57 protein-coding genes and 1 pseudogene (1 of these 58 running past the window's edge) are annotated in these 54,089 nt (G+C 66.2%); 33 read left to right on the top strand and 25 right to left on the bottom strand.

Annotation, left to right across the window (positions count from 1 at the left end):
* The 3 genes from ftsY to Q8M13_RS17225 form a co-directional block, all read left to right on the top strand.
* A protein-coding gene (gene ftsY, locus Q8M13_RS17235; RefSeq protein ID WP_305301333.1) for a signal recognition particle-docking protein FtsY crosses the window boundary here: on the top strand, positions 1-355 show its end. It extends 581 nt beyond the left edge of the window; only the last 355 of its 936 coding nucleotides appear in the window; its start codon lies off the left edge, out of view; its stop codon occupies positions 353-355.
* Positions 352-960 (top strand): inner membrane-spanning protein YciB, encoded by a 609-nt coding sequence (locus Q8M13_RS17230; protein ID WP_305301331.1) that lies wholly within the window; start codon positions 352-354, stop codon positions 958-960. Before ftsY ends, Q8M13_RS17230 begins: the two co-directional genes overlap by 4 nt.
* A 105-nt stretch (positions 961-1,065) precedes the next feature.
* Positions 1,066-1,653 carry a MarR family winged helix-turn-helix transcriptional regulator gene (locus Q8M13_RS17225; RefSeq protein WP_305301329.1) on the top strand — a complete coding sequence of 196 codons (588 nt, stop codon included), beginning with the start codon at positions 1,066-1,068 and terminating at the stop codon, positions 1,651-1,653.
* A 160-nt stretch (positions 1,654-1,813) separates the two neighbouring features.
* Here the strand turns inward: Q8M13_RS17225 and Q8M13_RS17220 are convergent, their stop codons facing one another.
* From Q8M13_RS17220 to ccmA, 9 genes are all read right to left on the bottom strand, one after another.
* The gene (locus Q8M13_RS17220; protein ID WP_305301326.1) at positions 1,814-2,023 is read right to left on the bottom strand and encodes a hypothetical protein; all 210 of its coding nucleotides are present in this window, start codon (positions 2,021-2,023) and stop codon (positions 1,814-1,816) included.
* Between the two features lie 613 nt (positions 2,024-2,636).
* On the bottom strand, positions 2,637-2,900 hold the full coding sequence (locus tag Q8M13_RS17215; protein WP_305301325.1) for a hypothetical protein: 264 nt from the start codon (positions 2,898-2,900) through the stop codon (positions 2,637-2,639).
* Positions 2,901-3,053: 153 nt separating this feature from the next.
* Complete coding sequence (locus Q8M13_RS17210) at positions 3,054-3,572, bottom strand: DsbE family thiol:disulfide interchange protein (RefSeq protein ID WP_305301324.1); 519 nt, start codon at positions 3,570-3,572, stop codon at positions 3,054-3,056.
* Positions 3,569-3,712 (bottom strand): heme exporter protein CcmD, encoded by a 144-nt coding sequence (gene ccmD / locus Q8M13_RS17205; protein WP_305301323.1) that lies wholly within the window; start codon positions 3,710-3,712, stop codon positions 3,569-3,571. The genes Q8M13_RS17210 and ccmD overlap by 4 nt, the downstream gene beginning before the upstream one ends.
* Before the next feature lie 4 nt (positions 3,713-3,716).
* Positions 3,717-4,445, bottom strand: a complete 729-nt coding sequence (gene ccmC, locus Q8M13_RS17200; protein WP_305301322.1) for a heme ABC transporter permease CcmC — start codon at positions 4,443-4,445, stop codon at positions 3,717-3,719.
* 9 nt (positions 4,446-4,454) lie between these two features.
* Complete coding sequence (locus Q8M13_RS17195; RefSeq protein ID WP_305301320.1) at positions 4,455-5,021, bottom strand: hypothetical protein; 567 nt, start codon at positions 5,019-5,021, stop codon at positions 4,455-4,457.
* An 18-nt stretch (positions 5,022-5,039) separates the two neighbouring features.
* Positions 5,040-5,564 (bottom strand): Spy/CpxP family protein refolding chaperone, encoded by a 525-nt coding sequence (locus Q8M13_RS17190; RefSeq protein WP_305301318.1) that lies wholly within the window; start codon positions 5,562-5,564, stop codon positions 5,040-5,042.
* 227 nt (positions 5,565-5,791) lie between these two features.
* Positions 5,792-6,457, bottom strand: a complete 666-nt coding sequence (ccmB, locus tag Q8M13_RS17185) for a heme exporter protein CcmB (RefSeq protein WP_305301317.1) — start codon at positions 6,455-6,457, stop codon at positions 5,792-5,794.
* The gene (gene ccmA / locus Q8M13_RS17180) at positions 6,454-7,086 is read right to left on the bottom strand and encodes a heme ABC exporter ATP-binding protein CcmA (RefSeq protein ID WP_305301316.1); all 633 of its coding nucleotides are present in this window, start codon (positions 7,084-7,086) and stop codon (positions 6,454-6,456) included. Before ccmA ends, ccmB begins: the two co-directional genes overlap by 4 nt.
* 177 nt (positions 7,087-7,263) lie before the next feature.
* Between ccmA and acnA the strand changes: the two genes are divergently transcribed.
* The 4 genes from acnA (at position 7,264) to Q8M13_RS17160 (ending at position 12,833) form a co-directional block, all read left to right on the top strand.
* Positions 7,264-9,951: an aconitate hydratase AcnA gene (acnA, locus tag Q8M13_RS17175; RefSeq protein WP_305301315.1), complete on the top strand. Its 2,688-nt coding sequence runs from the start codon at positions 7,264-7,266 to the stop codon at positions 9,949-9,951.
* A gap of 154 nt (positions 9,952-10,105) precedes the next feature.
* Entirely contained in the window at positions 10,106-10,798 is a 693-nt protein-coding gene (locus Q8M13_RS17170) for a thioredoxin family protein (RefSeq protein WP_305301314.1), read from the top strand.
* Positions 10,799-11,334: 536 nt separating this feature from the next.
* Positions 11,335-12,336: a sensor histidine kinase gene (locus tag Q8M13_RS17165; protein ID WP_305301313.1), complete on the top strand. Its 1,002-nt coding sequence runs from the start codon at positions 11,335-11,337 to the stop codon at positions 12,334-12,336.
* Between the two features lie 161 nt (positions 12,337-12,497).
* Entirely contained in the window at positions 12,498-12,833 is a 336-nt protein-coding gene (locus Q8M13_RS17160; RefSeq protein WP_305301311.1) for a DUF2794 domain-containing protein, read from the top strand.
* 166 nt (positions 12,834-12,999) lie between these two features.
* Here Q8M13_RS17160 and Q8M13_RS17155 read toward each other — a convergent pair whose 3' ends face one another.
* Positions 13,000-13,749 carry a Bax inhibitor-1/YccA family protein gene (locus Q8M13_RS17155; RefSeq protein ID WP_305301468.1) on the bottom strand — a complete coding sequence of 250 codons (750 nt, stop codon included), beginning with the start codon at positions 13,747-13,749 and terminating at the stop codon, positions 13,000-13,002.
* 128 nt (positions 13,750-13,877) lie between these two features.
* Here Q8M13_RS17155 and thpR point away from each other — a divergent pair, with 128 nt between their 5' ends.
* Positions 13,878-14,414 carry an RNA 2',3'-cyclic phosphodiesterase gene (gene thpR / locus Q8M13_RS17150; protein ID WP_305301310.1) on the top strand — a complete coding sequence of 179 codons (537 nt, stop codon included), beginning with the start codon at positions 13,878-13,880 and terminating at the stop codon, positions 14,412-14,414.
* Positions 14,415-14,522: 108 nt separating this feature from the next.
* Here thpR and Q8M13_RS17145 read toward each other — a convergent pair whose 3' ends face one another.
* Entirely contained in the window at positions 14,523-14,906 is a 384-nt protein-coding gene (locus Q8M13_RS17145) for a DUF2237 family protein (RefSeq protein ID WP_305301309.1), read from the bottom strand.
* 56 nt (positions 14,907-14,962) lie between these two features.
* On the opposite strand from Q8M13_RS17145, the gene Q8M13_RS17140 reads away from it, so the two are divergent.
* Positions 14,963-15,814 (top strand): CoA ester lyase, encoded by an 852-nt coding sequence (locus Q8M13_RS17140; RefSeq protein WP_305301308.1) that lies wholly within the window; start codon positions 14,963-14,965, stop codon positions 15,812-15,814.
* Between the two features lie 65 nt (positions 15,815-15,879).
* Positions 15,880-16,653, top strand: a complete 774-nt coding sequence (locus Q8M13_RS17135; RefSeq protein WP_305301307.1) for a hypothetical protein — start codon at positions 15,880-15,882, stop codon at positions 16,651-16,653.
* Here the strand turns inward: Q8M13_RS17135 and Q8M13_RS17130 are convergent.
* The gene (locus Q8M13_RS17130; protein WP_305301306.1) at positions 16,650-17,057 is read right to left on the bottom strand and encodes an HIT domain-containing protein; all 408 of its coding nucleotides are present in this window, start codon (positions 17,055-17,057) and stop codon (positions 16,650-16,652) included. The genes Q8M13_RS17135 and Q8M13_RS17130 overlap by 4 nt on opposite strands.
* Before the next feature lie 147 nt (positions 17,058-17,204).
* On the opposite strand from Q8M13_RS17130, the gene Q8M13_RS17125 reads away from it, so the two are divergent.
* Entirely contained in the window at positions 17,205-18,191 is a 987-nt protein-coding gene (locus tag Q8M13_RS17125; RefSeq protein ID WP_305301305.1) for a malate dehydrogenase, read from the top strand.
* A gap of 20 nt (positions 18,192-18,211) precedes the next feature.
* Here the strand turns inward: Q8M13_RS17125 and Q8M13_RS17120 are convergent, their stop codons facing one another.
* Complete coding sequence (locus Q8M13_RS17120; RefSeq protein ID WP_305301304.1) at positions 18,212-18,883, bottom strand: lysozyme inhibitor LprI family protein; 672 nt, start codon at positions 18,881-18,883, stop codon at positions 18,212-18,214.
* A gap of 100 nt (positions 18,884-18,983) precedes the next feature.
* Between Q8M13_RS17120 and Q8M13_RS17115 the strand changes: the two genes are divergently transcribed.
* The 7 genes from Q8M13_RS17115 to Q8M13_RS17085 all read left to right on the top strand — a co-directional run bounded on the left by Q8M13_RS17115 (position 18,984) and on the right by Q8M13_RS17085 (position 28,261).
* Positions 18,984-19,520 carry a GNAT family N-acetyltransferase gene (locus Q8M13_RS17115; RefSeq protein WP_305301303.1) on the top strand — a complete coding sequence of 179 codons (537 nt, stop codon included), beginning with the start codon at positions 18,984-18,986 and terminating at the stop codon, positions 19,518-19,520.
* A gap of 451 nt (positions 19,521-19,971) precedes the next feature.
* Entirely contained in the window at positions 19,972-21,171 is a 1,200-nt protein-coding gene (sucC, locus tag Q8M13_RS17110) for an ADP-forming succinate--CoA ligase subunit beta (protein ID WP_305301302.1), read from the top strand.
* Positions 21,171-22,049 (top strand): succinate--CoA ligase subunit alpha, encoded by an 879-nt coding sequence (sucD, locus tag Q8M13_RS17105; protein WP_305301301.1) that lies wholly within the window; start codon positions 21,171-21,173, stop codon positions 22,047-22,049. Before sucC ends, sucD begins: the two co-directional genes overlap by 1 nt.
* 80 nt (positions 22,050-22,129) lie before the next feature.
* Entirely contained in the window at positions 22,130-25,084 is a 2,955-nt protein-coding gene (locus Q8M13_RS17100) for a 2-oxoglutarate dehydrogenase E1 component (RefSeq protein WP_305301300.1), read from the top strand.
* A 54-nt stretch (positions 25,085-25,138) separates the two neighbouring features.
* Positions 25,139-26,365, top strand: a complete 1,227-nt coding sequence (gene odhB, locus Q8M13_RS17095; RefSeq protein ID WP_305301299.1) for a 2-oxoglutarate dehydrogenase complex dihydrolipoyllysine-residue succinyltransferase — start codon at positions 25,139-25,141, stop codon at positions 26,363-26,365.
* Positions 26,366-26,444: 79 nt separating this feature from the next.
* Complete coding sequence (gene lpdA / locus Q8M13_RS17090; protein ID WP_305301298.1) at positions 26,445-27,845, top strand: dihydrolipoyl dehydrogenase; 1,401 nt, start codon at positions 26,445-26,447, stop codon at positions 27,843-27,845.
* Positions 27,845-28,261 carry a GNAT family N-acetyltransferase gene (locus Q8M13_RS17085; RefSeq protein WP_305301297.1) on the top strand — a complete coding sequence of 139 codons (417 nt, stop codon included), beginning with the start codon at positions 27,845-27,847 and terminating at the stop codon, positions 28,259-28,261. The genes lpdA and Q8M13_RS17085 overlap by 1 nt, the downstream gene beginning before the upstream one ends.
* Positions 28,262-28,293: 32 nt before the next feature.
* On the opposite strand, the gene Q8M13_RS17080 is transcribed toward Q8M13_RS17085, so the two are convergent.
* From Q8M13_RS17080 to fsa, 3 genes are read right to left on the bottom strand one after another with little or no spacing between them, the layout of a single operon-like run.
* On the bottom strand, positions 28,294-29,223 hold the full coding sequence (locus Q8M13_RS17080) for a tyrosine recombinase XerC (RefSeq protein ID WP_305301296.1): 930 nt from the start codon (positions 29,221-29,223) through the stop codon (positions 28,294-28,296).
* Positions 29,208-29,885 carry a DUF484 family protein gene (locus Q8M13_RS17075; protein ID WP_305301295.1) on the bottom strand — a complete coding sequence of 226 codons (678 nt, stop codon included), beginning with the start codon at positions 29,883-29,885 and terminating at the stop codon, positions 29,208-29,210. The genes Q8M13_RS17080 and Q8M13_RS17075 overlap by 16 nt, the downstream gene beginning before the upstream one ends.
* A gap of 19 nt (positions 29,886-29,904) precedes the next feature.
* Positions 29,905-30,558 carry a fructose-6-phosphate aldolase gene (fsa, locus tag Q8M13_RS17070; RefSeq protein WP_305301294.1) on the bottom strand — a complete coding sequence of 218 codons (654 nt, stop codon included), beginning with the start codon at positions 30,556-30,558 and terminating at the stop codon, positions 29,905-29,907.
* 78 nt (positions 30,559-30,636) lie between these two features.
* Here fsa and Q8M13_RS17065 point away from each other — a divergent pair, with 78 nt between their 5' ends.
* Positions 30,637-32,799, top strand: a complete 2,163-nt coding sequence (locus tag Q8M13_RS17065) for a primosomal protein N' (RefSeq protein ID WP_305301293.1) — start codon at positions 30,637-30,639, stop codon at positions 32,797-32,799.
* A 149-nt stretch (positions 32,800-32,948) separates the two neighbouring features.
* Here the strand turns inward: Q8M13_RS17065 and Q8M13_RS17060 are convergent, their stop codons facing one another.
* The 3 genes from Q8M13_RS17060 to Q8M13_RS17050 form a co-directional block, all read right to left on the bottom strand.
* Positions 32,949-34,595 (bottom strand): MDR family MFS transporter, encoded by a 1,647-nt coding sequence (locus tag Q8M13_RS17060; RefSeq protein ID WP_305301292.1) that lies wholly within the window; start codon positions 34,593-34,595, stop codon positions 32,949-32,951.
* Between the two features lie 118 nt (positions 34,596-34,713).
* Positions 34,714-35,523, bottom strand: coding sequence for a TerC family protein (locus Q8M13_RS17055; protein WP_305301291.1), 810 nt, complete (start codon positions 35,521-35,523; stop codon positions 34,714-34,716).
* Between the two features lie 72 nt (positions 35,524-35,595).
* A complete protein-coding gene (locus Q8M13_RS17050) occupies positions 35,596-36,216 on the bottom strand; it encodes a TetR/AcrR family transcriptional regulator (protein WP_305301290.1) in 621 nt (206 codons plus the stop codon).
* 71 nt (positions 36,217-36,287) lie between these two features.
* On the opposite strand from Q8M13_RS17050, the gene Q8M13_RS17045 reads away from it, so the two are divergent.
* The 4 genes from Q8M13_RS17045 (at position 36,288) to Q8M13_RS17030 (ending at position 40,228) form a co-directional block, all read left to right on the top strand.
* Entirely contained in the window at positions 36,288-36,704 is a 417-nt protein-coding gene (locus Q8M13_RS17045) for a VOC family protein (RefSeq protein ID WP_305301289.1), read from the top strand.
* A 498-nt stretch (positions 36,705-37,202) separates the two neighbouring features.
* Positions 37,203-37,886: a CHAP domain-containing protein gene (locus Q8M13_RS17040; protein WP_305301288.1), complete on the top strand. Its 684-nt coding sequence runs from the start codon at positions 37,203-37,205 to the stop codon at positions 37,884-37,886.
* A gap of 69 nt (positions 37,887-37,955) precedes the next feature.
* A complete protein-coding gene (locus Q8M13_RS17035) occupies positions 37,956-38,909 on the top strand; it encodes a magnesium transporter CorA family protein (protein ID WP_305301287.1) in 954 nt (317 codons plus the stop codon).
* 107 nt (positions 38,910-39,016) lie between these two features.
* Positions 39,017-40,228, top strand: coding sequence for a pentapeptide repeat-containing protein (locus tag Q8M13_RS17030; protein ID WP_305301286.1), 1,212 nt, complete (start codon positions 39,017-39,019; stop codon positions 40,226-40,228).
* Between the two features lie 34 nt (positions 40,229-40,262).
* On the opposite strand, the gene Q8M13_RS17025 is transcribed toward Q8M13_RS17030, so the two are convergent.
* The 3 genes from Q8M13_RS17025 to Q8M13_RS17015 all read right to left on the bottom strand — a co-directional run bounded on the left by Q8M13_RS17025 (position 40,263) and on the right by Q8M13_RS17015 (position 42,125).
* Positions 40,263-41,123 (bottom strand): crotonase/enoyl-CoA hydratase family protein, encoded by an 861-nt coding sequence (locus Q8M13_RS17025; protein WP_305301285.1) that lies wholly within the window; start codon positions 41,121-41,123, stop codon positions 40,263-40,265.
* A gap of 84 nt (positions 41,124-41,207) precedes the next feature.
* Positions 41,208-41,840 carry a COQ9 family protein gene (locus tag Q8M13_RS17020; RefSeq protein ID WP_305301284.1) on the bottom strand — a complete coding sequence of 211 codons (633 nt, stop codon included), beginning with the start codon at positions 41,838-41,840 and terminating at the stop codon, positions 41,208-41,210.
* Positions 41,841-41,843: 3 nt separating this feature from the next.
* The gene (locus Q8M13_RS17015; protein ID WP_305301472.1) at positions 41,844-42,125 is read right to left on the bottom strand and encodes a hypothetical protein; all 282 of its coding nucleotides are present in this window, start codon (positions 42,123-42,125) and stop codon (positions 41,844-41,846) included.
* On the opposite strand from Q8M13_RS17015, the gene rpsU reads away from it, so the two are divergent.
* The 4 genes from rpsU (at position 42,018) to Q8M13_RS16995 (ending at position 46,323) form a co-directional block, all read left to right on the top strand.
* On the top strand, positions 42,018-42,251 hold the full coding sequence (gene rpsU, locus Q8M13_RS17010) for a 30S ribosomal protein S21 (protein WP_111275467.1): 234 nt from the start codon (positions 42,018-42,020) through the stop codon (positions 42,249-42,251). The genes Q8M13_RS17015 and rpsU overlap by 108 nt on opposite strands.
* Before the next feature lie 181 nt (positions 42,252-42,432).
* Positions 42,433-44,310, top strand: coding sequence for an ATP-dependent zinc metalloprotease FtsH (ftsH, locus tag Q8M13_RS17005; RefSeq protein ID WP_305301283.1), 1,878 nt, complete (start codon positions 42,433-42,435; stop codon positions 44,308-44,310).
* A 100-nt stretch (positions 44,311-44,410) separates the two neighbouring features.
* Positions 44,411-45,196, top strand: a complete 786-nt coding sequence (gene folP / locus Q8M13_RS17000; protein ID WP_305301467.1) for a dihydropteroate synthase — start codon at positions 44,411-44,413, stop codon at positions 45,194-45,196.
* 38 nt (positions 45,197-45,234) lie between these two features.
* Complete coding sequence (locus Q8M13_RS16995) at positions 45,235-46,323, top strand: alpha/beta fold hydrolase (RefSeq protein WP_305301281.1); 1,089 nt, start codon at positions 45,235-45,237, stop codon at positions 46,321-46,323.
* Between the two features lie 3 nt (positions 46,324-46,326).
* On the opposite strand, the gene Q8M13_RS16990 is transcribed toward Q8M13_RS16995, so the two are convergent.
* On the bottom strand, positions 46,327-47,067 hold the full coding sequence (locus tag Q8M13_RS16990; protein WP_305301280.1) for an SDR family oxidoreductase: 741 nt from the start codon (positions 47,065-47,067) through the stop codon (positions 46,327-46,329).
* A 124-nt stretch (positions 47,068-47,191) separates the two neighbouring features.
* Between Q8M13_RS16990 and thiD the strand changes: the two genes are divergently transcribed.
* Together thiD and Q8M13_RS16980 are read left to right on the top strand one after the other, a co-directional pair.
* Positions 47,192-47,998: a bifunctional hydroxymethylpyrimidine kinase/phosphomethylpyrimidine kinase gene (thiD, locus tag Q8M13_RS16985; protein ID WP_305301279.1), complete on the top strand. Its 807-nt coding sequence runs from the start codon at positions 47,192-47,194 to the stop codon at positions 47,996-47,998.
* 53 nt (positions 47,999-48,051) lie between these two features.
* Positions 48,052-48,570 carry a nucleotidyltransferase family protein gene (locus tag Q8M13_RS16980; protein ID WP_370870095.1) on the top strand — a complete coding sequence of 173 codons (519 nt, stop codon included), beginning with the start codon at positions 48,052-48,054 and terminating at the stop codon, positions 48,568-48,570.
* A gap of 138 nt (positions 48,571-48,708) precedes the next feature.
* On the opposite strand, the gene Q8M13_RS16975 is transcribed toward Q8M13_RS16980, so the two are convergent.
* Positions 48,709-49,137: a hypothetical protein gene (locus tag Q8M13_RS16975; RefSeq protein WP_305301276.1), complete on the bottom strand. Its 429-nt coding sequence runs from the start codon at positions 49,135-49,137 to the stop codon at positions 48,709-48,711.
* A gap of 189 nt (positions 49,138-49,326) precedes the next feature.
* On the bottom strand, positions 49,327-51,237 hold the full coding sequence (locus tag Q8M13_RS16970; RefSeq protein WP_305301275.1) for an ATP-binding protein: 1,911 nt from the start codon (positions 51,235-51,237) through the stop codon (positions 49,327-49,329).
* A gap of 218 nt (positions 51,238-51,455) precedes the next feature.
* Between Q8M13_RS16970 and Q8M13_RS16965 the strand changes: the two genes are divergently transcribed.
* From Q8M13_RS16965 to Q8M13_RS16950, 4 genes and pseudogenes are all read left to right on the top strand, one after another.
* Positions 51,456-51,794 carry a hypothetical protein gene (locus Q8M13_RS16965; RefSeq protein WP_305301274.1) on the top strand — a complete coding sequence of 113 codons (339 nt, stop codon included), beginning with the start codon at positions 51,456-51,458 and terminating at the stop codon, positions 51,792-51,794.
* A gap of 107 nt (positions 51,795-51,901) precedes the next feature.
* The gene (locus tag Q8M13_RS16960) at positions 51,902-52,294 is read left to right on the top strand and encodes a hypothetical protein (protein ID WP_305301272.1); all 393 of its coding nucleotides are present in this window, start codon (positions 51,902-51,904) and stop codon (positions 52,292-52,294) included.
* A gap of 136 nt (positions 52,295-52,430) precedes the next feature.
* A complete protein-coding gene (locus Q8M13_RS16955; protein ID WP_305301271.1) occupies positions 52,431-53,600 on the top strand; it encodes a phosphoserine transaminase in 1,170 nt (389 codons plus the stop codon).
* Between the two features lie 83 nt (positions 53,601-53,683).
* Positions 53,684-54,089, top strand: a pseudogene (locus tag Q8M13_RS16950) (phosphoglycerate dehydrogenase); the annotation flags it as partial.

The raw sequence follows: 54,089 nt of genomic DNA, 5'->3' as shown, positions 1-54,089 counted from the left end.
CGACACCGCCGGCCGCCTGCAGAACAAGCAGGGCCTGATGGACGAGCTCCTGAAGGTGATCCGCGTGGTCAAGAAGATCGACGCCGACGCCCCGCACGAAACCCTGCTGGTGCTGGACGCCACGGTGGGGCGCAATGCGCTGGCCCAGGAAAACATCTTCGGCAATCAGATCGGCGTGACCGGCATCGTCATGACCAAGCTGGACGGCACGGCGCGCGGCGGCGTGCTGGTGCCCGTGGCCCAGGCCTCGGACAGCCCCATCAAATTGATCGGCGTGGGTGAAGGGATCGAGGACCTTCAGCCCTTCAAGGCGCGCGCCTTCGCCCGTTCCCTCGTCGGCCTGGAAGACACATGACGCTATCGCCCACCGCACGGAAATGGGTGCGGGCCGTCGTCGATTTCGGCGGCCTCGCGGCTTTCCTGGTCGCCTTCTTCTATTTGAAATCGGCGGGCATGCCGCAGCAGCAGGCCCTTGTGCAGGCGACCTGGGCGTTGGTCGCCGGCTCGGCGGTCGGGCTGGCGATCGGCTTCGTCGTGGAGCGCAGGATCGCGCCGTTCCCGCTGATCGGCGGGCTCGCGGCGCTGTTCTTTGGGGGACTGACGCTCTTCTTCCATGACCCGCGCCTGTTGAAGATCAAGCCGACGGTGATGAACACCGCCTTCGGCGTCATCCTGCTCGGCGGCCTGGCCATGCGGAAGAACCCGCTGAAGCTGCTGATGGGCGAGGCCATGCAGATGCCCGACGAGGGCTGGCGCAAGCTCACCCTCAACTATGGCCTGTTCTTCCTGGCCCTGGCGGTGCTGAACGAGATCGTCTGGCGCACCCAATCGGAATCCACCTGGGTGCTGTTCCGCTTCCCGGGCCTGCTGATCCTGTCGGTGGTGTTCTCCTTCGCCCAGGTGCCGCTGATGATGAAGTACGCCAAGACCGACGAGCCGCCGCCGCCCCACGTCGAGTAGTTGTCGCGCGCCCCTAGCGCTTGCGCCGCCCACTGACCATCTGTCGTCAAACCGACACCATGGGCCGGTAGGTTCCGGACAAGTCGACAAGCGGGGCGTCAGCCGATGGCCAAGACCAAGTCGCAGGACAAGTCGCGTAAGGGGCTTCCGGCCCTCGATAAATCGCCCAGCCATCTGCTGCATCGGGCGCTCCAACTGGCTCTCGATATCTATGCCGAGGAACTCGGCGTTGGCGGGATCACCCAACGACAGTTCGCGGTGCTGAGCGCCGTCGAGGCCTATGAGGGCCTGACCCAGACCGATCTGGTGAAGATCACCGGCATTGACCGCTCGACCTTGGCCGACATGGCGGCGCGGATGATCGCCAAGGGCCTGCTGGAACGCGAGCGCTCGGCCTCCGACGCCCGGGCCAATGCGGTCAGCTTGACCCAGGCAGGACGCGAGACGCTCGAGGAAGCGCGGCCCAAGATGGCGGCCGCCGACGCCAGGCTGATGCGGTTGCTCTCGGCGACCAAGCGCGAGGCGCTGGTGGGCAGCCTGCGCGACCTGATCTCGGCGGGAGAGCAGACCGGCGCCCCGATCCTCGTGGTTCCCAAGCCCGAGAAGAAGCCCAAGGCCGAGAAGCCCAAGAAGGCGGCCAAGCTGGCCAAGGCCGACAAGCCGAAAAAGAAGAAGCTGAAGAAGGCCGCCTAGGGCTCAAGGCGTGTCATCCCGGAAGCCGTCCGGCGGCTGTCTGGAACCGCCACCCGCAGTCTGTGCCGAGGCCGCGCCGCCTGCCTCTGCTCGGCGCCGCGCTGGCGGCGGCCGGCTCGAGCGAGGCGCGCGGGGAAAGAGCGCGCGCCTCGCTCCCCCGTCAGACCAGGTCGCTTTCCTCGTCGACGGGGGCTTCGTCCTCGTCAGGTCTGGCGAATAGGGACCAGCCAACGAACAGGCCCAAGCCGCCAAGCCCGGAAAATACGAGGCGAGCCGTCAGGCTGAAGGCGTCGGCCTTGCCGAGCGACAGCAGAAACAGCACGCCGCCACCCAGAAGCGCGAACAGGAACAGTTTCAGATGGCGAGGCATGCGACGCCTCCCCGTCCGAACGATTGGCGCGCATGCGAAGGGGGCGGCTGCGCGGCCGCGTAATTGATTGTCATCTTCCATAGTTCCCAGAAGGCTCTGCCCGAGGGGCGAGCTTTTGAAGCCGGATGTGTCTTGGGCTGGGGCTAGGAGGCGGAGGGGGGTTCGCGGGCTCTGAAGCTGGTCTTGGGACGCGCGGCGATCACGGAGGCGCAGGGCGGCGCCAGCGTCTCTAACGCGCTTTCAGTCCGCCGATGCGCGAACAGTGCATCGACGCCGCCGAGGACAGGCAGCGAGACTGGTCCAGGGGCTTCGTCGTTGCGAACTCCCCATGCGAACTGCGCACGCGGCGAGAGATGGTGCGAGTAGTGCGTTGTGCCTTCGATCGACCACTTGGCCGAGCCGTGATCGGCGGCGAATGCGGCGCTGGGAGGCGCCAGCAACCACGTCCATGAAAGGACGAGGAGCACCTGGAGAAGGCGCGCTGCGGGCGTTCTTCGTGCAGGGGTTGCTATCGACGGCACGCAGCCTTCTAGCTCGTCAGCCCCATTGCGGCCAATCACGAAGCGGAGGCTGGCGGAAGGCCAGGCTCGGGCGCGTTTGCCGGGTTTGGCGCCTAAACCCGGATATCCAGGATCGAGCCCGGCCGCAGGATCTTCTCCGGCGGGTCGGCGGGCAGCGACGAGGGCATGCGATGCACCGGCTTTGCGCTCGCCTGAGGCTGAGCTTGAGATTGCGCGGCTGCGCGCGGCTGCGCGGCGACGGCGGGCGCGCCGGTGGCGGCCGCGAAGAAGGCGCGTTGCGCTGCGCCGCGAGCCGAAGGCTGCGCCTGGACCGGTTGCTGGGTCGTCGGAAAGATCGGCGGACGGATCGTGCTCACGGGCGCGCTTTATGGTTAACAGAGCCTTCGCCGAACCTGATAGGCGCCGTCTCAAAAATTAGTTAACGGCCGAATGGTTAATTTCGAGATCCGTTGTGGGGGCGGGGTTTGCGCGCCCGTTAACCATGAAAAACTTGGTTAATTCGCGCTTGGTTAACGCTGGGCTTTCGCCAGCAGATCGCGGGCGGTTTGAGCGGTGAGGGGGCCTGTGTGCTTGGCCAGGACCTTGCCGTCAGCGCCGACCAGATAGGTCTCCGGCACTCCGGTCACCCCCAGTTCGATCCCCGCCCGTCCGTCGCGATCGACCAGCCGCTCCGCATAGGGATCGCCCAGCCGGCCCAGGAAGGCCTTGGTGTTTTCGGGGGCGTCTTTGTAGGCGACGCCGACCACCCGAACGCCTTGCTTCTTCAGATCGACCAGCACCGGATGCTCGATCTCGCAGGGGGCGCACCAGGAGGCGAAGATGTTGACCAGCACCGGGGCCGGCGCGGCGGCGTCCAGCAGGCGGATCGGTCGGCCGGTGTCGAGCGTCGGCAGCACCAGGTCGGGAAGCTGCTTGCCGACCAGTGCGTCCGGCTTCACCTGAGGATCGCGCTTCAGGGAGAACAGGCCGAACAGCAGGCCCAGAGCCACGAGAGCGGCCAGGGGTGCGATTGCGAGCCAGCGGTTCATTTGTCGTCTTTCTCGGCGCGTCGACGCCAGTGGCGCGACTGCGCCAGGGAAAACCAGAGCATCGCGACGAAGATCAGGGCGGTGAGGCCATAGGCGGGCCAGACGAAGGCGGCGTAGGCGCCGGCGTCGAGATCGAGCATGTGTCTAACCCCTGGCCGCGCGCAGGGCGGCGGCTTCGGCGCGGCGGCGCCAGACCTGGGCGCGGATGCCCACCAGCCACAGCGAGCCGAAGGCGGCCATATAGGCCAGGCCCATCAGCAGTAGCGGCCACAGGAACTCGGAAGTCATCGCCGGGCCGTCCTTGCGGAACACCGAGGCGCCCTGGTGCAAGGTGTTCCACCAATCGACCGAGAACTTGACCACCGGCAGGTTCACCGCCCCGACCAGGGCCAGGATCGCGGCGGCGCGTGCGGCCTTCGCCTCGTCGTCCAGCGAGGCGCGCAGCGCCATATAGGCCAGGTAGAACAGGAACAGCACCAGCACCGAGGTCATGCGCGCGTCCCATACCCACCAGGCGCCCCACATTGGTCGTCCCCAGAGGGAGCCGGTGGCTAGCGCCAGGAAGGTGAAGGCCGCGCCGAGCGGCGCTGCGGCCTTGGCCGCTGCATCGGCCAGGGCGTGGCGGAAGACCAGGGATAGGAAGCTCGCGCCGGCCAGGCAGACATAGACGAACATGCTCATCCAGGCGGCCGGGACATGGATGAACATGATGCGGACGGTGTCGCCCTGCTGGTAGTCCTCGGGAGCGGTGAAGCCGAGCCAGAGGCCGGCCATGGCGAGGATCACCGCGATGGCGCCGAACATCGGCGCGGCCCAACGCGAAAAGGCCATGAACCGCTCAGGATTCGACAGGAAGGCCGGCGCCGGGATCATGGGTGCGGATTAGCCTCCGGAGCGCCGCGCTGCAAGAAGAGCCTCGCCGCGGGGCGACAGCCGATAGCCGACCTCCAGGCTCTCGGTGAGCCCCAGGGCCTTCAGTTTTCGGACATCGACCTTCAAGGGCAGGGTCTCACGGCCAAGCCGTGCAGCCAGGTCTGGCGCGCGAACGCCGGGATTGGCGGCGATGAGGTCGAGGGTGGCGCTGGTCCAAGGGGTCTTGGCGTCAAGCTTGGCCAGTCGATGCTCAACGGCTTGGAGGGCGGTTTGCGAGGTGTCTGTACGCAAGGCTTTGCGGGGATCTTCGCCGATCAGCCGAAAGGCGATCCGGTGGATCGGTTCTGCGCCCGGCAGATCGGCCTGCAATGCCTTGAGCGAGCCGTAGCCGGCGCGCTGGGCCTGGCCCTGGTCGATCACGTCGGGTGAGACGATCTCGACCTCATCGATCGCCAGCACGCCGATGGGCGTCGTCAGGGTTCCGCCGGCGCGAACGGTCGGCTTGCGCCACCTGCGGAAGGCCAGGGTGACCTGACCCTCCGCGATGGCCGTCAGGACGGGCGCCTTGAACAGCATCTCCCGTCCATATCACGATCAGCCGTGACCGCCGCCCATCGGGCCGCGACCGCCCATGCCGCGATGACCGCCGCCCTTCATGCCGCCGCGCGGGCCCATGGCGTCGAACGCCTTTTGCTGGCTGGGCGAAAGCTGGGCGTAGAACTTCTTGGTCGCCGCCGCTCGTTGGTCGAACCGGGCCGTGCGTTCCACCAGGCGCGCGCGCTGGGCGTCGAGGCGTTGGGGCGTGGTCATGGCGGCGAATTGCTCGCGTCCGCCGCGTCCACGCTCAGTCGCGCCGGCCGGCGGCTTGCGGGAATCCAGGAAGGCCTTCAGCGCCGGCTCCTGCTCGGGCCGCAGTTGCAAAACCGCGCGTAGGCGTTCGGCATGCTTGGCCGCCATGGCTGCGGGATCCATGTGGCGGCCTCCGCGCGGGCCGCCGGGCGGACCTGCCTGCGCGCCCTGCGGGGGCGCAGGCGGCTGTTGGGCCAGGCTGGATCCGGCGAAGCCGCCGGCCAGGAGGACGCCGCCGAGCGCCAACGGCGCCAATCGGGTCAATTTCATTGTTTCGAACTCCAGTCTTCACATCCCTCAGGAGCTTGAACGAGGGCGGTGGGTGGAATCCGTCGCGACATGGGCGGTTTAGTTTCCCCCTCCCGGATCGTCATGGCCGACCGCTTGTGTCGGCCATCCATAAACACCGCGTCTGGGGACTGTCCTGGCCGGCTTGCGTCTATGGATCACCGGACAAGAGCCCGGTGATGACGATCAGATTGGGGGAACTGAAGCCGCTAGCTCAGGGCGTTGCGGCAGGCCGCGGCCATGGCGATCGGGCCGAGCGCCACGGCGGCGCTGGCATAGGCCGCCAGCAGGGCGAAGCCGGCCTTCCAGGGCAGGCCGCTCGAGAAGGCGTCCAGCGCTCCGCCGCCGAAGATCACCGGCGGCACAAACAGGGGCATCACGATCACCGCCGTCAGCAGGCCGCCGCGTCGGGCGCCCAGGCTCAGCGCCGCACCAATGCCGCCGACGAAGGCGAAGGCTAAGCCCCCCATCAGGGCGCAGACGAAGATCAGCGGCGCGAGGGAGGGCTGGGCGCCGAGCGCGATGGCTGCCAAGGGCGCCGCCAACGCCAGGGGCGCGGCGGTGGCGACCCACTGGCCCAGGCATTTGATCGCGCAGACCAGCTCCAGCGGCACGGGCGACAAGGTGATCAGGTCCAGAGCGCCGTCCTCGTAGTCACGCTCGAACAGCCGGTCGAGGGAGAGCAGGGCCGAGAGCGCCAGCGCGACCCACGCCGCGCCAGGCGCGATGGCCGCAAGTCTGGCCGGTTCCGGGCCCGTCGCCAGTGGCAACAGGGTGGCGACACCGGCATAGAAGGCGACCGACACCAGAGGTCCGCCGCCGCGTCCCCAGGCCAGGGTGACTTCGCGCGAGAGCAGCGCCATGGCGCGGCTCATTCGCCGGGCTCCTGGAAGGCTTCCTCGGGGGCGAGGATCTCCAGCGGCCGGGCGGGAATCGGCAGGGGGTCGTGGACGGCGGCCACGATCATCCCGCCGCTCGCCAGATGGTGGCTCATCATCTCGCCAAACCGCACGCGCCAGCCGGCGTCCAGTGGGCTCAGCGGCTCGTCCAGCAACCAAAGCGATCGGGGCGAGGCCAGCAGCCGCGCCAGGGACAGCCGCCGGCGCTGGCCGGCCGACAGGCGGCGAACTTCCAGGTCCAGCAGACGCGTCAGGTCGAGCACGGCGGCCGCGTCCTGCGCGGCCTGCTCACTTCCGCCGGTCCAGCGGGCCCAGAACGCCAGTTCCTCCCAGGCTGTGCGCGCCGGCTTCTGGCCATCCTGGTGTCCGGCCAGGTGCATATGGTTGGCGCGGGCCTCGCCGGCGTCGATTTCGCCGAACCCGACAGTCCCGGCCTCGGCTTCGACCAGACCTGCTATCGCCCGCAGCAGCGTGGTTTTGCCGGCGCCGTTGCGACCGACCAGGGCCGCGGCCTCGCCTGCTTGGAGCCCCAGGTTCAGGCCCGAAAACAGCAGTCGCCCGCCCCGCCGCAGGGCCAAGCCATCAATGTTGAGCGTCGTGATCACCCGCAGTGCTCTCGCACTGCATGGACGGTTAGGAAACTAGGGGTTATGACGCGCGCGGCCGTCGCCACCTTGGGGGGCGTACGCGGCGCAGGGGCGAACGCTGTGTGTCCGCCTCGAAAAGCGCGCGATCCCCGAAGTGGTTCAAGAGCGGCCGCGAACAGAGGAAGGATCCCTGATATGGCGTCTAACGACAGCCTGAAGACCCGCCGCGAACTTACGGTGGGCGATAAGACCTACGTCTACTACAGCCTTCGCGCCGCGGAGGAAGCCGGTCTTTCGAACGTGGCGCGTCTGCCCGTCTCGATGAAGGTGCTTCTCGAGAACCTGTTGCGTAACGAAGATGGCTCCACCGTCGGCCCCGACGATCTGCAGGCGCTGGCCGCCTGGCTCGACAACAAGGGCTCGGTCGAGCACGAGATCAGCTTCCGTCCGGCTCGCGTCCTGATGCAGGACTTCACCGGCGTTCCGGCCGTCGTCGACCTGGCCGCCATGCGCGACGCCATGACCAGCCTCGGCGCCGATCCGGAAAAGATCAACCCGCTGAACCCCGTCGACCTGGTCATCGACCACTCGGTCATGGTCGACCACTTCGGCACCTCCAAGGCCTTCGGCGAGAACGTCGAGCGCGAGTACGAGCGCAACATCGAGCGTTACCGCTTCCTGCGCTGGGGCTCCTCGGCCTTCAACAACTTCCGCGTCGTGCCGCCCGGCACCGGCATCTGCCACCAGGTGAACCTGGAGTACCTCGCCCAGACCGTCTGGCTGAACGAGGACGCGGGCGAAACTGTCGCCTATCCCGACACCGTCGTCGGCACCGACAGCCACACCACCATGATCAACGGCCTGGCCGTCCTGGGCTGGGGCGTCGGCGGCATCGAAGCTGAAGCGGCCATGCTGGGCCAGCCGATCCCGATGCTGATCCCGGAAGTCATCGGCTTCCGCCTGTCGGGCTCGATGCCGGACGGCGCGACCGCCACCGACCTGGTGCTGACCGTCACCCAGATGCTCCGCAAGAAGGGCGTCGTCGGCAAGTTCGTCGAGTTCTACGGCCCGGGCCTCGCTGGTCTGACCCTGGAAGACCAGGCGACCATCGCCAACATGGCTCCGGAATACGGCGCCACCTGCGGCTTCTTCCCGGTGACCAAGGCCACCATCGACTATCTGCGCGCCACCGGCCGTGAGGCCCATCGCGCCGACCTGGTCGAAGCCTACGCCAAGGCGCAGGGGATGTGGGTCGAGGCCGGCGATCCGGATCCGATCTTCACCGACAGCCTGGAACTTGACCTCGGCTCCGTCCTGCCTTCGCTGGCCGGTCCGAAGCGTCCGCAAGACCGCGTGCTGCTCTCCGACGCCGCCGCCGAATTCAAGTCGGCCCTGGCCAAGGACTTCGGCAAGCCGGAAGGCGAAGCCCGTATCCCGGTCGCGGGTGAGAAGTTCGACGTCGGCCACGGCGACGTGGTGATCGCCGCGATCACCTCCTGCACCAACACCTCCAACCCCTCGGTGCTGATCGCCGCGGGCCTGGTCGCCAAGAAGGCGGTCGAAAAAGGCCTGAAGGTGAAGCCGTGGGTGAAGACCTCGCTCGCCCCCGGCAGCCAAGTCGTCACCGACTATCTGAAGGCCGCCGGCCTGACGAAGTCGCTGGACGCCCTTGGCTTCAACCTGGTCGGCTACGGCTGCACCACCTGCATCGGCAACTCGGGTCCGCTGCCGGAAGCTATCTCCGACGCCGTCAACCAGGGCGACCTGGTGGCCTGCTCGGTGCTTTCGGGCAACCGGAACTTCGAAGGCCGCGTGAACCAGGACGTGCGCGCTAACTACCTGGCCTCGCCGCCGCTGGTCGTCGCCTACGCCCTGGCCGGTTCGATGAACATCGACCTGGCCACGGAGTCGCTCGGCGAAGGCAAGGACGGCAACCCGGTGTTCCTGAAGGACATCTGGCCGACCTCGGAAGAGATCGCCGTGCTGCAACGCAAGCACGTCACCCAGAAGATGTTCGCCACCCGCTACGCCGACGTCTTCAAGGGCGACAAGAACTGGCAGGGCATCAAGGTCGCTGGCGGCCAGACCTACACCTGGGACATGGGCTCGACCTACGTCCAGAACCCGCCCTACTTCCAGGACCTGAAGATGGAGCCGACCCCGGTCGTCGACATCGTCGAGGCCCGCGTGCTCGGCGTGTTCGGCGACTCGATCACCACCGACCACATCAGCCCGGCCGGCAACATCAAGGCGACCTCGCCCGCCGGCGTCTACCTGCGTGAGCACCAAGTGCCGGCCACGGAGTACAACTCCTACGGCGCGCGTCGCGGCAATCACGAAGTCATGATGCGCGGCACCTTCGCCAACATCCGGATCCGCAACAAGATCACCCCGGAAATCGAAGGCGGCGTGACCAAGCACTTCCCGTCGGGCGACGTCATGTCGATCTACGACGCGGCGATGCGCTACCAGTCGGAAGGTCGTCCGGCGGTGGTGTTCGCGGGCAAGGTATACGGCACCGGTTCGTCGCGCGACTGGGCGGCCAAGGGCACCAAGCTCCTGGGCGTTCGCGCGGTCATCGCCGAGAGCTTCGAGCGTATCCACCGCTCGAACCTGGTCGGCATGGGCGTGCTGCCGCTGCAGTTCACCCAGGAAGGCTGGCAAAAGCTGGGCCTGACCGGCGAAGAGATTGTCACCATCCGCGGCCTGACGGAGCTTTCGCCCCGCAAGCAGCTGACGGTGGAGATGTATCGTCCGTCGGACGGCCGCATCGCCCGCTTCCCGGTCCGTTGCCGGATCGATACGCCCACCGAGCTTGAGTACTTCAAGAACGGCGGCGTCCTGAACTACGTCCTGCGCAACCTCGCGCGCTCGGCGGCCTAAGACTGCGCCCCTCCCGGACACGGGAGGGGCGAGACTAACTGGTGGAGGGGGCCCGCCGCGCGGGCCCCCTCCTTCGTTTCCCACCCTTGGCCCTTACGCTGGTCACACCTTGTTGAAGCCCAAACCGCAGGGAAGTCCGCTTTATTGCGCCACGATGCGTAAGGCCGCGCTTTTCAGCCTCCTCCTGTGCGCCCTGCCGCTTTCGGCGACCGCGAAGTCGCCGGTTGTGGTCGAGTTGTTCACGGCGCAGGGCTGCGCCTCCTGTGGGGAGGCCAACGCCTATCTCGGCAAGCTTGCCGAGCGGTCGGGCATCCTCGCGCTCACCTTCCCGGTCGACTATTGGGACTATCTCGGTTGGTCGGACACCTTCGCCAAGCCGGAGTTCACCGAGCGCCAGAAGGCCTATGTGGCGCGCCTGGAACTGCGCGAGCCCTATACGCCCCAAATGGTGATCGACGGCCGCGCCCAGGCCGGCGGCTTGCAGACTGAGAAGGTCGATCGTCTGGTCGCTCAGGCCGCGAAATCGGACACGCCTTCCCCCGACATGGCCTTCATAGGGCCGCGCCGCGTCGATGTCGGCTCCGGTCAGGTGCCGCGCGGCGGGGCCGAGGTCTGGCTGGTGCGCTACGAGCCGCGCGAGCAGGACGTGGTGGTCAAGAAGGGCGACAACCGCGGCCAGACCGTCGCCCACCATAATGTGGTCCGCGAGATCAAGCGCCTCGGCGCTTGGCGCGGACGCCCCACCGCCTATCGCCTCCCCAATGATGGTGAAGACGGCCTATCGACCGTAGTGCTGGTCCAGGCCAAGGGCGGCGGCCGCATCCTGGGTGCGGCCCGGAAGAACTAGGCCGCGCTGCCTTTTCTCCGCTCATCCCGGCGAAGGCCGGGAACCAGGTCGTGGAGCGCAAGATTTCAGAATTATCCGCCAGCATCGGGCTGCATCTGGGTCCCGGCCTTCGCCGGGATGAGCGGATTTGGAATGGCTCTAGGCCGCGCCGGGTTCAGGTCCGTATTTCAAGAAAAGCATAGTCCAGACACAGCGAAGCCCGCGCGGGAGGGGGGAGGGACCGCGCGGGCTTGCATTGGGGTGCTCTACAAAGAAGCGTCGGCTGGCCAAATCCCGCGATCCAGGGGGGCTGGGGGGGCTGTTCAGGATCCGGGACCAGCAGGTTCCGACCAACCGACAATGAGAATATCGGGGGCGGATCAGGCGGGCGCAGGACCGAAATAAGGTCTTTCCAAGGCGGAAGGTTACGGTTGTTTTAGAATCCGCCGGCGCCGTGTCGTTGGCGCAACGTCCATCGCCAGATCGCCGCCAGGCTTCCTTTGGCGAAACGCCGCGCATATGACCAATTGGGCTCGCATGAGTAAGGAGTTCAATAGTTGTCTGCGCAGGAAGCGGTCTCCCAGATTTGGCGACCGGACCATCTGAGGCTAGCGATCGACGCCGCCAGCGTCGCGCTTTGGTCGTGGCACGTCGATACCGACCAATTCACCATGGATGAACGAGCCTTCGAACTGTGGGGCTTGGCCGGGTCGACTGACGTCGCCTTCGAGGAGTTGTCCGCCCACATCCACCCTGCTGACCGCGATCGGGTGCGCGAGGCCTTCACGGCGACCCGTTCGGTGGCTGGTCCCTACGAAATCGATTTCCGCATCATGCTGGGCGACGACGTCCGATGGATTTCAGCGCGGGGTCGGGGCGCGGACGAAGGTATCGTTGATGGAGTGATGTTCGGCATTTTCCTCGATGTGACGGGCCGCAAGCAGGCGGAAGAAGGCCATGAACTGCTCGCCGGGGAGATGAGCCATCGGGTGAAAAACCTGCTCTCCATCGCGGCGGGCTTGACCCGGATCACCTCACAATCCACGACGACGGCCGCCGAGATGGCCCAGTCGCTTACCGAGCGTCTCACCGCCTTGGGACGAGCGCATGACCTGGTTCGCCCCCTCCCGGGCCACCAGGGGAAGGCGGCGCTGCTGGGGGATCTGATTTCTGTCTTGCTGGCCCCCTACGATGATCAGGGCGCCTTCGCCGCCCGGATTCGGGTCTCGGTCCCGCGGATGGGCGTCGGCGAGCGAACCGCCACTACGCTCGCCTTGGTCATCCACGAGATGGCCACCAATTCGGTCAAACACGGCGCCCTGTCGTCAGAGTCTGGAATACTCGACATCTCTAGCACCACGGATGATGACGACGTCTTCGTGGTCTGGGCCGAAACCGGCGGTCCGGCGATTACCAGCATCCCGACCATGGGCGGTTTTGGAAGCAAGCTGATCTCGCGCAGCATAGCCCACGATCTAGGCGGCGCACTATCGTACGACTGGCAGGAAAGCGGCCTCGTCGCCACGCTCCGAATGAGGAAGGACAGGCTAGGGGACTAGCGCCCTTCAGTCCTGAAGCGCTATGCGGTTGGTGGCGCAGGATTGGTGAGGACCACTTTTTGAGCGCCCTGCTCAGCCAGCCCTCGTCTGGGTTGGCGAGCGTCAAAACCCTCTCGGCTCCGATTGTCGAACCCGGTAGATTGGGTCTAGGCTTGGGCCCCATGGCGCTTGATCCGCAATATCAGCCCCCCAAAGCGGCTCCGGTTTTCTTCGAGCGCCAGGAGTTCGGCCGCATTCTCAGCCTCTATGGCCGCATGGTCGCCGCCGGCGAATGGCGCGACTACGGGATTGGCTCTACTACGGAAGCCTGCATCTTCTCGGTCTTTCGCAGGGCCGCCGAAGAGCCGCTCTATCGCATTGAAAAGCGCCCGGCCTTGGCGCGTCGGCAAGGCGCCTGGTCCATCATCGGTCAGGGCGGAATGATCCTGAAGCGCGGTCACGAACTGGAACAGGTGCTGCGGTTCTTCGACAAGGGCCGGTTCAGGGTGGTCGACTAGGCTCGGCCCATTCCTCTCCCTCGGGAGAGGCCAGGTGAGGGGACCGCATAGCGCTCTGAGAGCGCCGGCCCCAGCCCTCATCAAGCGAGATAATAAAAGGCCGGCCCAAACAAAAACCCCGGCGGTTTCCCGCCGGGGTTCGTGGGTCTTGGTCCGGTCTCTGGATCTAGCGGCGGTCGCCGAAGATGCTGAGCAGGAATTGGAACAGGTTGATGAAGTTCAGGTACAGGCTCAGCGCGCCGTAGCTGGTCGCCACGCCCATCGCCGCCTGGTCGCCGCCCATTTGGTAGTAGCTCATCTTCAGTCGCTGGGTGTCGTAGGCGATCAGACCCGCGAAGATCAGCACGCCCAGAACGCTGATGATGAAGCCCATGGCCCCGTTGTTCAGGAACATGTTGACGATGCTGGCGATCACCAAGCCGACGAGGCCGACGATCAAGAAGCTGCCGAACGCGGTCAGGTCCTTCTTGGTCGTGTAGCCGATCAGCGACAGGGCGCCGAAGGCCGCCGCCGTGATCAGGAACGTCGAGAAGATCGAGGCGCCCGTATAAACCAGCGTGAGAACGCCGAGGCCGGCGCCGATCAGGCTGACGATCGTCCAATAGAAGATATTGGCGGTGCGCGGGTTGGGATTGCGCATGGCGAACATGCCGACCAGCATCACGCCCAGCGGGGCGAACGCCACGACGGTGCCGAGCAGCGAGTAGCCGATCTTGCCGTTGGCGCCTTGGGTGAACATCAGGTCGCGAATAGGCGGGAAGTTGCCGGTCAGGAACGCCAGGGCGGCGGAAAGAAGCAGACCCAACGCCACCTTGTTGTAGACGCCGAGCATGAAGCTGCGGAGCCCCGCGTCCACCGACATGTCGGCGCGATCTGCGGGGACCGTGCGCGCGTAGCCGCGGTTGAAGTCGCTCATCAGAAACATGGCCCTTTTCAAAACGCCCTGAGCGGGCGCATTGCCGAATATCGGTGTCCAGGGGCTCGCGCGCAAGGCTTGGTGGATTACGATTGCGTCAGATCATCAGCACCTTAGGTAGTTTCCCCATGATCCGTCTGTTCACCGCCATCTCTGTTCCTGAGGACATCGCCCAAGAACTCCTGGCTCGGCAGGATCGTTTGCCGGGCGCGCGTTGGCGTCCTCAGGAGGCCCTCCACATCACGTTGAAGTTCGTGGGCGAGGTGGCCGAGAATGTCGCCGCCGACCTCGACGCCGAGTTCACCACCCTTGGTGGCGGTCCGCTGGAGCTTCAGCTTCAGGGCGCTGGAGCCTTCGGCGAGGGCGCGGAAATTCATGCGGTCTGGGCCGGCGTCGCCGAGAACGAGGGGCTGAAGCATCTGGCGCGTGGGTGTGAGATCGGGGCGCGCCGAGCTGGGCTGAAGCCCGAGATACGAACCTACAAGCCGCACGTCACCCTGGCCTATCTGCGCCGTCCTAATCCGGCCGACGTAGCAGCCTGGATCCAGGAAAACAACTTGCTGCGCAGCACGCCGTTCCGGGTCACCAGCTTTGGTCTCTATTCCAGCTGGCAGTCGGAGGCCGGCTCCTGGTACCGGCTGGAGCGGGAATATCCGCTGATCTGAGGCGCGGGACCAATCGATATTCGGTGTTTCGCACCAAACCCGCTCATCCCGGCCTTCGCCGGGATGAGCGGGGAAAAGGCGGCGCGTTCGGCTGAATGTCGATCGCCCCTACGCCTCGACCGCGTGGTCCTTCAGGACGCCGAGCGTCACGATGGCCAGGGTTTCCTCGTGAGTGGCCTCAAGCACCAACGGCGGAGCGGCGCCGGCGTCGAGCGCTTCCTTCCAGCGCGGGGCGCAGAGGCACCAGCGGTCGCCGGGTTTGAGGCCCGCGAAGCCATATTCCGGCATCGGGGTCGAGAGGTCGTTGCCGACCATCTTGGAGTAAGACAGGAACTCGGCCGTCATGACCGCGCAGACCGTGTGCAGGCCGAGGTCATGCGGCCCGGTCTCGCAACAGCCGTTGCGGAAGAAACCGGTTACGGGATCGAGCGAGCAGGCGATCAGTTCGCCGCCCAACACGTTCTTGGCGCCTTCGTCATAGCGGGTGGTCATGACGACATCCTAACCCTTATGACTGGGGCTTAGCCATCCTTCCGGAGCCTAGAGATTTGACCGCAAACCGGCCGCGCCGCAGCGCCCTCTACATGCCCGCCGCCAATGCGCGCGCCATCGAGAAGGCTCGCGAGTTGCCCTGCGACGTGGTGATCCTCGATCTTGAGGACGCGGTGGCGCCAGACGCCAAGGACGTGGCGCGGGAGCAGGCGGTGGAAGCGGTGCGGGCCGGCGGCTTTGGCCGACGCGAGGTGGTGATCCGGGTGAACGGGCTGGATACGCCCTGGGGCCTTGAGGACCTAGCCGCCGCCATCAACGCCCGGCCTGACGCCATCCTGGTCCCGAAGGTGTCCAGCGCCCACGACGTGCGGGCCTACGGCGCGGCCGAGGCGGGCGGCGTGCCGCTGTGGGCGATGGTCGAAACCTGCGCCTCGCTGTTCGCCCTGAGCGAGATCGCCGGCGCGGGCGCCGGGCTCGCGGCCCTGGTGATCGGGACCAACGATCTGGCCAAGGAGATGCGCTGCCGGTTGACCGTCGAGCGTGCGGCGCTGGCGGGTCCGCTGTCCCTGGCCGTCGCTGGAGCCCGCGCCCACGGACTTGTGATCTTGGACGGCGTCTTCAACGGCATCGACGACGACGCCGGCCTGGCCCGCCAATGCGACCAGGGCGCGGAGTTCGGTTTCGACGGCAAGACCCTGATCCATCCTCGCCAGATCGAGGCCGCAAACCGCGCCTTCACCCCGGCGGAGGAGGAGGTCGAGTGGTCGCAGGCCATCGTGGCGGCCTTCGATTCGCCGGAAAACGCCGCTAAGGGGGTTATTCGAGTTGAGGGGCGTATGGTGGAGCGATTGCATCTGGCCGAAGCGCGGCGTTTGATCGCCGTCTCGGACGCTATCGCTCGGGCGTGAGGCGTATTTTGAACTTCTTGCTCAAGTCTTCGATCTGTTTTGTTGCGTTGGCCGCAATGGCCGCAATGGCCGCAATGGCCGCGCCACCGGCGTTCGCCCAGGACGCGGTCGATCCGATCGGCGCGCTGCTCGATCAGGCGCCGGCGATGGACGAGGATCAGGCCGAGGCGATGGGCGCCTTGCCCCCACCGCCTCCAGCGCCCCTACCGTATGCGCCGCCGCCTACAGCCGCGCCGGCCTATCCTTACGCCCCGGTGACGCCGCCTGCGTCTACGGCGTCCTATCCCTCCAGAGGGCCGGTCCCCTACACGCCGGGCCCGGTTCCCTACACGCCGCGGCCGGTGGCGCCCTACAATCCCGCGCCGACGACCTACGCGCCCCAGACCTATTCGCGGCCCGCGGCGCCCAAGCTGAGCGCGCCGGTGCATGTGGACGAGTACGACAAGACCCCCGAGGCCCCGCTCAACCCGGTGGAGCTCGGCTACGAGACCCGATTGCGTTCGTCCTTCGCCTCAGCCCAAGGCATGCAAGGGCCGCTCGACGGCGCCTGGACGCTGAGCACGACCGGCGGCCAGCCGCTCTACTCACTGCTGTTCGTCGATAAGGGGCGCGGCCAGCTGGAGGGCGCATGGCGCGATCCAAGGCGGCGTGGCGCGACCGACGCCTCGGGCTTCATGACCGGCGTGCAGCGTATCGGCGCCCAGCTCAGCGCCAGCTTCCAGACGCGGCCGGGGGTGGGGGCCACGACAATCACGCTCAATCCCGCCGCGAGCGGGACCTGGACCGGCGTTCTGGACGAGGCCGGCACCCGGACGACCGTGACCCTGAAGCGGGACTAGAGCCCCAGGGCCTCGCGGGCCGCAGCGAGGGCGGCGTCCAGCGCCGGGCCGTCATAGGCCTGCGCCGGGCTATGGCCCCAGACCGGGCCAGGCCAGGCCGGATCGCCCAGGCGGCGTCCGACGACATGCACGTGCAGTTGCGGCGTCACATTGCCCAGAGCCCCGACGTTCAGCTTGTCGATCCTGAAGCCCAGGGCCCGCACCGCGCGTCCGGCGGCCAGGATTTCGTCGGTGAGTGTGGCCAGGTCCTGGCGGGTCAGGTCCTCGAGTTCGCGCGCGGCCTCGCGGCGCGGGATCAGCACGATCCACGGATAGCGGGCGTCGTCGTGCAGCCGAACATGACTTAGGGATAGGTCCCCCACAGCCTGAGACGTCGCGACGAAAGCGTCATCCAACTCGAACATCGTGCTCTCCGGGGCGCCCCGCGGGGGCGACGAACATGGCGCGGCCTTGGTAGTCGGCGGGGCGGCGGCTGTCACTTGGCCTTGCCGGGGCGCATTTGCGGGTCTAGACCGCCCGCGATTTCCGCACTGCAACCACGGGACAGTTCCATGACCACGAAGAAGCCGATCCGCGTCGCTGTCACGGGCGCCGCCGGCAACATCGGTTACGCCCTCCTTTTCCGTATCGCCTCCGGCGAGATGCTGGGCAAGGACCAGCCGGTCATCCTGCAACTGCTCGAGATTCCGGTCGAGGGCGCCCAGAAGGCGCTGAAGGGCGTTGCGATGGAGCTGGAAGACTGCGCCTTCCCGCTGCTGCAGGACATGGTCCTGACCGACGATCCGAACGTCGCCTTCAAGGACGCGAACTGGAACCTGCTGGTCGGCTCCAAGCCGCGCGGTCCGGGCATGGAGCGCGCCGATCTGCTGAAGGACAACGGCAAGATCTTCATCGCCCAGGGCAAGGCCATTGACGCCGTCGCCGCTGACGACGCCCGCGTCGCCGTGGTCGGCAACCCCTGCAACACCAACGTCATGATCGCCGCCAGCCAGGCCAAGCGCCTGACCGCCGACCGCTTCACCGCCATGGTGCGTCTGGACGAAAATCGCGGCCGCGCTCAGCTGGCCAAGAAGGCCGGCGTCTCGATCAACGACGTGTCGGAACTGTTCATCTACGGCAACCACAGCCCGACCATGTTCGCCGACTTCACCCACGCCAAGATCGGCGGCAAAGCTGCTGCTGACGTCATCGGCGACGAAGCCTGGCTGAAGAACGACTACCTGCCGACCGTCGGCAAGCGCGGCGCGGCGATCATCGAAGCCCGTGGCCTGTCCTCGGCCGCCTCGGCCGCCAACGCCCTGATCGACCACGTGCGCGACCTGACGACCGTCGGCGCCGTCCACTCGGTCGCCATCGCCAGCGAAGGCCGCTACGGCTTCGCCGAAGGCGTCTGGGCCGGCATGCCGGTGAAGACCACCGCCACCGGCTACGACGTCATCACCTCCTACGAGATGGACGACTTCGCCAAGAGCAAGATCGCGATCACCAACGACGAACTCGTCGGCGAGCGCGAGACCATCAAGGACATGCTCGGCTAAGACCCTGCGACGGGTCCCGGCTACCAGTCGGGACCCGGACCGCGCGCCATGGCGTTCAGCTGCTCGATGCGCTGATCGTAGAGCGCGGCCACCGCCCGCGGCGAGCGTCGCGCCGCTTCTTCCCGGATCGCCATCCAATTGTTCTGCTCGGCCTGCAGCAGGTCGTAGGGAACGCCCAGCCGCAGCGCCCGCTGGTAGGCCCGGGCCAGATGCCGATCGGCCGCCGCGAGCGCCGGATCGGAGCACACCATTTCCTCCGCATAGGACGCCGCCCGTCGGCAGTCGAAGCTGGCCTCTTCCAGGCGCTCGGGTTGCGGCTCGATCTCCTCGGGCGCAGGCGCATCGCGTTCCACAGGCTCGGCCGCAGCTGGCGGCGCGCTCGCCGCCGCGGCCCGCGCAAGTTCGGGCGACATCACTTCCAGCGGCGAGCTCTTCGGCGGCGCAGGCATAGGCGGCGGCTGGGCCATGACGATGTCCATCTGGCTCCCCGCATCAGCTGAGGTCGCGGCCGCAGCGACCGGCTTGGGCGAGCTCGTCACGATGTGGGGCTTGGCGGCGAAACCGAGGCCGGCGCCCACTAGGCAAGCTGTCACGACGCCCCCGATCAAGGCCTTGCGGGGGAGGCGCGGGGACGCCTCGTCCGCATCCCGCGCCAGGGTGAGGGGGCGCTCGTCCCCGCCGTCGAAAGTCATCGCCTGTCTCCGCATTTCGAGCGGTAGAGGATCGAGGTCGGCGCTGAATGGTCACTGAACCATCTGGTCGCGCGCCGCGAATAATCGGAATGTGCCGGGCATGAGCCTTGGACCCACGCTTGAAACCGCCCGCCTGATCCTGCGCCCCCCTGCCCCGGAGGACTTCGAGGGCTGGGCCGCCTTCGCCGCGGACGAGGAGATCAATCGTTACCTGGGCGGGCCGCAGCCGCGCGAGATCGCCTGGCGGTCCATGTGCACCATGACCGGCGCCTGGGTGGTCCGCGGCTTCAGCATGTTCTCGATCATCGAGAAGGAGAGCGGCCGCTGGGTTGGCCGGCTCGGTCCGTGGCAGCCCGAGGGCTGGCCGGGCACCGAGGTCGGCTGGGGCGTGACGCGCGAGTCGTGGGGCAAGGGCTACGCCATCGAGGGCGCGACGGCGGCCATCGACTGGGCCTTCGACCATCTCGGTTGGACCGAGGTGGTTCACACCATTGATCCGGGCAACATCAATTCCCAGAACGTCGCCCGTCGCCTCGGCTCGAAGATCCTGCGCCACGCGGTCCTGCCGCCGCCGCTGAATGACTCGATCGACGTCTGGGGTCAGAGCCGCGAAGAGTGGAAGGCCCGCGCGCGCTGATCAGGGCTGCGTCGGCGGGCACATTGTCGCACCTTGCGACGAGTTGGGCGTCGCTCAGCCGTCCCCTCCGCCAGGGTGGGCGCCGCTTACGCCCAGCCCGGCGGTTTCCCTTGGGTCAGCCGGAATTCCGTTTCCGCGCTTATCGCTCTTCGCCTGGTTCCAGCCGCCACGAGGCGTCATAAGGTGAAGCTGCGCCGATGGAGCGTGGGAATGCCTTCCTGACGCGGCGTATCGGTCGCCGGAAGCCTTGCCTTGTTGCCGGGACGACGACTTGGGCAGGTATTCTTCTCGTAGCGGGCGACCCGCGTTATCGGCGCAATGCAATACATATCACGCAGGGTGAGCTGGTTTTTTCTTGGCGTGGCGCGGTTGCCACATCGCGGCGTGGCGCCTATAACCCCGGCCGTTCGTCGAGCCCGGCGGACTTCCCGATCACGCGTTCCGCGGCCTCATGAACATCCACGAGCATCAAGCCAAGTCCGTCCTCTCCGAGTTCGGCGTGGCGGTACCGCGCGGCTATGCCGCATTCACTGTCGACGAGGCGGTCAAGGCCGCGACGGACCTTGGCGGTCCGGTCTTCGTCGTGAAGTCCCAGATCCATGCAGGCGGACGCGGCAAGGGCCGTTTCGAGGGCCTCGGACCAGACGCCAAGGGCGGGGTCCGGGTCGTCAAGTCCGTCGATGAGGTCAAGGCTAACGCCGAGGAAATGCTCGGCCGCGTGCTGGTGACCCATCAGACCGGTCCGAAGGGCAAGCAGGTCAACCGCCTCTACATCGAAGAAGGCGCGGCGATCGCCAAGGAATTCTACCTGTCTCTGCTGGTGGATCGCGAAACGAGCCATGTCTCGGTCGTCGCCTCGACCGAAGGCGGGAGGGACATTGAGGAGGTCGCTCACTCGACCCCCGAGAAGATCGTCACCTTCTCCATCGACCCGGCCACCGGCGTCTTCCCGCACCATGCTCGCGCGCTGTCCAAGGCGCTCGGCCTGAGCGGCGCGCTGGCCAAGGAAGCGGCCACGCTTCTCTCGCAGCTCTACGCGGCGTTCCTCGCCAAGGACATGAGCATGCTGGAGATCAACCCGCTGATCGTCACGGCTGACGATCACCTGCGGGTGCTGGACGCCAAGATCAGCTTCGACTCCAACGCGCTGTTCCGTCACCCGGACATCGTCCTCCTGCGCGACGAGAGCGAAGAGGACCCGAAGGAAATCGAGGCCTCGAAGTTCGACCTCAGCTACATCGCCCTCGACGGCGAAATCGGCTGCATGGTCAACGGCGCGGGCCTGGCCATGGCGACCATGGACATCATCAAGCTCTACGGCGCGGAGCCGGCGAACTTCCTGGATGTCGGCGGCGGCGCTGACGAGCCCAAGGTGACGGCGGCCTTCAAGATCATCATGGCCGACCCGAACGTGAAGGGTATCCTGGTCAACATCTTCGGCGGCATCGCCCGCTGCGACATCCTCGCCAACGGCGTGGTCAACGCGGTGAAGCAGGTCGGGCTGACGGTTCCGCTGGTGGTTCGCCTCGAAGGTACCAACGCCGAACTCGGCAAGAAGATCATCAACGAAAGCGGTCTGAACGTGATCGCGGCGAACGACCTTTCGGACGGCGCTGAAAAGATTGTCAAAGCCGTGCGGGAGGCGAACTGATGTCCATCCTCATCGGTAAAGACACCCGCGTCATCTGCCAGGGCATCACCGGCGCCCAAGGCACGTTCCACTCCGAACAAGCCATCGCCTACGGCACCAAGATGGTCGGCGGCGTGACCCCGGGCAAAGGCGGCCAGACGCACATCGGCCTGCCGGTGTTCGACACGGTCGGTGAAGCGGCCAAGCAAACCGGCGCCGACGCCAGCGTGATCTACGTCCCGCCGCCCTTCGCGGCCGACTCGATCCTGGAAGCCATCGACGCCGAAATCCCGCTGATCATCTGCATCACCGAGGGCATTCCGGTGCTCGACATGGTCAAGGTGAAGAAGGCGCTGGCCGGCTCCAAGTCGCGTCTGATCGGCCCGAACTGCCCCGGCGTCCTGACGCCGAACGAATGCAAGATCGGCATCATGCCGGGCAACATCTTCAAGAAGGGCTCGGTCGGCGTGGTTTCGCGCTCCGGCACCCTGACCTACGAAGCGGTGTTCCAGACCACCAACGTCGGGCTCGGCCAATCGACGGCGGTCGGCATCGGCGGCGACCCGGTCAAGGGCACCGAGTTCATCGACATGCTCGACCTGTTCCTCAAGGACCCGGAAACCGAGTCGATCATCATGATCGGCGAAATCGGTGGTTCGGCCGAAGAAGATGCAGCCGAGTTCATCAAGAATTCAGCCATCAAGAAGCCTATGGTCGGCTTCATCGCCGGTCGCACGGCCCCCCCTGGTCGTCGCATGGGTCATGCCGGCGCCATTATTTCGGGCGGCAAGGGTGGTGCAGAAGACAAAATCGCCGCGATGGAAGCTGCGGGCATCCGCGTTTCCCCCTCGCCGGCGAAATTGGGCGAAACTCTCCTCCAGGTGCTGAAAGGCGCCTGACGGCAACTTAAGTAAGGGCGGTCCGCGCTCGGCTCCTTCGCTCGAAGTCCGTGCCCGGACCAACCCGGGAAATGGACGAAATGGCGGACGACGCAAGTCTGATCAACGAGGTGCTCGCAGAGACCTCCTTCCTCTATGGTGGCAACGCCGCCTTCGTTGAGGACCTCTACGCCAAGTGGGCGGTCGACCCGAATTCGGTCGACGCCTCTTGGCGGGCCTTCTTCTCCTCGCTGCAAGACCGCACCGAGGAAGTTAAGGCCGCCGCCGGAAAGCGGGCCTGGACCAAGGCCGGCGTTCCCGCCGCCCGTCCCGACTGGCTCTCGGCGATCGACGGCCTCTGGCCGGCGGTCGAGGCCAAGGTGGGTGCCAAGGTCGCCGAACGCGCCGCGCCGACCGCGTCGGCCGAATCGGTCCGCGCCGCCACCCTCGACTCCCTCCGCGCGATCATGATGATTCGCGCCTATCGGATGCGCGGTCACCTGCGCGCCAATCTCGACCCGCTGGGCATCGCGATTCCGGAAGGCGACGCCTCGGAACTGGATCCGGCGACCTACGGCTTCACCGAGGCCGACTACGACCGTCCGATCTTCCTCGATTACGTGCTGGGCCTCGAAACGGGCACCCTGCGCGAGATCCTGGCGATCCTGAAGCGCACCTACTGCGCCGACATCGGCGTCCAGTACATGCACATCTCCGACCCGGCCCAGAAGGCCTGGCTGCAGGAGCGCATCGAGGGCCGCGACAAGGAAATCAACTTCACCAAGGAAGGCAAGATCGCCATCCTGAAGAAGCTGATCGAGGCCGAAGGCTTCGAACGCTTCCTGCACAAGCGCTTCCCCGGCACCAAGCGGTTCGGTCTGGACGGTGGCGAGGCCATGGTCCCGGCGCTGGAGCAGATCATCAATCGCGGCGGCGCACTGGGCGTCCGCGACATCGTCATCGGCATGCCGCACAGCGGCCGCCTGAACGTCCTGGCCGCCGTGATGGCCAAGCCGTACCAAGTGATCTTCCACGAATTCCAGGGCGGCTCGACCCTGCCGTCGGACGTCGAAGGCTCCGGCGACGTGAAGTACCACATGGGCGCCTCGTCGGACCGCGCGTTCGACGGCAACAGCGTCCACCTGTCGCTGACCGCCAACCCGTCCCACCTGGAAATCGTCAACCCGGTCGTCCTGGGCAAGGCCCGCGCAAAGCAGGCCTTCACCCTGCGCGACAACCCCGATTCCGGTCGCGCCCACGTCCTGCCGCTGCTGCTGCACGGCGACGCGGCGTTCGCCGGACAGGGCGTGATCGCCGAGTGCTTCACGATCTCGGGCGTGAAGGGCTACCGCACCGGCGGCACCGTCCACTTCATCGTCAACAATCAGATCGGCTTCACGACGGCTCCAGCCTTCAGCCGTTCCTCGCCCTATCCGTCCGACGTCGCCTTGATGGTCGAAGCGCCGATCTTCCACGTGAACGGCGACGATCCTGAAGCCTGCGTCTACGTCGCCAAGGTGGCCACCGAGTTCCGCCAACAATTCGGCAAGGACGTGGTCATCGACATGTTCTGCTATCGCCGGTTCGGTCACAACGAAGGTGACGACCCGACGATGACGTCGCCCTTGCTGTCCCAGAAGATCAAGGACCACCCGTCGACGCGTGAGCTCTACACCCGCCAACTGGTCTCCGAAGGCGTCGCCACCGAGGACGAAGTCGCCGGCTGGATCGGCGAGTTCGACGCCTTCCTCGATCAGGAGTTCGAGGCCGGCAAGGTCTATAAGGCCAACAAGGCCGACTGGCTGGACGGCAAGTGGGCGGGCCTGGCCCTGCCCGAGGGCGACGACCGTCGCGGCGAGACCAGCGTCCCGATGCAGAAGCTGGTCGATCTGGGCCAGAAGATCACCGCGATCCCGACCAGCCTCGACATCCACAAGACCGTCAAGCGCGCCATCGAGAACCGCCGCGCCGCCATCGAGGCGGGCGCCGGCATCGACTGGGCGACCGGCGAACACCTGGCCTTCGCCACCTTGCTGGATCAGGGCTTCCCGATCCGCCTGGCCGGCCAGGACAGCGTGCGCGGCACCTTCGTGCAGCGTCATTGCGACCTGATCGACCAGACCACCGAAGAGCACTACCAGCCGCTGTCCAATCTGCGGCCGGGCCAGGCGCACTTCGAGGTCATCGACTCGGCGCTGTCGGAGGAGGCGGTTCTAGGCTTCGAGTACGGCTTCTCGCTGGCCGACCCCAAGACCCTGACCCTGTGGGAAGCTCAGTTCGGCGACTTCGCCAACGGCGCCCAGGTGGTCATCGACCAGTTCATCTCGTCGGGCGAACGCAAGTGGCTGCGGATGAGCGGCCTCGTGTTGCTGCTGCCGCATGGCTACGAAGGTCAGGGCCCCGAGCACTCCTCGGCCCGTCTTGAGCGCTTCCTGCAACTCTGCGCGGAAGACAACATGCAGGTGGTCAACTGCTCGACCCCGGCCAACTACTTCCACGTCCTGCGCCGTCAGCTGCGTCGCGAGTTCCGCAAGCCGCTGATCGTCATGACGCCGAAGTCGCTGCTGCGGCACAAGAAGGCGACCTCGTCGCTGGCCGACATGGCCGAGGGTTCGTCCTTCCACCGCGTGCTGAACGACGACGCCGAGCGCGGCGTCAACACTTCGGTCAAGCTGGTGGAGCCGGACAAGATCCGCCGGGTCGTGCTGTGCTCGGGCAAGGTCTATTATGACCTGCTGGACGCACGTGAGGAAAAGGGCGTCGACGACGTCTATATTATGCGCCTCGAGCAGTTCTATCCGTGGCCGGTGAAGTCGCTTTCGACGGAGCTTTCGCGCTTCCCGAACGCTGAGCTGGTCTGGTGCCAGGAAGAGCCGAAGAACATGGGTGGATGGACCTTCGTCGATCCGTGGTTGGAACTCACGCTGGAGCGCCTCAAGGTGAAGGCCAAGCGCGCCCGCTATGTGGGCCGCCCGGCTTCAGCCTCGACGGCCGCCGGTCAGATGAGCCGGCACATGAAAGAACTGCAGACCTTCCTCGCTGAAGCCTTCGCCTAGGCTTGGCGAGACCTAAATAAGAACAGAACGAACAAAGAGAGACAGGACTTCCAAATGGCCGACATCATGACCCCCGCCTTGGGCGAGTCTGTTACCGAGGCGACGGTGGCGCGCTGGACGAAGAAAGCCGGCGACGCGGTCAGGAAGGACGAAATCCTGGTCGAACTTGAAACCGACAAGGTGAGCCTCGAGGTCGCCGCCCCCGCGGACGGCGTTCTCGAGTTCATCGCCGCCGAAGAAGGCGCGACCGTCGAACCCGGCGCAGTGCTGGGCCGTCTCGCCGAAGGCGCCGCCGGCGCAAAGGCCGCTCCCGCCCCGGCCCCGGCCGCCAAGAAGGAAGAGCCGGCTCCCGCGCCTGCTCCGGCTCCCAAGGCAGAGGCTCCCAAGGCCGCTCCGGCCGCCGCCGCGCCGCTCGCTCCCTCGGCTCAGCGCATCGTGGCCGAGAACAATCTCGACGGCGGCGCCATCGCCGGCTCCGGCAAGGATGGCCGCGTGACCAAGGGCGACGCCATCGCCGCCCTGGAAGCCCGCGCCAACGCCCCGGCCGCGCCCGCCGCGCCGAGCGCGCCGCGTGAAATCCACGAACGCGAAGAGCGGGTCCGCATGACCCGCCTGCGCCAGACCATCGCGCGCCGCCTGAAGGAAGCCCAGAACAACGCCGCCATGCTGACGACCTTCAACGAGGTCGACATGAGCGCGGTGATGGCCCTGCGCAACCAGTACAAGGACGGCTTCGAGAAGAGCCACGGCGTGAAGCTCGGCTTCATGAGCTTCTTCGTGAAGGCGGTGATCCACGGCCTGAAGCACGTGCCGGACGTCAACGCCGAGATCGACGGCACCGACATCATCTACAAGAACCACTACGACATCGGCGTCGCCGTCGGCACCGAGAAGGGCCTCGTGGTTCCGGTGCTGCGTGACGCCGACGCCCTGTCGCTGGCCGGTATCGAAAAGGGCATCGGCGCCCTCGGCAAGAAGGCCCGTGACGGCGGTCTGGCCATGGACGACCTGCAAGGCGGCACGTTCACGATCTCGAACGGCGGCGTCTACGGCTCGCTGATGTCGACCCCGATCCTCAACGCCCCGCAATCGGGCATCCTGGGCATGCACAAGATCCAGGAGCGGCCGATGGCCGTCGGCGGTCAGGTCGTGATCCGTCCGATGATGTATCTGGCGCTCAGCTACGATCACCGCGTCGTCGACGGCCAGGGCGCCGTGACCTTCCTGGTCCGCGTCAAGGAAGCCATCGAAGACCCGCAGCGCCTGCTGCTGGACGTCTAAGCCCGGCCTTTACGGCAGATCGCATCTAACGGCGGCGGGGCTTCACGCCTCGCCGTTTTGCTAAGGACTGGAAGAGCAAATGGCTCAATACGACGTCATCATCATCGGCGGCGGCCCCGGCGGCTACAACGCGGCGATCCGCGCCGGTCAGCTCGGCCTGAAGGCGGCCGTTGTCGAAAAGCGCGTCACCCTGGGCGGCACCTGCCTCAATGTCGGCTGCATGCCCTCCAAGGCGCTGCTGCACGCCTCGGAACTCTATGAAGCCGCCGCCGGCGCTGAATTCGTCACCCTCGGCATCGACGTGAAGCCGAAGCTGAACCTGGTTCAGATGATGAAGCAAAAAGCCGACTCGGTCACCGCCCTCACCAAGGGCATCGAGTTTTTGTTTAAGAAAAACAAAGTCGAATGGATCAAGGGCGCGGGCAAGATCGCGGGCGCCGGCAAGGTCGAGGTGACCGCCGAGGACGGCTCGGTCAGCGTCCTCGAAACCAAAAACATCGTCATCGCCACCGGCTCGGAGCCCTCTCCGCTGCCCGGTGTTGACGTCGATCAGAACCGCATCGTCGACTCCACCGGCGCCCTGTCGCTGCCCGAAGTGCCCAAGAGCCTGGTCGTCATCGGCGCCGGCATCATCGGCCTGGAGCTGGGCTCGGTGTGGCGCCGCCTCGGCGCCGAGGTGACCGTGGTCGAGTTCCTGGACCGCATCACGCCCGGCATGGACGCCGAGACCGCCAAGACCTTCCAACGCTCGCTGACCAAGCAGGGCGTCCAGTTCAAGCTGGGCTCCAAGGTGACCGGCGCCAAGGCAGGCAAGTCGAGCGTCAGCCTGACGGTCGAACCCGTCGCCGGCGGCGCGGCCGAAACCATCGAGGCCGAATACGTGCTGCTGGCCATCGGCCGGCGTCCGTTCACTGAAAACCTCGGCCTCGAAAGCGTGGGCGTGGAGACCGACAAGCGCGGCTTCATCCCGACCGACCACTTCAAGACCACCGCTCCTGGCGTCTGGGCGATCGGCGACGTGATCCTGGGTCCGATGCTGGCGCACAAGGCCGAGGAAGACGCGGTCGCCTGCATCGAGCTGATCGCCGGCAAGTGGGGCCACGTGGACTACAATCTGGTCCCGAGCGTCGTCTACACCTCGCCGGAAGTGGCCTGGGTCGGCAAGACTGAGGAACAACTCAAGGAGGCCGGCGTCGCCTACAAAGTCGGTAAGTTCCCGTTCAGCGCCAATAGCCGCGCGAAGATCAACCATGAGACCGAAGGCTTCGCCAAGGTGCTGGCCGACGCCAAGACCGACGAAATCCTCGGCGTGCACATCGTCGGCCCGCAAGCCGGCGAGATGATCGGCGAGTATTGCGTGGCCATGGCCTTCAAGGCCGCGAGCGAGGACATCGCCCGTGTCTGCCACCCGCACCCGACCCGCTCGGAAGCTGGCCGTCAGGCTGCGATGGGCGTCGAGGGCTGGACGATGCAGTCCTGATGATCGTACGGCGCGCGCAGGCTGGCGAAATCGCCGCCTGCGCGGCGCTATACGAGCGCGTCCTGCGCGCGACCTTCACCTGGATCCCGCCCGAGCGGCATCAGGGCGCCGACTTCATCGCCGCGGCCCAGGATGAAGAGGTCTATCTGGCCGTCGACGGCGAGCGCCTGCTCGGCGTGGCTAGCCTCTACCGCCCGGACAGTTTCCTGCATTCGCTCTATGTCGAGGCCCGCGGCCTGGGCGTCGGCAAGGCCTTGCTTGATCACGTCGCCGACGGCGCCGATGGTCCGTTGCACCTCAAATGCCAGGTTCCCAACACCCGAGCCCAGGCGTTCTACGCCCGCGAGGGCTTTCGGATCGTCGAGAAGGGCCACGATCCAGGCTCCTCGGTGGGCTGGATTAGGATGAGCCGTTAGCAGCACCACCGCGCCCTTTGCGAAGGGGACGGTCAGGCGTGCGGATGGGCCTTGGCGTAGGCGCTGAGCAGGGCCTCGGCGTCGACCTCGGTGTAGCGCTGGGTGGTCGAGAGCGAGGCGTGGCCGAGGAGTTCCTGGATCGAGCGCAGGTCGGCCCCAGCCCCCAATAGGTGGGTGGCGAAGGAGTGGCGCAGCGCGTGCGGGGTGGCGCTGTCGGGCAGGCCCAGCCGGCCGCGCAGCTTCTGCACCGTAGCCTGGACGTGGCGTGGGCTCAGCGGCCCGCCCCGCTTGGCGCGAAACAGCGGCTCATCGGGTGAGAGGACGAACGGCACGTCGGCCAGATAGATGTCGATCGCCTCCCGTACCGCTGGCAGCACCGGGACGATGCGGGTCTTGGAGCCCTTGCCGAGGATGCGGAGCGACTCGGGCAGCGGGGCGTCGCTGCGCTTGAGCGACAACGCTTCGGAGATTCGTAGGCCGCAGCCATATAGCAGGGTCAGCACCGCCTCGTCGCGGCTGGCCTCCCAGTCTTCGCGGTCAGGATCAAGCGAAGGCTCGGCCATCATGCCGCGCGCTTGGTCCTCGGTGACGGGGCGCGGCGCGCCGGGCCGCACACGCGGCCCGCGCACCAGGGCGATGGCGGCGTTGGGAGTATCCATCCGCCGGTCGAGGAACCGGTGGAACGTGCGGATCGCCGAGAGCGACTGGGAGAGCGAGCGAGGCGACAGCGGCTTGTCGCCCTGGCGCAGATAGGCGAGCCAGGCGCGGACCTCGCCGGCGGTGAGCGTGCCCATCGCGCTGAGGGACAGGGCCTCGCCGCGGTGCTGTTCGAGGAAGTTGATATAGCGACCGCCGGCGAAGGCGTAGGCCTCAACGGTGCGCGGCGAGGCGCGCCGCTCCTTGGCCAGGTGTTCCAGCCAGAGCGCCAGCGCCTGGCGGGCCGAGGTCACAGGACCGGCCACCGCTCCGCCGTGCGTTCCACCACGCGAGCGAGGAAGGCCACCAGTTCGGCGCCCATGTCTTCGGTGAAGCCGTGTTCGTCTTCCGAGCCAAAGGCCAGGAGGCCTTCGCGTGACGGCTCCCAGATGGCCATGCGTACCATGGCCATGGAGCGGATGGATCCGGCGCGCTCGCCGAACAGGCCAAGCGCGGTGGGCTGGAAGCCCATCAGGGCCACGCGGTCATGGCCGATGATCATGTCGATCTGACCTTCGACCAGCATCCGCCAGCCGGCCGGGGTGCGCTCAGGGCCTTCCAGGGCCACGACGCCGGCGGCGAGGCCGAAACGCTGTTGGGATAGTTCGTCCACGCGGCGCGCCAGGTCGGCGTGATTGCGGGACTCGAGCATGTCGACCACCGCGCCGTGGGTCTGGGCCTGGGCCGAGAAATTGGCGCGCGCGGTGGCTTCGATGTGCTTGCGGGCGCTGGACTCGCGGCGATGCGCCTCATGGACCCGGGCCAGCGCCGCCGGCCCGAAGTCGACGACATTGGCGGCGTCCGGCCGCAGGCCGAGCTCTGCCAGCAGGGACGGATCATCCCGCAGGAAGTCGGGGTTGTCGGACAGGAAGCGGCGGACGCCGTCCGGGCCCAGGTGGTGTTCTTTCGCCTGCGCCCCGACGTCCATGCTCAGCCCCCGCTGTCTCTTACAGGATGGACTGACCCGTCTTGGCCCAGTCGCTCATGAACTGTTCAAGCCCCTTTTCGGTTAACGGGTGCTTGAAGAGGTCGGTGAAAACGGTGGGCGGGATGGTGGCGCAATCGGCGCCGGCCAGGGCCGCAGCCGTTACGTGGCTTGGGGTACGGATCGACGCGGCGAGAATTTCGGTGTCGAAATCATAGTTATCGTAGATCGCGCGAATCTCGCTGATCAGGTCCATGCCGTCGGCGCCGTAATCGTCGAGGCGGCCGATGAAGGGCGAGATGTAGCTAGCGCCGGCCTTGGCCGCGAGCAGGGCCTGGGCGGCCGAGAAGCACAGGGTGACATTGGTCTGGATGCCCTGGACCGCAAACTCTGCGGTGGCGATCAGCCCTTCGCGCGTCAGCGGCAGCTTCACCACGACGTTGGGGGCGACACCGGCGAGCTTGGCGCCCTCGGCCAGCATGCCGGCGACGTCGGTCGCGGCGACCTCGGCGCTCACGGGGCCCTCGACGAGGTCGCAAATCTCAGCGATGACCTCCAGCATGGGACGGCCGGACTTGGCGATCAGCGTGGGATTGGTGGTCACGCCGTCGACCAGGCCGGTAGCGACGAGCTCCTTGAGCAGGCCAACGTCGGTGGTGTCGAGAAAGAGCTGCATGGGTGACCTTCTGGTGCGGATTATGCCGCGCTCTTTACCGGTTGCACGGCCGCCAAGCCAGCCTATCTGGGCCGGGCAATGAGCCGCATCGCCTCCGTCCTGCTTCCGATGCCGCTGCCCGAGGCGTTCGACTACGCCGAGCCCGAGGGGATGGAACTGGCTGTCGGTGATCAGGTGGCCGCGCCGCTTGGGCCGCGCCTGCTGCGCGGCGTCGTGGTGGCCCTGCGTGAAGGCGCCGGCGGCAACCGGCCGCTGAAGGTGATCGAGAGCAAGCTCGATTCACCACCCTTGCCGCCGGGTGCGATCGAGTTCGTGCAGTGGGCGGCGCGCTATTCCGTCGATGCGCCTGGTCAGCCGCTGGCTATCGCCATTCGCGGCGCCCGGGCGCCCAAGGCCAAGCCGGAGAAGGTCGTCGAGGTCACAGGCGTCCAGCCCAGCCGCGCGACGCCGGCGCGGCTGAAGGTGTTGGAGGCCGCCGCCGGACAGCAATTGTCGCCCGCCGACTTGGCCCGCGCCGCCGGGGTTTCGTCCGGCGTCATCAAGGGCTTGATCGACGAGGGCGTTCTGGCCCTGCGGATCATCGAGGCCGACGCGCGCTTCGATGCGCCCGACCTGAACCGCAAGGGTCATGAGCTGAACGCCAGTCAGGCCGCCGCCGCCGCCGCGCTGGTGTCGATGGTCGATGAGGGGGGCTTCAACGTCGCCCTGCTCGACGGCGTCACCGGCTCGGGCAAGACCGAGGTCTATCTGGAGGCGGTGGCCGCCGCCCTGGCGCGGGATCCTGACGCCCAGGTTCTGGTCATGCTGCCGGAGATCGCCCTGACCCAGGCGGTGATCGCCCGGTTCGTAGAGCGGTTCGGCGTGAAGCCGGCCGAGTGGCATTCCGACATCGCCCCGCCGATGCGCCGCAAGGTCTGGGATGCGGTGGCGACCGGCGGTTGCCGGATCGTGATCGGCGCGCGTTCGGCGCTGTTCCTGCCGTTCATCAAGCTTGGGCTGATCGTGGTCGATGAGGAGCACGACGGCTCCTACAAGCAGGACGAGGGCTTCATCTACCAGGCCCGCGACCTGTCGGTGGCGCGCGGCAAGATCGAGGGGGCGGCGGTGATCCTCGCCTCGGCGACCCCGTCCCTGGAGTCGCTGCGCAACGCCGAAACCGGGCGCTATCGCTGGCTGAAGCTGTCCTCGCGCCATGGCGTCGCGCGGCTGCCTGAGATCACCCTGATCGACCTGAAGGAGACGCCGCCCGAAACCGGCCGCTGGCTCTCGCCGCCGCTGGTCAAGGCGATGGTCGAGACCTTCGCCGCCGGCGAGCAGACCTTGTTGTTCCTGAACCGGCGAGGCTATGCGCCGCTGGTGCTGTGCAAGGCGTGCGGCGAGCGGATGACCTCGCCCGACACCGATAGCTGGCTGGTCGAGCATCGCTACTCCAATCGCCTGGTCTGCCACCTGACCGGCTTCTCGATGCCCAAGCCCGACAAATGCCCGCACTGCGGGGCCAAGGACAGTCTGACCTCGATCGGCCCCGGCGTGGAACGTGTCGAGGAAGAGGCGCGGATGCTGTTTCCTGAGGCCCGGGTGGCGGTGTTTTCGTCCGACACGGTCTGGGACGCCAAGGAGGCCCGGCGGCTGGTCGATGCGATGGCCGATGGTGAGATCGACATCCTGGTCGCCACCCAGGCGGCGGCCAAGGGCCACAACTTCCCCAAGCTGACCCTGGTGGGCGTGGTCGATGCCGACCTGGGTCTACGAGGCGGGGATCTGCGAGCCTCGGAGCGGACCTACCAACTCCTGGCCCAGGCGACTGGCCGGGCGGGGCGGCGTGACCGGCCTGGGCGGGCGCTGCTGCAGACCTATGCGCCCGAGCACGCGGTCATGCAGGCGCTGAAGGCCCAGGATCGTGACGCCTTCATCGAGGCAGAAATGGCCGAGCGCGAGATTATGAAGCTGCCGCCGTTCGGCCGTCTCGGCGCAATCGTGGTTTCGGGGCCTGACGCCCAGGCGCTGGAGGCGTTCGTGCGGCTGATGGCCCAGGCCGCGCCCAACGCCGAGGGGGTGGAGGTCTATGGCCCGGCCGACGCGCCACTGGCCTTGATCCGCGGGCGACGACGCAAGCGGTTCCTGATCCGGGCCGATAGGAACGTGGACCTGTCGGCCTATCTCGCCACGTGGCGCGCGCGGATCCGGCCCCCCGGCGCGATCCGCGTCTCGATCGACGTCGATCCGTATAGCTTCCTGTAGTCCACCGACGCGTACAGCCCCCAAACTCGTCATCCTTCGGTCAGCCGAAGGCTGATCCGGGGGACCCAAGCGGCCTAGCAGGTCCTGCAACTCAGCTTGGGTCCCCCGGATCGTCTTGCAGACGACCGGAGGATGACGAGTGGAAGTGGTTACTCCGCGGCCTCCGCCGCGGCTTCCGGCGGCGGCACGGTTTCGCGTTCGCGCAGCGGCGCGCCGGGGACCATCAGCATCAGGATGAAGCCCAGCACCAGCACGGCGAGGCTGAAGATCATGCCGTGGACGATGGCGACCGAGAAGCTCTCGCGGATCGTGCGTTCCATTTCGACGGCGACCGGATCGGCGGCGCGGGCGGCGGCCAGTTCCGGATGCAGGGTCTTGTCGAGGGCCATCTTCTGCAGGTCGCCAAGATCCAGCTTGCGGACCTGGGCGGTGGGGTTTTCGGTGGCGTGGCGGTCGAGTTCGCTGGCGAGGCCCGCTGTCAGCAGAGCGCCAAACAGCGCCACGCCCATGGTCGAACCGATCTGGCGGACGAACTGGCTGGACGAGGTCGCCACCCCTAGCCGGTGGAACGGCACGGCGTTCTGGACCGCCAGGCTGAACAGGCTTTGTCCCGGGCCGAGCCCGATCCCGAAGATCAGCAGTCGCCACGCGAGATCGGCGGTCGAGGTGTCGGGACCGATGAAGCAGAGCAGGGCCGCGCCGATCAGCAGCATGGCGCCGCCGCCGATCATGAACGGCTTGAAGTGGCCGGTCTTGGTGACCAGTTGGCCTCCGATGGTCGAGGAGAAGACGAAGCCGCCCATCAGGGCCAGCATGGTCAGGCCGCTCTTGGTGGCTGGATAGCCGAGGCCGACCTGCATGTAGAGCGGCAGGAAGCTCGAGACCCCCATGAAGGCCATCGAATAGACGAAGGCCGCGCCATTGGCGGTGACGAAGGTGCGGTTGGAGAACAGCTCCAGCGGCAGGATCGGCTCGCGAACCTTGGTCTCTATATAGATGAATGCGATCAGCGCCGCGGCCGACCAGGCCAGCATGCCGAGGATCAGCGGCGAACTCCACGGATGCTCGCGCCCGCCCCAGGTGATGGCCAGCAGCAGCGGCACGAAGGCGGCGATGATCAGGGCGGCGCCGATCCAGTCGATGCCGCCGCCGCCGCGTCGCGGCAGGGTGGGCATCTTCCAGAGGATCATCGCGATGGCGGCGGCCGCGAACGGCACGTTGAAGAAGAACACCCAACGCCAGCCGGCGATCAGGTGGCCGGCGATGGTCACGGTGCCATGGTCGGTGAAGAAGCCGCCGACCACAGGTCCGAAGATGCTGGAGATCCCGAACACCGAGCCGAACAGCCCCGAGAACTTGGCCCGCTCGCGGGGCGCGAACAGGTCGGCGAGGATGGCGAATGCGGTGGTGAACAGCGCCCCGCCGCCCATGCCCTGGATGGCGCGGAAGGTGATCAGCTGGGTCATGCCGCCGCCGATCAGCGGCAGGTCGCCGAACTCTCCCGAGAGACCGGCGAGCCATGAGCCGGTCAGGAACAGGCCGATGCCGGTCAGCAGAATGGGTTTGCGGCCGTAAAGGTCGCCTAGCTTGCCCCAGATCGGCACCATGACCGTCGAGGCGAGCAGATAGGCGGTGGTGGCCCAGGCGTAGAGATGCAGGCCCGAAAGGTCGCCCACGATGCGGGGCATGGCGGTGGCGATGACCGTCTGGCTCATGGCGGCCAGCAGGAAGACGATCATCACGGAGATGAGCGTCAGCCGACGCTCCTCGTCACTATGGACGTGCGGCTGGTTCAAATGGCGCTTCCGTAGCGGCCGGAATGGGCCGCCCCTAAATTTATCGTTCTAAATCAAAGTCTCGAAGATCTGACGGGGACGGGCGGAAAAATGTTCACCCGCCCCCGGGATCAGATCCTTAGTGCAGCTTATCAGAGGTTTGCTTGGCGAGGTCGCGTTTCTTGGCGGCGGCGCGACTGGCCATGTTCAACCCCTCGACCAGGCCAGAGAAGGCCATGGCAGCGTAGATGTAGCCCTTCGGCACGTGAACGCCGAAGCCATCGGCGATCAGGGTGGCGCCGATCATCAGCAGGAAGCCCAGGGCCAGCATCACGACGGTCGGGTTGTCGTTGATGAAGTTGGCCAGCGGGTCGGCCGCGACCATCATGACGCCGACCGCGAAGACCACGGCGATGATCATGACCGGCAGGTGGTCGGTCATCCCAACGGCGGTCAGGATCGAGTCGATCGAGAACACCAGGTCGAGCAGCAGGATCTGGATGATCGCCGCGCCGAAGTTCATGGCGATCGGCGATTGCTTGTCGAGGCTGCTTTCGGAGTCCTGGGGATCGACGCTGTGGTGAATCTCGGTGGTCGCCTTCCAGATCAGGAAGAGGCCGCCGGCGATCAGGATCAGGTCACGCCAGGAGAAGGCCAGTTCCCAGGCCGGTTCGCCATGCTCGTTCAAAGCCCCGTGCCAGGGCAGCTCGAAGACCGGCGCGGTCAGGCCGACGATGAAGGCCAGGGTCGAGAGCAGGACGAGGCGCATGATCAGCGCCAGGCTGATGCCGATGCGGCGAGCTTTCTGGCGTTGGTGCTCCGGCAGCTTGTTCGAAAGGATCGAGATGAAGACGAGGTTGTCGATCCCGAGGACCACTTCCATGACGATCAGCGTGATCAGCGCGGCCCATACGGCCGGATCCGCTGCAAGGGTCATAAGGGCTTCCATCGGGGTCCTCTCATTTTTGTTGGGACGACTTTTCTAGCGTATCTCTCGCCGGCCGATAGTGGCCGATCGCGCTTAGACCCTATGTTCGTTGGCCTTTTTGTTGCTTTTGGGGGGCTTGAAACGCAGCGTTTTGATCATATGGACGAAGCTCGATTTAAGCCGGTCCAGCGCCTCCGGCTCGTCCGACTGACCGGCCCAGACCACGCCGTAGTTGAGCGCCCCGTTGATCATGACGGCGAGCGCCAGCGGATCGCCTTCTAGTTCTCCCTCGGCGACGGTGGCTTCCACGCCCGCAATGAGCAGTCCGAAACCGTGGCGGGTGTCCATCTCGTTCCAGGCCGCCCAGCCCAGGACGCTGGGCGCGTCGAGGATCAATATGCGGCGGACCTCGGGCCGGATCATGAAGCCCAGGAATGACAGGCAGCCGGCGACCAACCCTTCGAAGGCGTTCGGCGCCGCGTCGGCGTTGGCTTCGATGACCTGTTCAGCCTCTGCGTGCAGGCTTTCGCAAACGGCGGCGAACAGCGCCTGCTTGTCTGCGAAGTGGTGATAGAGCGCCCCGCGCGTCACGCCCGTGGCCGCCAATATGGCCTCGGTGCTGGTCGCTGCGAACCCATCGGTCGCGAAGAGATTGCGGGCCGCCGCCAGCAGCGCCGTCCGCGTGGCCAGGGCCCGTTCCGCCTTCACGCCCATCATGCGCTCCATTTGACATACAGACAGTTTGTATCCTAATGGCGAAAAGGATCCGATCAAGGGAAAACGCCATGAGGTTCACCGACCGCTACCCGATCATCGTGACGCCAAAGCTGACGGCATGCCGCGCCTTCTGGGTCGCGCGCCTCGGCTTCGAGGTGGTCTTCGAGGCCGATTGGTTTGTTTTGCTGCAAGCCGATGGCGCGAGCCTCGCCTTCATGAGCCCAGATCACCCTTCCGCGCCGCCCGGACCCGAGCCGTTTTCCGGCAAGGGCATGTGCTTCGAATTGCAGGTCGAGGACGCCGCCGCCGCTTTCGACGCCTGCGCGGCGGCCGGGCTCAAGGCGGACTACCCGCTGACCCGCGAGGCGTTCGGCCAATTGAGGTTCGGCTTCTTCGATCCTTCGGGGCTTTGGGTCGATATTGTCGAGCAGGTCGATCCGGCGGCGGGATTTTGGGATCGGTATATGGGCGCAGCCGAGGGGTAGGGAGGGGCGGCGCAAAAACGAATCGGTCGGCGAAACGGGCGCTTAGCGCCCCGCGGCGCCTGTTCTGGCGGCTGATCACGCACCTGATGCCTTAATCGTGACCGTGCCAGCTTGAGACTCTTCTTCTTGGGTCCTCATGGCTTAGTCAGGATTTGAAACATTCCGTAACACGCCACTGGTCTGTCGACCCAAGATAAGACGGCCCGACATCGCTCCGGGGCGGTGGAGCGAATAAGTATCAATGAGTCTTCATGCTGAATTTTTTCAGCTTAATAACCCGGGCGATGCGTATGCATCGTGGTTAGTTTCCACAACCAGCGATTTTCCGTGAGGTTACCGCGATTTTTCGCAAGTAGAGGTCCGGGCGCGAGCTCACATCAAGCTGTGGATAGCCTGGGGACAGTCGCGGCGACCTTCGGACGCACGGGCGTAAAGAGTCTTTTCATCCGTCTGGGGGATGGTTAGTCCTTAGCGCGTTGCGTGGGGAGTTCCTTTAACATGCTGAAACGACCGAGGGCCCTATTGGGATCCCTGGCCGCCGCGGCGGTTATGGCTTTTGCTCCGTTGTCGGGCGCTGTCGCCGACACCTATTGGCAATGCGTTCCGTTCGCCCGCCTGATTTCCGGCGTTCAGATCTATGGCGACGCCTGGACCTGGTGGCGCCAAGCCGTCGGCAAGTACGACACCGGTGTCTCCCCCAAGGCCGGCGCGGTCCTGGTGTTCAAGCCCTCGGGCAAGATGCGTCTCGGCCACGTGGCTGTGGTCAGCCAGGTGCTGACCGACCGCGTCATTCAGATCACCCACGCCAACTGGTCGCGCATCGGCGGGACCCGTGGCCAGATCGAAAAAGACGTCACCGTCATCGACGTATCGCCGGGCGGCGACTGGTCCCAGGTCAAGGTCTGGTACGATCCGGTTCGCGATCTCGGCTCGTCCACCTATCCGACCCACGGCTTCATCTATCAGGACGCCAACGCGGTCCGCATGGCCAGTTCCGGCTTCAACACCGCCCAGAACGCCGCCCTTGCGGTCGCCCAGGGCGCGGCCAGCCAGGTCGCCTCGGTCGTGCGTCCGGGCGCCGGTCCGCTCCACATGCTGGGGCAGGCCGCCGACTCCACCGATCGGATCGCCGCCCTCATCCAGGCCGCGACCCAATCCCAGTCGTCTTCCAGCTCGAACTGATCAAGCGGCCGGCGTTGACGCTCGGCCGTTCGCGACGCACATGAGGGCTCGCCGCTCGCGGAGAGACTGATGCTGAACCTGCTTCGCCGGGCCGCCCGGGGCTTCGTCCCGCTCACCGTCGACGCCAATTGGCGCGCGAGCGACGACATCATCTGGATCGATCTGGTCGATCCCACCCCGGATGAGGAAGCCGCGGTCGAGGCCGCCTATGGCATCGATCTGCCGACGCGCGAGGAAGCCAGGCACTTGGAGCCCTCTTCGCGCCTCTACCAGGAGGCCGGCGCCACCTTCCTGACCGCGACCCTGCTCGCGCGCGCCGAGGAGCCGCATCCGGTCGCCAGCCCGGTGACATTGGTCCTGGTCAACGACGTGCTGATCACCATCCGCTACGAGCCGCTCAAGGCGTTCACGATCTTCGCCGAACGCTGCGCCCATGCGCCGGTCGCCGATGGCGGTGAGGCCGCGCTCGAACTGTTGGACGCCATCGTCGAGCGCTCCGCCGAGGTGCTGGAGCGGCAGTCGAGCCAGGTTCACGAGACCTCTGTCGCGATCTTCAACCGTCCGCCGGGCAACACCTTCGGGCCCCTGCTCAGCGACCTGGCCCGGGCTCAGTCGATCACGTCTTTGGCCCGCAAGAGCCTGGTGTCGCTTAGCCGTCTTTCCAGCTTCGCGGCCTTGGCCACCGAGTTCCAGAAGGATGAGAGCCGCCGCAGCCATCTGATCGCCATCCAGCACGACATTCAGGCCCTGACCGAGCATGCGAGCTTCACGTCGGGCCATATCTCGTTCCTGCTGGACGCGGCCCTGGGCCTGATCAACATTGAGCAGAACAGCATCATCAAGTTCTTCTCGGTGGTGGCTGTGGTGTTCCTGCCGCCGACCCTGGTCGCCTCGATCTACGGCATGAATTTCGACATCATGCCCGAACTGCATTGGGTGATGGGCTACCCCTGGGCCCTGCTGCTGATGGTGATCAGCGGTGTCGCGCCGTTCCTTTGGTTCAAGAAGAAGGGCTTCCTCTGAAGCCTTAACCGTTCGGGAAAAATGGCGCCCAATGGCCATAATTGCGCAACCGTTCCTTAAGCGCGTCGGGCGATTCTGGGGGCTTCCCGAAATCTTCCCCGGTGCGCATGTCCGCTGTCGCCAATCTCCACCGCAGTCTTGATCCCCAGACCCTGCGGCGGACGCTGGAGGCGCATCGGCGCTATTTGGCCAGCCGTACCGGCGGCCAACGTGCAAACCTGGCCTATGCCGATCTCTCCGGGTTCCGGCTCGAGGGTCACGACCTTCGCGACGCCGATCTGACAGGCGTCAAGTTGGGGGGTGCGGGGTTGGCGGGCATCAAGCTCGAGCGTGCGATCCTGTTCGGCGCGGACCTGCGCGACACCGACATGCGACGGGCCGATCTCTCCCACGCCGACCTGCGCGGAGCCTCCCTGCGCGGGGCCAATCTGACCGGCGCCAATCTTTCCAACTGCGACCTGCGCGAGGGCCGGATCGCCCTTCAAGATCGCGACGAGGGCTTTCGCTATCTCGATCACGCCGGTGGCGCGGGGGAACTGAATTTCGCGGTCTTGGCCGGGGCCAATCTCAGCGGGGCGCAGATGACCGGCGCTTCGGCCTTGGCTACCGATTTCACCGACGCTGATCTGTCTGGCGCGCACTTGGCCGGCGCCCGGCTGATCAAGGCCAAGCTGGACGGTGCGAATCTGACTGGAGCCGACGTGGCCGGGGCCGACCTCTCCGGCGCCTCGCTTCGGCGCGCCATCCTGATCCGTGTGGACTTCAGTTTCGCCACCGTGGAGGGGGCCGATCTCTCCGATGTGCTGCTGGCGCCGCCGGCGGTGGTCTATGTCCAGGACCGGCCGCTGCCCCAAGTGATCGCCGCACACCACCAGTTCTGCGAAAGCGACGGCAAGGCCGGCGCGGCCGCGCGGGTGTCGGCGGTCGATTTTCGGCCGGTGCGGACTCTAAGGCGGCGCAAACTCAGCGGCCTGGTCGCCCCGGACTCAATTTTCTTCGGCCTGGATCTCGAAGGCGTCGAGCTCCAGGGCGCCGATCTTTCCCGCTGCGACCTGCGCGGAGTAAACATGCGGATGGCCGATCTGCGCGGCGCCCGGCTGATCGACGCCCAGCTGACGCGGGCCGACCTGCGCGGCGCCTTGCTGGGGCCGCTGGAGATCGGCGGGGATCGGTTCGTTCGAACCGACCTATCCCGCGCCAACCTGCGTCATGCCGACCTGCGCCATGCTCGGGCTCTGCGCGTGCGCCTGATCGACGCCGACCTTTCGGAGGCCAAGATCGAAGATTGCGACCTGACCGGCGCGGAGCGGGAAGGCTAGGATCGTCCCCCGAAGGGAACGATCCCATCGCCGTCTACATCTCGTTGCGCAGCGGCTGCAGGTCCTGCCAGACGGCTTCGCGCTTTTCTGACTTGGCCTTGAAGGCCTCGCCCATGTGCGCGCCCGAGAACATGCCAGTCTGCCAGACCGCGATGTAGTCCAGGCCGTCCTTGATGGTGTGGTCGCGGGCGTAGTTGATCATCACCTTCGAACCGGTGACCGCCAGCGGCGCCTTGGTGGCGATTTCCTTGGCGGTGGCCAGGGCGTGGGCCACGCACTCTTCGTGGGTCGCCAGCACTTCGTTGACCCAGCCGATCTCCTTGGCCTTCTGGGCCGGCATTCGGCGGCCGGTATAGGCCATCTCGCGCACCCATCCCTCGGGGATCAGCTTGCACAGCCTGGGGAAGGTGCCGACATCGGCGGTCATGCCGATATTGATCTCCTGGATGCAGAAGAAGGCGTCGGCGCTGGCGTAGCGGATGTCGCAGGCGCTGGTCATGTCCACCGCGCCGCCGATGCATCCGCCCTGGATGGCGACGATCACCGGAATCCGGGCGTCGTCCAGGCAGCCAAAGCAGTCCTGCAGCCAAAGGATATGGTGGCGCTGCTGCTCGGCGTTGATGTGTCGGTCCTGGACCTGGTTCTGCGAGGTCGATCCGCCGCCGCCGAACACCGCCAGATCCATGCCGGCCGAGAAGTGCTTGCCGGTCGAAGAGATCACGATGGCCCGGGCGCGCGCGTTGTGATCGATGTCTCGAACGATGAGCGGCAGTTCGTTCCAGAACTCCCGGATCATCGAGTTCATCGCCTCGGGGCGCTTGAGCTGGATGTGCGCGACACCGCTGTCGAGGCTGACGTCGAAGCAGGTCCACTCGGTCGAAAAAGCGTCGGTCATTAGAAAGCGTCTCCCAGAGCTTGATGGGAAACATCATCGTCGTGTGACGCTGGGAAAGCCAACCCAAGCGTCGACGAAGCTTCGCTATCCGTACCGCATTTTGCCCAGCGCGGCGGCGACGTCGCGCATCAGGTCGGCGGGCTTGAGGCCAGCCTTCCACTTTTCGAACGACATCACGTTTTCGATCCGCGCATCGACGAAGGTCATCGCCGCCTCGCGGCCGGAGGAGAGCCGGATCGCCAGGGCGGTGGCCAAGATCCCCGAGAGTATGGCCCGCTTGGAATAGTGGTTCTCGTCGGTGGCGGTGTCGCCGGCCCAGCGCCATAGGGCGTCGGCGCTTTCCCAGAGCAGTTTCAGGCCCAGGGTGAAGTTGAGGGGGAGCGAAAGGTAACCCGACCAGCGGCGGACCGCCGCCTCGTCCTCCGCCGCGGCGTCGATGCGTGCGGCCACCGCCGCGCGAATGCGTTCGCGGATCTTCAAGGTCGCCGGATCAGGCAGGGCCGCCAGCGCCCGGGCGTCGTGCCGTCTCGACAGCAGGGCGGCCAGGTCGGCCGGCCCATGAGGCAGCAGAAGTTCGGTCTCGGCCGCGCTCAGCGCGGCGGCCTTTCCCGCCGCGCGGACGGAGGGCCAGGTCCACCCTTGGGTGGCGGTGATGGTCAGTGCTGCATCCAGCACCTGTTGCTCAGTGGCCTCAGCCCAGTCGGTTTGGTTCGCCATGCCTTATTTTAGCGAGCGTTTTTGCGCCTGTCCGCCGTGGACATCACTGAAGTGTTCTGCTATCCCGCCGCGCTCTAACCCGAAGGCCTTGGCGCCGGCGGGTTCAAGGCTTTTGTCCGTTCGCCGCCGCCTGACATCAGGATGGCCGAGCGGGAACGGGTAATAGGAGAGAGACCTCTGGTTCAGATTTTCGTTCGCGACAACAACGTCGATCAGGCCCTCAAGGCGCTGAAGAAGAAGATGCAGCGTGAAGGTTCGTTCCGCGAAATGAAGCGGCACGTCCATTACGAAAAGCCGAGCGAAAAGCGCGCTCGTCAAAAGGCTGAAGCCGTGCGCCGCGCGCGCAAGCTGGCCCGCAAGCGCGCCCAGCGCGAAGGCCTGATCGCCGCGCCGAAGAAGCCGAGCCGGTAAATATTAAGGCCTTAGGCTATAGTTTCGAAGGCCGCGCGGGCAACCGCGCGGCCTTTCGCATGTTTGGCCTAGCAGGTTCACCGAACCGCGATGTTCCGTCGCGCGGCACGAGCCTTGCTAGTTCTAGGGTGCGGACCCACCTACAGTGGGCTTTGAGAGACACTTTTCACGAAGGCGCGTCATGAACCTGCGTAATCTCGCCATTTGGGGCGTCATCGTTGTGGTGCTCATCGGGCTGTACAGCATGATGACCGGCGGCAGTCAGGCGGCTGGCGCGTCCGGCCAGATCTCCTATTCGCAACTGCTGCAGCGGGTGAACGCCGGCGAGGTCAAGACTGCGACACTTCGCGGCACCGCCATCGAGATCAAGGATAACTCGGGCAAGTCGTTCACGGCCATGACGCCCGGCAATCAGGAAGACCTGATCAAGCGCCTGGAATCGCAAGGCGCGGACATTAACGTGAAGTCCGCCGGCGGCGGTCTGCTGGGCCTGTTCCTGAACAGCCTCCCGATCCTGCTGCTGATCGGCGTCTGGATCTTCTTCATGCGTCAGATGCAGGGCGGCGCCCGCGGGGCCATGGGCTTTGGCAAGTCCAAGGCCAAGATGATGACCGAGAACAAGAACCGCGTGACCTTCGACGACGTCGCCGGTGTGGACGAGGCCAAGGAAGAACTGACGGAGATCGTCGACTTCCTGAAGGACCCGACCAAGTTCCAGCGCCTGGGCGGCAAGATCCCCAAGGGCGCCCTGATGGTCGGCCCTCCCGGTACCGGTAAGACCCTGCTCGGCCGCGCTGTCGCCGGCGAGGCCGGTGTGCCGTTCTTCTACATTTCCGGTTCCGACTTCGTTGAAATGTTCGTCGGCGTCGGCGCCAGCCGCGTCCGCGACATGTTCGAGCAGGCCAAGAAGAACAGCCCCTGCATCATCTTCATCGACGAAATCGACGCCGTCGGTCGCCATCGTGGCGCCGGCCTTGGCGGTGGTAACGACGAACGCGAACAGACCCTCAACCAGCTGCGGGTCGAGATGGACGGCTTCGATCCGTCGGAAGCGATCATCGTGATCGCCTCGACCAACCGTCCCGACGTGCTCGACCCGGCCCTGCTGCGTCCGGGCCGTTTCGACCGTCAGGTCGTGGTGTCCAATCCAGATATCGGCGGTCGCGAACGCATCCTGCGCGTCCACATGAAGAACGTGCCGCTGGCCGCCGACGTCGACGTGAAGACCGTCGCACGCGGCACCCCCGGCTTCTCCGGCGCCGACCTCGCGAACCTGGTCAACGAAGCTGCCTTGATGGCCGCGCGCAAGAACCGCCGGATGGTCACCCAGCGCGACTTCGAAGACGCCAAGGACCGCGTCATGATGGGCGCCGAGCGCAAGTCCATGGCCATGACCGAGGACGAAAAGCGCCTGACCGCCTACCACGAGGGCGGCCACGCCCTGATCGCCTTGAACGTCCCGGCGACCGATCCTGTCCACAAGGCCACGATCATCCCGCGCGGCCGCGCCCTGGGCATGGTTATGCAGCTGCCGGAACGCGACCAGCTTTCCATGTCCTACGAGCAGATGACCTCGCGCCTGGCCATCCTCATGGGCGGCCGGATGGCCGAAGAGCTGATCTTCGGCAAGGACAAGATCACCTCGGGCGCCTCGTCCGACATTGATCAAGCCACGCGTCTGGCCAAGGCGATGGTCACCAAGTGGGGCTTCTCCGACAAGCTCGGCGTGGTGTCCTATGGCGAGAACCAGGACGAGGTCTTCCTGGGCCACTCCGTCTCGCGCACCCAGAACATCTCCGAAGAGACGGCCAAGTTGATAGACCAGGAGGTCAAGCGCCTGGTCCAGGAGGGCTTCGATGAAGCTCGCCGCATCCTGACCGAAAAGCTCGAGGACCTGCATACCCTGGCCAAGGCCCTGCTCGAGTACGAGACCCTGAGCGGAGACGAGATCATCAATGCGCTGAAGGGCGTTCCGCCCGTCCGCGACGACGCCGAGTCCAAGCGCGCTTCTGGGCCTTCGGTGGCGGTGCCGATCTCGCCGCGTCCCGAACCGGCCTGAGGCCGCAACGCCTCACAAGCTTGACGCCCTCCCGGCCCCGCGCCAGGAGGGCGTTTTGCTGTCAGCTTCAAGGATCGCCATGTCGAACCGCGTGAAGGTCATGGGCGTGGTCAATGTCACGCCGGACAGCTTCTCCGACGGTGGCAAGTTCCTTGCGCCGGGCTCAGCCCTGGCCCACGCTCGCGCGCTGATCGACGAAGGCGCCGACATCCTCGACATCGGGGCGGAGTCGACCCGGCCGGGCGCCAACCCGGTATCGACGCAGGATGAGATCGCGCGCGCCATCCCATTGATCGCGGCGGTCCGGGCGCAGAGCGCCATCCCGATCTCGATCGACACCATGAAGCCTGATGTAGCCAGGGCGGCGATGGCGGCTGGAGCGAATATCTGGAACGACGTCACTGCGCTCACCCATTCGCCTGATGCGCCCGCGGTCGCGGCCGAGCTGGGCTGTGAGGTGATGCTGATGCATATGCAGGGCGCGCCTCAAACAATGCAGGCCTCTCCCCGCTATGACGACGTGGTGGCTGAGGTGAGCGGGTTTCTGGCCCAGCGCGCCCAGGCCGCAGTCGCGGCCGGGGTTGCGCGCGAAAAGATCTGGCTCGATCCCGGCATCGGCTTCGGCAAGAGCCTGGAGCACAACCTGACGCTGCTCGCCAATCTCCATGAACTGGTCGGGCTGGGCTTTCCGGTGCTCCTGGGCGTCAGCCGCAAAAGCTTCATCGCCGCGATCGATCCGGGCGTATCGCCCGCCCATCGTTTGCCGGGCTCGCTCACGGCGGCCTTGGCCGGCGCCCAGGCCGGCGTCGCCGCGCTTCGTGTCCACGACGTCGCCGAGACCGTCCAGGCGCTGAAGGTCTGGCGGGCGATCGAGGACGCGCGATAGTCTGGCCAAATCAAGCGTCGCAATCGACCGGAGAAAACATGAAGACCTGGATCGCGGCGACGCTGGGCGCCCTTTGTCTGTTGGCGCCGGCGGCGGCCTTGGCGGCCTCCCCCTTTGAGCAGGCGGTGAGCGAAGGCGATTTCACTGTCCCCAACTTCACCTTCAAGTCGGGCGAGACCCTGCCTTCGCTGCGGGTTCACTATCGCACCCTGGGCAAGCCGGTCCGCGACGCCCAGGGGCGGGTGACCAATGCGGTCATGGTGCTGCACGGCACTGGCGGCTCAGGCGCGCAGTTTCTCTCGCCGCAGTTCGCCGACGAACTCTATGGCCCTGGCCAGCCGCTAGATATCACCCGCTACTATGTCATCCTGCCCGACGGCATCGGACATGGCCGGTCGTCCAAGCCCAGCAACGGCCTGCGCGCCAAGTTCCCCCACTACGACTACGACGACATGGTCGAGGCGCAGCGGCGCTTGCTGGTCGACGGGCTCAAGGTCGATCGCCTGCGTCTGCTGATGGGCACGTCGATGGGCTGCATGCACGGCTTTGTGTGGGCGGAGAAGCATCCCGACTTCGTGCAGGCGATGATGCCGACCGCCTGCCTGCCGGTGGAGATCGCCGGGGTGAACCGGTTCTGGCGTAAGGCGGCGATGGAATCGATCAAGGCCGATCCCGCCTGGAAGGGCGGCGACTACACGGCCCAGCCGGCGCTTGGCCTACGCGGCGCGGTCAACCTGCTGCTGGTCATGGGCGCCGCGCCCCAGGCCTGGCAGGCCATCGCCCCGACGCGCGAGGCGGCCGAGGCCTATTACAAAACCCGGCTGGAGGCCGATCTGCCGAACCGCGACGCCAACGACCTGATCTATCAGCTCGACGCTTCGCGGAATTACGACCCATCCAACGGGCTGGAGAAGATCACCATCCCGGTCACCTGGGTGAATTCCACCGACGACCTGATCAACCCGCCGGAGCTGGGTATCGCCGAGCCAGCGGCCAAGCGCCTGAAGAACGGCCGCTTCGTGCTGATCAAGGCGACGCCGGAGACGCGGGGCCACGGCACGCACACCTGGGCCAAATTCTGGAAGCAGGATCTGGTGGAGCTGATCGCCCGCTCAGAGCGCCCCTAGCGCTCAGCCGCGGCCGACGAACGGCATCTTGGTGGCCATGATCGTCATGGACTGGACGTTGGCGTCCAGCGGCAGGCCAGCCATCATCACCACGGCGTCGGCGACCGCCTTCACGTCCATCAACGGTTCGGGCGCGAAGGAGCCGTCAGCCTGGGGCACGCCCTTGGCCATGGCGCTGGTCATCTCGGTCGCGGCGTTGCCGATATCGATCTGGCCGCAAGCGATGTCATAGGGGCGGCCGTCGAGCGAGCTGGCGCGTGTCAGGCCGGTGATGGCGTGTTTGGTCGCGCTATAGGCCACCGAATAGGGCCGGGGCGCGTGGGCGGAGATCGAGCCGTTGTTGATGATCCGGCCGCCGCGGGGGTCTTGGGCCTTCATCATGCGGAACGCCGCCCGGGTGCAGAGGAAGGCGCCGGTCAGATTGACGTCGACCACGCGCCTCCAGGCCTCCAGCGACAGGTCTTCGAGCCGCCCGCCGGCCGAGGCTCCGGCGTTGTTGAACAGCAGGTCCAGCCGGCCGAACGCCTGCGCCGTGGCCGCGAACAGCGCATCGACCTGCGCTTCGTCGGTGATGTCTGTCGGCGCGACCAGGGTGCGGCCCGGCGCATGGGCGGCGGTGATCTCCAGTTCCTCGCGCCGGCGTCCGGCCAGGACCACACGCCATTCGGCGTCGAGCAGGGCGAGGGCGGCGGCGCGTCCGATGCCGGAACCGGCCCCAGTGACGAGTGCGATCTTGTCGGTCATGTCCGCAGCCTAACAGCGTCGACCGTGAGCGGAAGCTGGTCCGCGCGGCCTTTGCGGTTCACCATCGGTGGACGCCTTCGCAAATCCCGATGCAATTGCGACGACGGCGCGCTAACTCGAAGCCATGAATGAAGCGAAAGGCCGCGTCCTGATCATCGCCGGCTCCGATTCCGGGGGCGGGGCAGGCATTCAGGCCGATATCAAAGCCGTGACCATGCTCGGCGGTTACGCCGCCACCGCGATCACCGCGGTCACGGTGCAGAACACCCTGGGCGTGACCGGCATCCATCCGATCCCGCTGGATATCGTCGAGGCGCAGGCCCGCGCCGTGCTCGATGATATCCGCGCGGACGCGATCAAGACCGGCATGCTCGGTGATATCGCCATGGTCGAGACAGTGGCGCGCATCCTCGACAGCGCTCCCTCGGTTCCCGCCGTCATCGATCCGGTAATGGTCGCCAAGGGCGGCTCCAACCTGCTGGCCGCGAGCGCCGTGGATGCGGTGCGCGCGCTGATGATCCCGCGCGCCGGCTTGTTCACGCCCAATGCACCCGAGGCGCAGGTGCTCACCGGATTGCCGGTGCAAATCACCGATGACTTGCGCAGGGCAGGCGAGGCATTGCTGAAACTGGGCGCGGCGGCTGTGTTGATGAAAGGCGGCCATGTCGAGGGCGAGAGCGTCGTCGACGTGCTGATGACGCCGGACGGCGAGACCACCTTCGAGGGCGAGCGCATCCATACCCGCCACACTCATGGCACCGGCTGCACCCTGGCCTCGGCCTGCGCCGCAGGGCTCGCTCAGGGACTGCCGCTGGCCGAAGCGGTCGCACGGGCCTGGGCCTATGTTCACGAAGCCATGCGCCAGGCGCCCGGCTTCGGCGCTGGGCATGGCCCGCTGGATCACGGATGGCTGCTGAGGGGGAAACGGTGAGTGGAGATCTGAAGACGCGGTTGGAGGAGATCGTCCGCGCCACGCCCAGCCTCATGCATGTGATGGCCGTCGCACGCGATCTGGACCTGCCCGATTGGCTGATCTTCTCGGGGGCGATCTATCAGCCGGTGCTGAATCACCTGACCGGCCGCGACCCCGACTACGGCATCAAGGACTACGACCTCGGCTATTTCGATCCATCCGACACCTCCTACGAGGCGGAGGATGTGGTGATCCGGCGGGTGGCGGCGGCCTTCGCACAACCCTTCAATGAGATGGTGGAGGTTCGCAACCAGGCGCGTGTCCACCTGTGGTTCGAGGACAAGTTCCGCGAGCCCTATGCGCCGCTGACCTCCAGCGAGGAGGCGCTGTCGCGGTTCACGACGACGGCGTTCTCTGTGGGGGTGCGGCTGGAGGCGGGCGACGCCCTGACGATCCTCGCGCCTTTCGGTCTTGAGGATCTGTTCGCCCTGCGGCTGCGGCCCAACCCGACACGGCAGACGACCGGCTTCATCCGCACGGCCGAAAGCGCCGTCCGGCGCTGGCCCGAATTGAGCGTGGTGGCGGGCTAAGCGTAGCTGAGGTTCCGGATCTCCATCCTTCTGATGTGCATGCCGCGATGCTCACATCGAAAAGGGGGCGATCGCAAGGACCGCCCCCTTCCCGCTCTCCTGCCAGGGCGCTCTCCAACCCTGGCCGGGATCTAGTGGCTAGCGGCGGCCGTAGCCGTAGCCGGCGCCGTAGCGATCACCGTCGTTCCGCTCCCAGCGAATCCGCGCGGACAGGCCATCGAAACGACGGTCGAGGTCCGCGCGTTCCCAGTTCGATAGACCGTTGGTCCGATAGCGATTTTCCAGTCGGGCGATGCCGCGGAATTCGCTGCGCAAGCGGATGGCCTCGTTGCGGGTGATAGAGCCGTTGCGGATGCCTTGGTCGATGCGACGATCCAGTTGGGCCTGGCGCTGGTTGATATTCATCCAGCCGCCGCGGCTGTCGCGCCACTCGCCGCCACGGTCGTAGCGGGCTTCTGCCGCCGGGCGCTGGTTGTTCGAGTTCCAGCCCTGGGCCGAGGCCGCTCCTGCGGAGAGGGCCAGGACGGAGGCGGCGGTCGCGGCGACAATGGTCAGGGTCTTCTTCATGGTGTTCTCCTTGGTCTTCCGTCCGTGGCCCGAAGCAATCTGTTCCGGGTATGGAGAGACATGACCACGCCGCCCCTGACGCCTATCTGAGCCGCTCGTTGTTTTCGGTTCATCGGCGGGGACGGGCGTCTGAACGCAAAACGCCCCGCTGGGGGCGGGGCGTCGGTCAGGCTTTGGATCGTGGGCCGATCAGGCGGCGACAATGGCTTCCGATGTGGCCGCGCCTGTCGTCGCCGCTTCCGTCAGGGCTCGGCTGATCGCTTCGTAGAGCTTGGCGATCTCGATAGGCTTGGCGACGTGCCCGTCCATGCCGGCCGCCAGATACTCCTCGACCTGGTGCGAAAGGGCGTTGGCGGTCAGCGCCACGATGGGCGTGCGGAACCGGCCCTGCTCGCGCTCGGCGGCGCGGATGGCGCGGGCGGAGTCGATGCCGTCCATCACCGGCATCTGGATATCCATAAGGATCAGGTCATAGCAGCCGTCGCGCCAAGCCTCGAAGGCGGCCTTGCCGTCGGAAACGATGTCGATCTCGATGCCCAGCGAGCCCATGACCGCGGCCAGGACCTGTTGGTTCGTGGGGTTGTCCTCGGCGGCCAGCAGGTGCAGCGCGCTTTCGTCGGCGTCTTCGGCAGGTTGCGCCTGAGGCTGGGCCGCGAGGTTCGGAGCCAGTTCGCCGCGTTCGAGCGGCAATTCGACGATGAACAGCGAACCCTTGCCTTCATGGCTTTCGACGCTGATCAGGCCGCCCATCATCTGGGTCAGCTCGCGGCAGATCGCCAGGCCCAGCCCCGTGCCGCCGAAGCGGCGGGTCGCGGAGTTGTCTGCCTGGGTGAATTTCTCGAACAGGCCCGCCTGCTTCTCGACCGCGATACCGACGCCGGAGTCACGGACCGTCAGCCGCAGCGCGCCGCTATCGGGCGCGACGTCGAAGTGGGCGGAGACTTCACCGTGCAGCGTGAACTTCACGGCGTTGGAAAGCAGGTTGCCGACAATCTGACGGATGCGGTCGGCGTCGCCGCGCCAGGCGCCGCGGGCCTCAGGCGCCACATCGATCTTGAAATCTAGACCCTTGCCCTGGGCGATCACCGAGAAGCCGTCGGCGGTCGGGGCGATGGCGGTCTCCAGATCGAAATCATCGACCAGCAAGGTGAGCTTGCCGGCCTCGATCTTCGACAGGTCCAGCACGTCGTTCAGCACCGCCAGCAGCAGACCGCCCGATTGGCGGATCACGTCCAGGCGCTCGCGTTGCACAGGCGCGAGGTCGCTCATCGACATGACCTCGGCCATGGCCAGCACACCGTTGAGCGGGGTGCGGATCTCATGGCTCATATTGGCCAGGAACTGGGACTTCAGCACATTGGCGGCGTTGGCGGCGTCGCGAGCCTCGACCAACTCACGCAGGCTGCGCTGCAGGGCCTGCTCGCGCTCGTCCAAGTTCGCCAAAAGGTGGTTAAAGCTGGCGGTCAGGCTGCGGAACAGCGGGTCGTCCGCTTCAACCTCCACGGGCGCAAAACTGCCGCTGGCCGCGACGTCATTCATCGCCTCGGACAGCTTCAGGACAGGCGCAATCACCCTGGAGGCGAGTCCGCGGGCCAGGAATAGGGCGACGCCGACGCCGCCGAAGAACAAGGCTCCGGTGAGCGCCACGAACTGAGGCAACAGCGCCGTCAGCGTCGGGGTTTCAAAGGTCATCGACAGTTCGCCGACCTGATCGCCGCCCGACATCACCGGCGTCTTGATCGTATCCAGCGCCTCGGCGTTGGCGGGCTCGGGGCGAGCGTAGACGCTCACGGCTCGGCCGCTGGCGTCGTTCAGCCGGGCCTCGGTGACGCTTGAGTCGTTCGAAAGCGTAGCAATGGAGGCCCTTGCAGCGCCGAGATCCTTGGCGGCCAAGGCCGATGCCGAAGCTCCCGCCGTAATGCTTGAGAGCGCGACGTGCGCTTGGTGGTTCTGCTCGCGCGCGACCGCCCATTGCTGGAGCATGAAGGTCAGGCAAGCCGCCACCAGCACCACTACGGTCGTGATCAGCGCGACGCCCGCGACCCGCGCCTGGAAGGACACGTGATGCACGGCGCCGGTCTTGGGAGGCTGGTCTGTCATAGGGCCCGAATTCCCGTCGAGCCCCCTGCTTAAGCCAATTCTACTAACGGTTCGCTTCCGTCCGGCTCGCCCAAAAGGGGAAAGTGTTGCCTTGACGACACAGGTTCAACCCTCAGGCGATAAAAACTTAGTTAATGGAACATGAATCTTCTAGGTAGAATTTAACCTCTGGTTTACCTTGATTGACATTAGGTTAATTTCCTTTGGAAGGGGTTCCCATGGAAAAGGTGTTTGTCGCGCAACGTGTCGCGACCAAGTTGTTTTCGACGGAAGCGGCTGTTGACCAAGCCATGGTTGAAGCCACCGAACTGCTCGCCGACATGCTGAAGGCTCGCACCGACGTGAATGCGTCGCTGGTGTTCGCCGACGACGTGCAGGTGAAGATGATGGAAGCCCTCAAGGCGCTGGGCGAAGCCCGCACCGCCATGGTCGGCGTCCACGGCGAACTGGCCGAAGCTCAGCTCCGCCTCGGCATCCGCACCAAGCTTGGCTACATGGATAAGCCGCCCGGCCAAATGCGTAAGGCTGAAGCGACGACGATGCGCGAAGTCGGCTAACGCCGGTTTGGTTGCAATAGTTTAACTGGTGCTGCGCTCCTAATAAGGGTTAGGGGCGCAGCATCATGCCGACATCACCGATCGTAATAGGCTTGATCTCCCTCACCTTGGGGATCGCGCTGTTCGCCCTCCTGAAGGGCGGCCCAGCCGAGCGGTTGGGCGGCGCCATGGTTGGCGCGAACCTTTTGCTCTCCGTTTTCGTCGGAAGCTTTCTCCCGCCCTCGGTCGAGACGCTGTTCCGTCTGACGCTCGATGGCCTGACGGCCCTTGGCCTGCTGGTCATCGCCGTTCGCTATGCAAGTTTTTGGCTCGGGGGAGCGATGCTGCTTTATGCGGCGCAGTTCAGTTTGCATGCTTTCTACATGGTCATGTCGCGGTCGGTGGACCTTCTGCACATGCGCATCAACAATCTGAATTTCCTCGGCATTAGCGTCTGCTTGGCGGTCGGTACGATCGTTGGATGGCGGCGTCGAGTCGTGAGCCGCAGGTCGGCCGCCTAGCAATTGCGGCGCAGGCCAAGCGCTGCCTGTCGTCGAAAACTTTCACTTGCGCTCGGGTCGAAACCGGAGTTTCTCCGCTGCGGGCCACACCCCCCCAACGGGGTGCTGCTCATCTGTAAGGATGGGAGACATCGACATGACGACCCTCGCCAAGCCGGCAATGCGTCCGGCGCGCCCTGAGTTTTCTTCCGGCCCGTGCGCAAAGCGCCCCGGATGGAACCCCCAAAATCTCCAGAACGCGGTCCTCGGCCGCTCGCACCGTTCGAAGCCGGGCAAGGCTCGCCTGCAAGAGGCGATCGACCGCACCCGCCAGGTGCTGGAGGTTCCCGACGATTTCCTGATCGGCATCGTGCCCGGTTCCGACACCGGCGCCGTCGAAATGGCCCTGTGGTCGATGCTCGGCCCCAAACCCGTGCAGCTTCTCGCCTTCGAGAGCTTCGGCAAGGATTGGGTGACGGACGTCGTTAAGCAACTGAAGCTTCCCGCCGAAGTCCTGGATGCGCCGTACGGCGAACTGCCGGACCTCAGCAAGGTGCGCGCCGACGCCGATTTGGTCTTCACCTGGAACGGCACCACCTCGGGCGTCCGCGTCCCGAACGCCGACTTCATCTCCGCCGACCGCGAAGGCATCACCATCTGCGACGCGACCAGCGCCGCCTTCGCCCAGGACCTGGACTGGTCGAAGCTCGATGTTGTGACCTTCTCCTGGCAGAAGGCCCTGGGCGGCGAGGGCGCGCACGGCGTGCTGATCCTGTCGCCCCGCGCCGTCGCCCGGCTTGAGAGCTACACGCCGGCCTGGCCGATGCCGAAGCTCTTCCGGATGACCAAGGCCGGCAAGATCGCCAAGGACATCTTCGAAGGCGCGACCATCAACACGCCGTCCATGCTCTGCGTGGAAGACGCCATCGACGCGCTGAAGTGGGGCGCCTCGATCGGCGGCCTGGTCGAGATGCAGCGCCGCGCCGACTCCAATCTCGCGGCCCTGGCCGCCTGGGTGGAAAAGACCGATTGGGTAGACTTCCTGGCCGCTGATCCGGCCTCGCGCTCCAACACCTCGGTCTGCCTGAAGGTGGTCGACGCTCGCGTCACCGCGCTGTCCGATGACGCCCAGGCCGACTTCGCCAAGAAGCTGGCCGGCGCCCTCGAAAAGGAAGGCGCGGCCCTGGACATCGGCGGCTATCGCGACGCTCCGGCCGGTCTGCGGATCTGGTGCGGCGCCACGGTAGAAACCTCCGACCTCGAGGCCCTGACGCCTTGGCTCGACTGGGCCTTCGCCTCGACCCTCGAAGCGCTCCAAGCCGCCTAAACACCTTCGCGTCCTCGCGCCTCCACGCCCAAGAACCGCGTTGCCGAGGACGCCTATCCCTTTATCCGTAAGGACACCCGCCCATGCCCCGCGTACTGATCGCCGACAAGCTCAGCCCCGCCGCCATCGACATCTTCAAGCAGCGCGGCGTCGACGCCGATGTGAAGACCGGCCTTTCCAAGGAAGAGCTGCTCAAGATCATCAACGACTATGACGGCCTGGCCGTCCGCTCGGCCACCAAGGCCGACAAGGACGTCATCGCCGCCGCCCCGTATCTGAAGGTCATCGGCCGCGCCGGCATCGGGGTGGACAATGTCGACATCCCCGCCGCGACCTCCAAGGGGATCGTGGTGATGAACACCCCGTTCGGCAACTCGATCACCACCGCCGAACACGCCATCGCGCTGATGTTCGCGCTCGCCCGGCAGATCCCGGATGCCAACGCCCAGACCCAGGCCGGCAAGTGGCCCAAGAGCGGGTTCATGGGGG

The organism is Phenylobacterium sp., from assembly GCF_030681155.1.
Lineage (GTDB): Bacteria > Pseudomonadota > Alphaproteobacteria > Caulobacterales > Caulobacteraceae > Phenylobacterium.
This window is presented reverse-complemented; position numbering and strand designations above follow the sequence as displayed.

Excerpts from the sequence above, each read along its gene's own strand:
- Q8M13_RS17230 (WP_305301331.1), top strand. The coding sequence starts at position 352 with ATGACGCTATCGCCCACCGCACGGAAATGGGTGCGGGCCGTCGTCGAT.
- Q8M13_RS17225 (WP_305301329.1), top strand. The coding sequence starts at position 1,066 with ATGGCCAAGACCAAGTCGCAGGACAAGTCGCGTAAGGGGCTTCCGGCC.
- Q8M13_RS17220 (WP_305301326.1), bottom strand. The coding sequence starts at position 2,023 with ATGCCTCGCCATCTGAAACTGTTCCTGTTCGCGCTTCTGGGTGGCGGC.
- Q8M13_RS17210 (WP_305301324.1), bottom strand. The coding sequence starts at position 3,572 with ATGAACCGCTGGCTCGCAATCGCACCCCTGGCCGCTCTCGTGGCTCTG.
- ccmD (WP_305301323.1), bottom strand. The coding sequence starts at position 3,712 with ATGCTCGATCTCGACGCCGGCGCCTACGCCGCCTTCGTCTGGCCCGCC.
- ccmC (WP_305301322.1), bottom strand. The coding sequence starts at position 4,445 with ATGATCCCGGCGCCGGCCTTCCTGTCGAATCCTGAGCGGTTCATGGCC.
- Q8M13_RS17195 (WP_305301320.1), bottom strand. The coding sequence starts at position 5,021 with ATGCTGTTCAAGGCGCCCGTCCTGACGGCCATCGCGGAGGGTCAGGTC.
- Q8M13_RS17190 (WP_305301318.1), bottom strand. The coding sequence starts at position 5,564 with ATGAAATTGACCCGATTGGCGCCGTTGGCGCTCGGCGGCGTCCTCCTG.
- ccmB (WP_305301317.1), bottom strand. The coding sequence starts at position 6,457 with ATGAGCCGCGCCATGGCGCTGCTCTCGCGCGAAGTCACCCTGGCCTGG.
- acnA (WP_305301315.1), top strand. The coding sequence starts at position 7,264 with ATGGCGTCTAACGACAGCCTGAAGACCCGCCGCGAACTTACGGTGGGC.
- Q8M13_RS17170 (WP_305301314.1), top strand. The coding sequence starts at position 10,106 with ATGCGTAAGGCCGCGCTTTTCAGCCTCCTCCTGTGCGCCCTGCCGCTT.
- Q8M13_RS17160 (WP_305301311.1), top strand. The coding sequence starts at position 12,498 with ATGGCGCTTGATCCGCAATATCAGCCCCCCAAAGCGGCTCCGGTTTTC.
- Q8M13_RS17155 (WP_305301468.1), bottom strand. The coding sequence starts at position 13,749 with ATGAGCGACTTCAACCGCGGCTACGCGCGCACGGTCCCCGCAGATCGC.
- thpR (WP_305301310.1), top strand. The coding sequence starts at position 13,878 with ATGATCCGTCTGTTCACCGCCATCTCTGTTCCTGAGGACATCGCCCAA.
- Q8M13_RS17145 (WP_305301309.1), bottom strand. The coding sequence starts at position 14,906 with ATGACCACCCGCTATGACGAAGGCGCCAAGAACGTGTTGGGCGGCGAA.
- Q8M13_RS17135 (WP_305301307.1), top strand. The coding sequence starts at position 15,880 with ATGGCCGCAATGGCCGCGCCACCGGCGTTCGCCCAGGACGCGGTCGAT.
- Q8M13_RS17130 (WP_305301306.1), bottom strand. The coding sequence starts at position 17,057 with ATGTTCGAGTTGGATGACGCTTTCGTCGCGACGTCTCAGGCTGTGGGG.
- Q8M13_RS17125 (WP_305301305.1), top strand. The coding sequence starts at position 17,205 with ATGACCACGAAGAAGCCGATCCGCGTCGCTGTCACGGGCGCCGCCGGC.
- Q8M13_RS17120 (WP_305301304.1), bottom strand. The coding sequence starts at position 18,883 with ATGACTTTCGACGGCGGGGACGAGCGCCCCCTCACCCTGGCGCGGGAT.
- Q8M13_RS17115 (WP_305301303.1), top strand. The coding sequence starts at position 18,984 with ATGAGCCTTGGACCCACGCTTGAAACCGCCCGCCTGATCCTGCGCCCC.
- sucC (WP_305301302.1), top strand. The coding sequence starts at position 19,972 with ATGAACATCCACGAGCATCAAGCCAAGTCCGTCCTCTCCGAGTTCGGC.
- sucD (WP_305301301.1), top strand. The coding sequence starts at position 21,171 with ATGTCCATCCTCATCGGTAAAGACACCCGCGTCATCTGCCAGGGCATC.
- Q8M13_RS17100 (WP_305301300.1), top strand. The coding sequence starts at position 22,130 with ATGGCGGACGACGCAAGTCTGATCAACGAGGTGCTCGCAGAGACCTCC.
- odhB (WP_305301299.1), top strand. The coding sequence starts at position 25,139 with ATGGCCGACATCATGACCCCCGCCTTGGGCGAGTCTGTTACCGAGGCG.
- lpdA (WP_305301298.1), top strand. The coding sequence starts at position 26,445 with ATGGCTCAATACGACGTCATCATCATCGGCGGCGGCCCCGGCGGCTAC.
- Q8M13_RS17085 (WP_305301297.1), top strand. The coding sequence starts at position 27,845 with ATGATCGTACGGCGCGCGCAGGCTGGCGAAATCGCCGCCTGCGCGGCG.
- Q8M13_RS17075 (WP_305301295.1), bottom strand. The coding sequence starts at position 29,885 with ATGGACGTCGGGGCGCAGGCGAAAGAACACCACCTGGGCCCGGACGGC.
- fsa (WP_305301294.1), bottom strand. The coding sequence starts at position 30,558 with ATGCAGCTCTTTCTCGACACCACCGACGTTGGCCTGCTCAAGGAGCTC.
- Q8M13_RS17065 (WP_305301293.1), top strand. The coding sequence starts at position 30,637 with ATGAGCCGCATCGCCTCCGTCCTGCTTCCGATGCCGCTGCCCGAGGCG.
- Q8M13_RS17055 (WP_305301291.1), bottom strand. The coding sequence starts at position 35,523 with ATGGAAGCCCTTATGACCCTTGCAGCGGATCCGGCCGTATGGGCCGCG.
- Q8M13_RS17050 (WP_305301290.1), bottom strand. The coding sequence starts at position 36,216 with ATGGGCGTGAAGGCGGAACGGGCCCTGGCCACGCGGACGGCGCTGCTG.
- Q8M13_RS17045 (WP_305301289.1), top strand. The coding sequence starts at position 36,288 with ATGAGGTTCACCGACCGCTACCCGATCATCGTGACGCCAAAGCTGACG.
- Q8M13_RS17040 (WP_305301288.1), top strand. The coding sequence starts at position 37,203 with ATGCTGAAACGACCGAGGGCCCTATTGGGATCCCTGGCCGCCGCGGCG.
- Q8M13_RS17035 (WP_305301287.1), top strand. The coding sequence starts at position 37,956 with ATGCTGAACCTGCTTCGCCGGGCCGCCCGGGGCTTCGTCCCGCTCACC.
- Q8M13_RS17030 (WP_305301286.1), top strand. The coding sequence starts at position 39,017 with ATGTCCGCTGTCGCCAATCTCCACCGCAGTCTTGATCCCCAGACCCTG.
- Q8M13_RS17025 (WP_305301285.1), bottom strand. The coding sequence starts at position 41,123 with ATGACCGACGCTTTTTCGACCGAGTGGACCTGCTTCGACGTCAGCCTC.
- Q8M13_RS17020 (WP_305301284.1), bottom strand. The coding sequence starts at position 41,840 with ATGGCGAACCAAACCGACTGGGCTGAGGCCACTGAGCAACAGGTGCTG.
- Q8M13_RS17015 (WP_305301472.1), bottom strand. The coding sequence starts at position 42,125 with ATGGACGTGCCGCTTCATTTCGCGGAACGAACCTTCACGCTGCATCTT.
- ftsH (WP_305301283.1), top strand. The coding sequence starts at position 42,433 with ATGAACCTGCGTAATCTCGCCATTTGGGGCGTCATCGTTGTGGTGCTC.
- folP (WP_305301467.1), top strand. The coding sequence starts at position 44,411 with ATGGGCGTGGTCAATGTCACGCCGGACAGCTTCTCCGACGGTGGCAAG.
- Q8M13_RS16995 (WP_305301281.1), top strand. The coding sequence starts at position 45,235 with ATGAAGACCTGGATCGCGGCGACGCTGGGCGCCCTTTGTCTGTTGGCG.
- Q8M13_RS16990 (WP_305301280.1), bottom strand. The coding sequence starts at position 47,067 with ATGACCGACAAGATCGCACTCGTCACTGGGGCCGGTTCCGGCATCGGA.
- thiD (WP_305301279.1), top strand. The coding sequence starts at position 47,192 with ATGAATGAAGCGAAAGGCCGCGTCCTGATCATCGCCGGCTCCGATTCC.
- Q8M13_RS16980 (WP_370870095.1), top strand. The coding sequence starts at position 48,052 with ATGCATGTGATGGCCGTCGCACGCGATCTGGACCTGCCCGATTGGCTG.
- Q8M13_RS16975 (WP_305301276.1), bottom strand. The coding sequence starts at position 49,137 with ATGAAGAAGACCCTGACCATTGTCGCCGCGACCGCCGCCTCCGTCCTG.
- Q8M13_RS16970 (WP_305301275.1), bottom strand. The coding sequence starts at position 51,237 with ATGACAGACCAGCCTCCCAAGACCGGCGCCGTGCATCACGTGTCCTTC.
- Q8M13_RS16965 (WP_305301274.1), top strand. The coding sequence starts at position 51,456 with ATGGAAAAGGTGTTTGTCGCGCAACGTGTCGCGACCAAGTTGTTTTCG.
- Q8M13_RS16955 (WP_305301271.1), top strand. The coding sequence starts at position 52,431 with ATGACGACCCTCGCCAAGCCGGCAATGCGTCCGGCGCGCCCTGAGTTT.